At 51.9% G+C, this 52445-nt stretch carries 52 protein-coding genes and 1 tRNA gene; 16 read left to right on the forward strand and 37 right to left on the reverse strand.

The window, feature by feature from the left end:
- The first annotated feature begins 181 nt into the window (after positions 1–181).
- Positions 182–258 (forward strand) — tRNA-Ile (locus tag Q4563_RS14570).
- A gap of 254 nt (positions 259–512) precedes the next feature.
- On the opposite strand, the gene Q4563_RS14575 is transcribed toward Q4563_RS14570, so the two are convergent.
- Both Q4563_RS14575 and Q4563_RS14580 read right to left on the reverse strand, forming a co-directional pair.
- Positions 513–851: a hypothetical protein gene (locus Q4563_RS14575; protein ID WP_303604967.1), complete on the reverse strand. Its 339-nt coding sequence runs from the start codon at positions 849–851 to the stop codon at positions 513–515.
- A gap of 5 nt (positions 852–856) precedes the next feature.
- Complete coding sequence (locus tag Q4563_RS14580; RefSeq protein WP_303604968.1) at positions 857–1630, reverse strand: hypothetical protein; 774 nt, start codon at positions 1628–1630, stop codon at positions 857–859.
- 427 nt (positions 1631–2057) lie between these two features.
- Between Q4563_RS14580 and Q4563_RS14585 the strand changes: the two genes are divergently transcribed.
- A complete protein-coding gene (locus Q4563_RS14585) occupies positions 2058–2870 on the forward strand; it encodes a DUF6694 family lipoprotein (RefSeq protein ID WP_303604969.1) in 813 nt (270 codons plus the stop codon).
- A gap of 526 nt (positions 2871–3396) precedes the next feature.
- Here the strand turns inward: Q4563_RS14585 and Q4563_RS14590 are convergent.
- Complete coding sequence (locus Q4563_RS14590) at positions 3397–4641, reverse strand: bifunctional alpha/beta hydrolase/OsmC family protein (protein WP_303604970.1); 1245 nt, start codon at positions 4639–4641, stop codon at positions 3397–3399.
- 240 nt (positions 4642–4881) lie between these two features.
- Here Q4563_RS14590 and Q4563_RS14595 point away from each other — a divergent pair, with 240 nt between their 5' ends.
- The 4 genes from Q4563_RS14595 (at position 4882) to Q4563_RS14610 (ending at position 10756) form a co-directional block, all read left to right on the forward strand.
- The gene (locus tag Q4563_RS14595) at positions 4882–5256 is read left to right on the forward strand and encodes a hypothetical protein (RefSeq protein ID WP_303604971.1); all 375 of its coding nucleotides are present in this window, start codon (positions 4882–4884) and stop codon (positions 5254–5256) included.
- 124 nt (positions 5257–5380) lie between these two features.
- Complete coding sequence (locus Q4563_RS14600) at positions 5381–6652, forward strand: TolC family protein (protein WP_303604972.1); 1272 nt, start codon at positions 5381–5383, stop codon at positions 6650–6652.
- A 47-nt stretch (positions 6653–6699) separates the two neighbouring features.
- On the forward strand, positions 6700–7623 hold the full coding sequence (locus Q4563_RS14605; protein WP_303604973.1) for an efflux RND transporter periplasmic adaptor subunit: 924 nt from the start codon (positions 6700–6702) through the stop codon (positions 7621–7623).
- 10 nt (positions 7624–7633) lie between these two features.
- Positions 7634–10756, forward strand: coding sequence for an efflux RND transporter permease subunit (locus Q4563_RS14610; protein WP_303604974.1), 3123 nt, complete (start codon positions 7634–7636; stop codon positions 10754–10756).
- Between the two features lie 37 nt (positions 10757–10793).
- Here Q4563_RS14610 and Q4563_RS14615 read toward each other — a convergent pair whose 3' ends face one another.
- Positions 10794–12212 carry an alpha/beta fold hydrolase gene (locus Q4563_RS14615; RefSeq protein WP_303604975.1) on the reverse strand — a complete coding sequence of 473 codons (1419 nt, stop codon included), beginning with the start codon at positions 12210–12212 and terminating at the stop codon, positions 10794–10796.
- A 68-nt stretch (positions 12213–12280) separates the two neighbouring features.
- On the opposite strand from Q4563_RS14615, the gene Q4563_RS14620 reads away from it, so the two are divergent.
- Positions 12281–13030 carry a hypothetical protein gene (locus Q4563_RS14620; protein WP_303604976.1) on the forward strand — a complete coding sequence of 250 codons (750 nt, stop codon included), beginning with the start codon at positions 12281–12283 and terminating at the stop codon, positions 13028–13030.
- Here the strand turns inward: Q4563_RS14620 and Q4563_RS14625 are convergent.
- From Q4563_RS14625 to Q4563_RS14640, 4 genes are all read right to left on the reverse strand, one after another.
- Positions 13027–14844 (reverse strand): monovalent cation:proton antiporter-2 (CPA2) family protein, encoded by a 1818-nt coding sequence (locus tag Q4563_RS14625; RefSeq protein WP_303604977.1) that lies wholly within the window; start codon positions 14842–14844, stop codon positions 13027–13029. The two genes, Q4563_RS14620 and Q4563_RS14625, sit on opposite strands and share 4 nt — an antisense overlap.
- Before the next feature lie 27 nt (positions 14845–14871).
- Positions 14872–15672 (reverse strand): co-chaperone DjlA, encoded by an 801-nt coding sequence (gene djlA, locus Q4563_RS14630; RefSeq protein ID WP_215976088.1) that lies wholly within the window; start codon positions 15670–15672, stop codon positions 14872–14874.
- A gap of 339 nt (positions 15673–16011) precedes the next feature.
- Positions 16012–16989, reverse strand: coding sequence for an OmpA family protein (locus tag Q4563_RS14635; protein ID WP_303604978.1), 978 nt, complete (start codon positions 16987–16989; stop codon positions 16012–16014).
- Positions 16990–17037: 48 nt separating this feature from the next.
- A complete protein-coding gene (locus tag Q4563_RS14640; protein WP_303604979.1) occupies positions 17038–17394 on the reverse strand; it encodes a DUF4398 domain-containing protein in 357 nt (118 codons plus the stop codon).
- A 649-nt stretch (positions 17395–18043) separates the two neighbouring features.
- Here Q4563_RS14640 and Q4563_RS14645 point away from each other — a divergent pair.
- Complete coding sequence (locus Q4563_RS14645) at positions 18044–19642, forward strand: polysaccharide lyase family 7 protein (RefSeq protein ID WP_303604980.1); 1599 nt, start codon at positions 18044–18046, stop codon at positions 19640–19642.
- A gap of 206 nt (positions 19643–19848) precedes the next feature.
- On the opposite strand, the gene Q4563_RS14650 is transcribed toward Q4563_RS14645, so the two are convergent.
- From Q4563_RS14650 to Q4563_RS14755, 22 genes are all read right to left on the reverse strand, one after another.
- On the reverse strand, positions 19849–20223 hold the full coding sequence (locus Q4563_RS14650; protein ID WP_303604981.1) for a DUF805 domain-containing protein: 375 nt from the start codon (positions 20221–20223) through the stop codon (positions 19849–19851).
- A 271-nt stretch (positions 20224–20494) separates the two neighbouring features.
- Positions 20495–21259, reverse strand: a complete 765-nt coding sequence (locus tag Q4563_RS14655; protein WP_303604982.1) for a sulfite exporter TauE/SafE family protein — start codon at positions 21257–21259, stop codon at positions 20495–20497.
- A 49-nt stretch (positions 21260–21308) separates the two neighbouring features.
- Complete coding sequence (locus Q4563_RS14660; protein ID WP_303604983.1) at positions 21309–22538, reverse strand: beta-ketoacyl-ACP synthase; 1230 nt, start codon at positions 22536–22538, stop codon at positions 21309–21311.
- Entirely contained in the window at positions 22535–23761 is a 1227-nt protein-coding gene (locus tag Q4563_RS14665) for a beta-ketoacyl-ACP synthase (protein WP_303604984.1), read from the reverse strand. The genes Q4563_RS14660 and Q4563_RS14665 overlap by 4 nt, the downstream gene beginning before the upstream one ends.
- Positions 23761–24486, reverse strand: coding sequence for a 3-oxoacyl-ACP reductase FabG (gene fabG / locus Q4563_RS14670; protein ID WP_303604985.1), 726 nt, complete (start codon positions 24484–24486; stop codon positions 23761–23763). Before fabG ends, Q4563_RS14665 begins: the two co-directional genes overlap by 1 nt.
- Positions 24487–24495: 9 nt before the next feature.
- Positions 24496–24984: an ApeP family dehydratase gene (locus Q4563_RS14675; RefSeq protein ID WP_303604986.1), complete on the reverse strand. Its 489-nt coding sequence runs from the start codon at positions 24982–24984 to the stop codon at positions 24496–24498.
- Positions 24974–26167 (reverse strand): beta-ketoacyl-ACP synthase, encoded by a 1194-nt coding sequence (locus tag Q4563_RS14680; RefSeq protein ID WP_303604987.1) that lies wholly within the window; start codon positions 26165–26167, stop codon positions 24974–24976. Before Q4563_RS14680 ends, Q4563_RS14675 begins: the two co-directional genes overlap by 11 nt.
- Positions 26164–26658, reverse strand: a complete 495-nt coding sequence (locus Q4563_RS14685; RefSeq protein WP_303604988.1) for a hypothetical protein — start codon at positions 26656–26658, stop codon at positions 26164–26166. Before Q4563_RS14685 ends, Q4563_RS14680 begins: the two co-directional genes overlap by 4 nt.
- Entirely contained in the window at positions 26658–27905 is a 1248-nt protein-coding gene (locus Q4563_RS14690; protein ID WP_303604989.1) for an NAD(P)/FAD-dependent oxidoreductase, read from the reverse strand. The genes Q4563_RS14685 and Q4563_RS14690 overlap by 1 nt, the downstream gene beginning before the upstream one ends.
- A 14-nt stretch (positions 27906–27919) precedes the next feature.
- Positions 27920–30253 carry an MMPL family transporter gene (locus tag Q4563_RS14695; protein WP_303604990.1) on the reverse strand — a complete coding sequence of 778 codons (2334 nt, stop codon included), beginning with the start codon at positions 30251–30253 and terminating at the stop codon, positions 27920–27922.
- A gap of 6 nt (positions 30254–30259) precedes the next feature.
- On the reverse strand, positions 30260–30904 hold the full coding sequence (locus Q4563_RS14700; protein ID WP_303604991.1) for an outer membrane lipoprotein carrier protein LolA: 645 nt from the start codon (positions 30902–30904) through the stop codon (positions 30260–30262).
- 14 nt (positions 30905–30918) lie between these two features.
- On the reverse strand, positions 30919–31380 hold the full coding sequence (locus Q4563_RS14705) for an acyl-CoA thioesterase (RefSeq protein WP_303604992.1): 462 nt from the start codon (positions 31378–31380) through the stop codon (positions 30919–30921).
- Complete coding sequence (locus Q4563_RS14710) at positions 31373–32929, reverse strand: HAL/PAL/TAL family ammonia-lyase (RefSeq protein ID WP_303604993.1); 1557 nt, start codon at positions 32927–32929, stop codon at positions 31373–31375. Before Q4563_RS14710 ends, Q4563_RS14705 begins: the two co-directional genes overlap by 8 nt.
- Positions 32919–33887: an LpxL/LpxP family acyltransferase gene (locus Q4563_RS14715; RefSeq protein ID WP_303604994.1), complete on the reverse strand. Its 969-nt coding sequence runs from the start codon at positions 33885–33887 to the stop codon at positions 32919–32921. The genes Q4563_RS14710 and Q4563_RS14715 overlap by 11 nt, the downstream gene beginning before the upstream one ends.
- Entirely contained in the window at positions 33884–34636 is a 753-nt protein-coding gene (locus Q4563_RS14720) for a glycosyltransferase family 2 protein (RefSeq protein ID WP_303604995.1), read from the reverse strand. Before Q4563_RS14720 ends, Q4563_RS14715 begins: the two co-directional genes overlap by 4 nt.
- A complete protein-coding gene (locus tag Q4563_RS14725) occupies positions 34633–34986 on the reverse strand; it encodes an ApeI family dehydratase (RefSeq protein WP_215976107.1) in 354 nt (117 codons plus the stop codon). The genes Q4563_RS14720 and Q4563_RS14725 overlap by 4 nt, the downstream gene beginning before the upstream one ends.
- Positions 34986–36365, reverse strand: coding sequence for an AMP-binding protein (locus tag Q4563_RS14730; RefSeq protein ID WP_303604996.1), 1380 nt, complete (start codon positions 36363–36365; stop codon positions 34986–34988). Before Q4563_RS14730 ends, Q4563_RS14725 begins: the two co-directional genes overlap by 1 nt.
- The gene (locus Q4563_RS14735) at positions 36362–36919 is read right to left on the reverse strand and encodes a hypothetical protein (protein WP_215976109.1); all 558 of its coding nucleotides are present in this window, start codon (positions 36917–36919) and stop codon (positions 36362–36364) included. Before Q4563_RS14735 ends, Q4563_RS14730 begins: the two co-directional genes overlap by 4 nt.
- Positions 36919–37167 (reverse strand): acyl carrier protein, encoded by a 249-nt coding sequence (locus tag Q4563_RS14740; protein ID WP_215976110.1) that lies wholly within the window; start codon positions 37165–37167, stop codon positions 36919–36921. The genes Q4563_RS14735 and Q4563_RS14740 overlap by 1 nt, the downstream gene beginning before the upstream one ends.
- A gap of 27 nt (positions 37168–37194) precedes the next feature.
- A complete protein-coding gene (locus tag Q4563_RS14745; RefSeq protein WP_215976111.1) occupies positions 37195–37452 on the reverse strand; it encodes a phosphopantetheine-binding protein in 258 nt (85 codons plus the stop codon).
- Positions 37445–38221: a lysophospholipid acyltransferase family protein gene (locus tag Q4563_RS14750; protein ID WP_215976112.1), complete on the reverse strand. Its 777-nt coding sequence runs from the start codon at positions 38219–38221 to the stop codon at positions 37445–37447. Before Q4563_RS14750 ends, Q4563_RS14745 begins: the two co-directional genes overlap by 8 nt.
- Positions 38214–38903, reverse strand: coding sequence for a beta-ketoacyl synthase chain length factor (locus Q4563_RS14755; RefSeq protein ID WP_303604997.1), 690 nt, complete (start codon positions 38901–38903; stop codon positions 38214–38216). The genes Q4563_RS14750 and Q4563_RS14755 overlap by 8 nt, the downstream gene beginning before the upstream one ends.
- 273 nt (positions 38904–39176) lie before the next feature.
- On the opposite strand from Q4563_RS14755, the gene Q4563_RS14760 reads away from it, so the two are divergent.
- The 5 genes from Q4563_RS14760 to Q4563_RS14780 are packed head-to-tail and all read left to right on the forward strand — an operon-like array spanning position 39177 to position 43539.
- Complete coding sequence (locus Q4563_RS14760) at positions 39177–40079, forward strand: ABC transporter ATP-binding protein (protein ID WP_303604998.1); 903 nt, start codon at positions 39177–39179, stop codon at positions 40077–40079.
- The gene (locus Q4563_RS14765) at positions 40076–41239 is read left to right on the forward strand and encodes an ABC transporter permease (RefSeq protein WP_303604999.1); all 1164 of its coding nucleotides are present in this window, start codon (positions 40076–40078) and stop codon (positions 41237–41239) included. Before Q4563_RS14760 ends, Q4563_RS14765 begins: the two co-directional genes overlap by 4 nt.
- Positions 41232–41504, forward strand: a complete 273-nt coding sequence (locus Q4563_RS14770) for a phosphopantetheine-binding protein (RefSeq protein WP_215976116.1) — start codon at positions 41232–41234, stop codon at positions 41502–41504. The genes Q4563_RS14765 and Q4563_RS14770 overlap by 8 nt, the downstream gene beginning before the upstream one ends.
- Positions 41501–42670, forward strand: coding sequence for a beta-ketoacyl synthase N-terminal-like domain-containing protein (locus tag Q4563_RS14775; RefSeq protein WP_303605000.1), 1170 nt, complete (start codon positions 41501–41503; stop codon positions 42668–42670). The genes Q4563_RS14770 and Q4563_RS14775 overlap by 4 nt, the downstream gene beginning before the upstream one ends.
- Positions 42670–43539: a hypothetical protein gene (locus Q4563_RS14780; protein WP_303605001.1), complete on the forward strand. Its 870-nt coding sequence runs from the start codon at positions 42670–42672 to the stop codon at positions 43537–43539. Before Q4563_RS14775 ends, Q4563_RS14780 begins: the two co-directional genes overlap by 1 nt.
- 71 nt (positions 43540–43610) lie before the next feature.
- Here Q4563_RS14780 and Q4563_RS14785 read toward each other — a convergent pair whose 3' ends face one another.
- The 5 genes from Q4563_RS14785 to Q4563_RS14805 all read right to left on the reverse strand — a co-directional run bounded on the left by Q4563_RS14785 (position 43611) and on the right by Q4563_RS14805 (position 49342).
- On the reverse strand, positions 43611–45725 hold the full coding sequence (locus Q4563_RS14785; protein WP_303605002.1) for an Ig-like domain-containing protein: 2115 nt from the start codon (positions 45723–45725) through the stop codon (positions 43611–43613).
- Between the two features lie 71 nt (positions 45726–45796).
- Entirely contained in the window at positions 45797–46792 is a 996-nt protein-coding gene (locus Q4563_RS14790) for a BtrH N-terminal domain-containing protein (RefSeq protein ID WP_303605003.1), read from the reverse strand.
- The gene (locus tag Q4563_RS14795) at positions 46789–47196 is read right to left on the reverse strand and encodes a hypothetical protein (protein ID WP_303605004.1); all 408 of its coding nucleotides are present in this window, start codon (positions 47194–47196) and stop codon (positions 46789–46791) included. Before Q4563_RS14795 ends, Q4563_RS14790 begins: the two co-directional genes overlap by 4 nt.
- 27 nt (positions 47197–47223) lie before the next feature.
- Positions 47224–48375 (reverse strand): beta-ketoacyl-ACP synthase III, encoded by a 1152-nt coding sequence (locus Q4563_RS14800; RefSeq protein WP_215976121.1) that lies wholly within the window; start codon positions 48373–48375, stop codon positions 47224–47226.
- Positions 48376–48400: 25 nt separating this feature from the next.
- Positions 48401–49342: a dialkylrecorsinol condensing enzyme gene (locus Q4563_RS14805; protein WP_215976122.1), complete on the reverse strand. Its 942-nt coding sequence runs from the start codon at positions 49340–49342 to the stop codon at positions 48401–48403.
- A 93-nt stretch (positions 49343–49435) separates the two neighbouring features.
- On the opposite strand from Q4563_RS14805, the gene Q4563_RS14810 reads away from it, so the two are divergent.
- On the forward strand, positions 49436–49918 hold the full coding sequence (locus Q4563_RS14810; protein ID WP_303605005.1) for a DUF2141 domain-containing protein: 483 nt from the start codon (positions 49436–49438) through the stop codon (positions 49916–49918).
- Between the two features lie 55 nt (positions 49919–49973).
- Here the strand turns inward: Q4563_RS14810 and Q4563_RS14815 are convergent, their stop codons facing one another.
- Positions 49974–50279, reverse strand: coding sequence for a MaoC/PaaZ C-terminal domain-containing protein (locus tag Q4563_RS14815; protein ID WP_215976124.1), 306 nt, complete (start codon positions 50277–50279; stop codon positions 49974–49976).
- Positions 50280–50319: 40 nt separating this feature from the next.
- Here Q4563_RS14815 and Q4563_RS14820 point away from each other — a divergent pair, with 40 nt between their 5' ends.
- Together Q4563_RS14820 and Q4563_RS14825 are read left to right on the forward strand one after the other, a co-directional pair.
- A complete protein-coding gene (locus Q4563_RS14820) occupies positions 50320–50751 on the forward strand; it encodes a hypothetical protein (protein ID WP_215976125.1) in 432 nt (143 codons plus the stop codon).
- Positions 50752–50753: 2 nt separating this feature from the next.
- Positions 50754–51446 (forward strand): 4'-phosphopantetheinyl transferase family protein, encoded by a 693-nt coding sequence (locus Q4563_RS14825; protein WP_303605006.1) that lies wholly within the window; start codon positions 50754–50756, stop codon positions 51444–51446.
- A gap of 40 nt (positions 51447–51486) precedes the next feature.
- Here the strand turns inward: Q4563_RS14825 and Q4563_RS14830 are convergent, their stop codons facing one another.
- On the reverse strand, positions 51487–52236 hold the full coding sequence (locus tag Q4563_RS14830) for a hydratase (protein WP_215976127.1): 750 nt from the start codon (positions 52234–52236) through the stop codon (positions 51487–51489).
- Positions 52237–52445: the final 209 nt, after the last annotated feature.

Genomic DNA, 52445 nt, shown 5'->3' on the forward strand with positions numbered 1-52445 from the left:
CGCAGAACGCAGAACGCAGAACGCAGAACGCAGAACGCAGAACGCAGAACGCAGAACGCAGAACGCAGAACGCAGAAAAGTTTGTTGCTGCTCCCTGCAAGAAACAAGAATTATTACTGAACGCAGTAGATTTTGTTCCCTGACAAGGCAACGTAGCTCAGAGGACAAAAGACAAGTTTAAGGGCCTTTAGCTCAGTTGGTTAGAGCATCCGACTCATAATCGGCAGGTCCCCAGTTCAAGTCTGGGAAGGCCCACCATCCAATAAAAAAGCCCCTGCCAATTTATTTTGGCAGGGGCTTTTTTATTGGATGGTTGTTTTCTAGAACTTGTTCGCTCTGGCCAGCTCACTAATTGCGCAAGCAATTCGCAACGAGGCGAAGCCGACGCCCGCAGGGTCAAAAAGACTCTAGTCTTTTTGATTCACTCTGGGGGAATCCTTCGCAACCACTTCCAAAACCTACATTCACCACATCCATGTAGCCGGATTAAACCGCGCGCCCACCCCGTTTTATCATTCCTCCGGCATATTGATATTAATATCAGTGGCGCCGCAAACACTGAGCAGCTGTTTGATACGGGGCAGGCAGTGGTGGGCGTCAAAGTTACCGTCCAGGGCACATTCAAACTGGTTGCCATTGGCGTTAAAGCCTTCAAACCAGACTCGGCCCAAGGTTTCTTCGCAGTCGTCCATTAGCTGTTCAATTTCCTGCTCTGCCGCCTCGCCAAAGCGCTCAAACTGCTCCTCCAGCCAGGCGCCCTGCTTGCCCTCGTACAAACCAGCCAGCATTTTCTGCCAGGCTTCACAGTCTTTCTCTGAGCTCTTAAAGCAGATGGTATTAAAAATACTCATAGCGGCTATTCTCCGTGCTTTTTCTTTAGCGCTTGCCACATACGTTTGACTTTGGTGTCGCCTTCGATGCCGTCAAAAACTTCTCGCAATTCATCGAGAAAGCCTTGACGTACTGCCTTTTGCTCGTTTGTTAGAGGAAATTTTGGTTGGTAATCCAAAACAGAATTCATTTGACGGGTCATCAGTCTCTCTATACGTGAATCGCCGGGCACGCCATCAAAGTCCTGTTCATCCATCTGAGACAGCAAATCAAAATAATATCTTTTCCTTAGCATATAAGCCCGTGGTAGGTCATCGTCTTCGCCAGAAATCCAATAGGATAGTCTAGGACCAAACATCAACGTAAAAACCCTATCCACATCCACTTCGAATTGGGCGTATTCTTTATTTTTCCCGATCGGCACTCTGGATTTGAAGTTTCGTTTAAAAGTGCTACCCAGAAAGTAGTCCCACTGTGCCAGCTCTTCTTCTGGGGTGTAACCAAAACGAATCAAGTCTCCTTCAATTGTCCAATATAGCTTATGCTCAATTACAAATGGGGACTCGATTATGTGCTCCAACACAAAATCCCATCCCTCTTCTGACTTGAGTGGAAAGTAAGTAAACAAGGAGCTATCACTTAGTACATTGCGCGACAGTATTTCTCCGGTCATAAAGTAGTGTTCTATTTCCTTTAAATCTTTTTTTCTGACTTCGCCCTTAATTGCTTCCCGCACCACGGCCCACTGCTCCGCGCGACGGGCGATCCAATCGGGGGCTTTAGTAATAGATAAGTCCACAATTCCCTCCATTTATTGCCTTTGTAATCCTTCGCCCCTTTTATCACTGAGGACGTCATCAATGCTTATTTGTACCAGATTTTCAAAGATCATCGCAGTGCGTTTTATTCTACCTATTATGTTCAGACAAATCACAGCCATAAGACTGCATCAGCCAGTGGTACGAAATGAAGCTTTGTTTGTGAGCTCTGCAAACGGATCTGTGTGGAACTCCAGCTCTTATCGAGAAGCTCAGCAGGTGTGGGGTGGATTTTGATACCGGCGAGGTCACGCACGAGGCTGAGGACGCAAAGCTGCCCGTTCGGTGGGTGCGCGAGAGTGCGCCCTAAGGCTTCGGCTACCGGCCTTACGGCAATGCATATTACGGGGAGTTCAGAGTATGATGAGCTCCTTGGTCACAGTGGATGAAACGTTGAGGGAATGGTGTATGAGCTATGTGAAGGTGTTTGGGCTGTGTGTTGGAATGATTGTGCTCGCCGGGTGCAGCGAACCGACGATAGACGCCTCCTCGGAGAAGGCGATGAAAGCCTCGGTCACCGAGGTTAGGGACTCGCTGCCAGAGGGCGAGCGCGATAAGTTCGAAAAGGCTGTGCAGGTGCTGGCAATGAGTCACATCAACATGGAAGACGTGCTCTCAGGCGGCAGCGATGGCCTCGGGACCATGCAGAGGCGGTTTTACCAGTCGATTGATGGCAAGACTGCCGCCGAGGTGTTCGCCGAGGCTGATATTATTATCGCCGAGCGAAAGGAGCGAGAGCGCCAGCAGGCGCTAGAGGAGATACGCGAGCTGGAGCAAAAGCGCGTTGACTCGGGCAGTGCCCGCGAGAAACTCAAGCAGTTCGAGGTGATGCGGTCCCGATTCTATCTGAAGGATCGAGATTTCACTCGTGATGCACCGGTCATTGAGCTGACCGTGAAAAACGGCACCGATCAGGCCATATCGAGAGCGTACTTCGAGGGTACCATTGCCAGTCCGGATCGCAGCGTGCCCTGGCTCAAAGACACGTTCAATTACGATATTTCAGGCGGTTTGGAGCCGGGCGAGGAAGTAACCTGGACTCTTGCGCCCAACCCCTATTCGGACTGGGGCAAGGTTGATGCTCCCGCCGATGCGGTATTCACGGTGACCGTCGAGCGGCTCGATGGCGCCGATGGTGAGCCGCTCTATTCGGGCCAATTGTTCGATGAGGACGACCAGAAGAGGTTGGATGAGCTTAAGACGCAGTACAGCGCCGAGTAACGAAGCCGGGCGCCAGAGGTGCCTCAGGCCGGGGCCGGATAGTCTTCGGTCCTAGTCGCTCAGTCGTAGCTTGGTGCGCTCTGACTATAGGCGCCGTGCTTGAATTCAACTTAGAAGCTCCCAAATGGGTTGGCGATAAGGGAGCAAGTAAGAAAAATAATTAAAAGTTTATACGATACGAGCTAAAAGTGGCCAAACTATGATCCCCCGCACACAATTTATTTTGGCAGGGGCTTTTTTATTGGATGGTTGTTTTCTAGAACTTGTTCGCTCTGGCCAGCTCACTAATTGCGCAAGCAATTTGCAACGAGGCGAAGCCGACGCCCGCAGGGCCAAAAAGCCCCTAGTCTTTTTGATTCACTCTGGGAAGGCCCACCAATAAAGACCGCTATCTTCTCAGGTAGCGGCCTTTTTTATTGACCTTTAGCTCAGTTGATTAGAGTATCCGACTCAGCTTTTATAGAATTCGGGGCAGGTCGACAGTTCAAGGTTATCCGGTCTAAACCATATAAAAACCACTATAAACTTACAGCTCGTCTGTCTGATCGGACGCAACATAAGGGCTGCTGGTTTGGATATGAAACTCCCCCATCAGAGATTGATGCACAGGGCACCGATTAGCGACCTCCAATAAACGCCGGTGTTGCTCGTCGCTTAATGTACCGACATAACTTATTTTTCTCTCAATCACACTGTCTATGCCTGACCCGCCTTCTTTATTGGTTTTAAGTCGGCGGTGGGTTAAACGTACTTCGAGCTGTTCTATCGCCAGCTTTTTGTGATTAGCATACATACGCACGGTCATGGAGGTGCAAGCCCCCAATGACATAAGCAGTAATTCATAGGGACTGGGACCTAAATTACTGCCGCCTTTATCTTCCGGCTCATCGGCTTGCCATTGGTGATCGGCACTGTACAGCCCACGCAAAAACTGCGTATTTTTTTCGGTAACCAATACCTCCGCAGGTTCCACACTGGGGCGGTCCTGACTTTGCACTGGGGGCGGATCTAGTTTTAAGTAACGACTGGCCCACGTCGTCAGTGTTAGCGCAACATAATCGGCATCTTTCTGCCGACTGAGTAAGTGGTCGGCATCATCCAGTGACACGTAACTTTTGGGATGCTTTGCGGCTTTAAAAATTTTCGTCGCCTCGGTTACATCCACCACAAGATCAACCGGCGAATGGAAAATCAACAGCGGCTTGCGCAGAGCCGCGATGGTATCTGTCAGCGGCCATTTGCCTAAATCCTCCAACAACTCCGCGCCCAACTCAAAGGTTCGACCGGCAATCGTAACCGGAGCACGGCCGGTTTGACGGATATCACATGCTTGATCCGCAAATAAATGCTCAACATGGGACGGAGATGCCGGCGCAGCGATGGTAACCACCGCTAGCACCGAGTCGAGCCGGCGTGCCACCGCCAAAACAGCGGCGCCACCTAAGCTGTGGCCAATGAGTAATGAAGGGGCCTGGTACTGCCGGGCTAAAAATAGCGATGCCGCTTCCAGATCTGACACATTACTGGAAAAGGTAGTGTTGGCGAAATCACCTTCGCTGCTGCCCAGACCGGTAAAATCGAACCTCAACACAGCAATCCCTTGATTGGCTAGAGTGCGAGCAATACGAGTGGCAGCTACCACGTCTTTACCACAGGTAAAACAATGAGCAAATAACGCATATGCTTTCGGTGTGCCGTTATCTGGCAACTCTAAGGCACCCGCCAAGGTGTGCCCCTCGGTACTGGTAAACTCAACCTTGTGACGCGACATAATGCCTCCGTATAGCCAATAAATGTAAGATCCAACCGTTAACCCTGTAAAACACGGCATGCTGTCTTCGGCCCAGCCGGGAAAGATCCATACGTTAACCCCATCAGAACATTAGAGCGAAATTTAGGCAAGCGCACCCCGTTAAGCGTGGCGATAAACGCGAGGCAAAACAAAGCACCCTTTGAACTTTTTTGTTATGGTAGGCGCCTACTAACGGACTGACATGACAAAATTGCACCGATGATGCTTAAAAAGTTTGTGATTTACCTAGCGCTGATGGTGGTTGCTCTGCAATCAGGCATGACGCTGGGCGATATTCACCACTGGCATCAATCGGGTAATGGGCACTGGGTGTTTGACGCTTCACATCAGCCCGCCGATACTCCCCCCTCAACCTTTACCGATTCAAACAACAGCGATACCGTCGTTATTGATAGCAACTCGCACGAGCTGGATTGTCAAAATTGCTGTCAGTGCCACGGCCATTTTTGCTCGGCCTTGCTGCTATCGGCGCAGCATCTACTGCCCAGTAAAGCCATCAGCCCACCCACTGAGTACACCGTTGGCACCCGTCCCGAGCCGCTCGAATCCTTTTTACGCCCTCCCAAAGCCTGAGCCCTTAACTTCTGATACCACTTGGTAGCGGGCGTTAATACGCCGCCACAGCCTGTTGGCTTTTTGCCGGCTGACGACGGCCTTGCCCGCACCAGCGAATGCAGCTTGAACTTAGGACTTACTCATGGAGTTGAACACCATAACGCGCCGCTGTCGGCGCTTGCTGGGGCTTATGCTACTCGGCACCAGCATCCACTCGCTGGGGGCACCGGCAACACCGGCTAATACGCTAACCCTGCAGGATGCTTTAACCCGCACGCTGGCTCACAATCCGGCGCTATATCAATACCGTTTTCACAAGGCCGCACTCCTTGCCAGTAAACAAAATGACGCACTTAGCCCGGCGTTAGCGGTCGAGCTAAACGTTGAAAATATCGCGGGGACAGGTGCCAAACAAGGCGTGCAAGAAGCCGAGACAACCTTGGCGCTGTCGTCGGTGATTGAATTAGGAGGCAAACAGCAAGCGCGGCTTACCTATGCCGATGCTCGCATCCGTCATGCGCAGTATCAGCACCAGGCCACCAGCTTAGATGTATTGGCACAGTTAACCACCCACTATATTGAAAGCCTTGCCACCCAGGCCAATAGGGAGCTGGCCCAGCGCTCGCTGGATTTTACCCACTCTCTGCTCGACACCATGTCGGAGCGGGCTCAACGCGGCGCCACCCCCGAGGCCGAAGTACTGCGCGCCAAAGCCGCCGTGGCTCGCGCCGATATGCAATTAACGGCGCTGCAACGCAAATTTGAGCGGCAAAAAATTCAGCTCGCTCGCTACTGGGGTGAAACTCAAACGCCTTTTCAGCGTTTAGATGGCAGCTTATTTGAGTTTGGCGCCAGCGAGCCCTTTGCCGAGCTGTATCAGCGCGCCCAACGCTCACCCGCCCTGCAGGTCTTCGCCAGCGAAAAGCGCCTTCAGGAGGCGCAGTTATCGCTGGCACACGCCGACCAACGCAGCGACTTAACCTGGCGGCTTGGGGTAAAACATTTTGCCGCAACAGATGACGCCGCTTTAACCGCCGGAGTTTCAATGCCGCTGTTTGCCAACCAGCGCGGTAGCACACAGGTAAAAGCGGCCCAGGCGAAACGCGATGCAATCGATTATGCCGAAACAGACCAGCGATTACGCCTACACGCACAGCTATTTAATGCCTATTCGCTGCGCCAACAAGGTATCGACAATGCGACGAAAATGGCCGAGGTCGTGATTCCAGCGCTAGAGCAAGCGCTCGAACTCACCCAAACCGCTTACGACAATGGCCGCTACCAATACCAGGACTTAATGGCCGCGCGCGAAGAGTTGTTAGCGGCGCGGCAGGCGCGTATTGACGCCGCCACCACCGCGCTCGTCAGCCAAGCACTGATAGAACAACTAACCGGCGCGCCTTTTACCCAATAATCAAAATATTTTTAGTTTGTTAACCAGCAAACTCGGGACTTAACCTTATGAAGATTTCAACCATCGCACTGCTGTCACTCGCAAGCTTGGTGTTTAACGCCTCGGCACTCGCCTCGGACGAACACGGCCACGATGATCACGGCCACAGCGACGATCACCACACTGAAGAAAACCACAGCCGTATTCAGCCGGAGATGGCTCACCAGCTGGGCATTGAAACCACTACAGCCGGCCCACAAGAACTGCGCCAAACCATCACCACATACGGCGCCGTCGCCACCGATCCCGCACAATTGAGCCATGTGCGCGCCCGCTTTACCGGCACGTTAAAAGCCGTGCGCGCCACCACCGGTGACCGGGTAAAAGCCGGTGACACACTGGCCGTGGTGGAGTCGGACGAAAGCTTTAATGCTTATACGCTGCACGCCCCTATTGCCGGACAAATTATTCAGCGCCACGCCAATATCGGCGAAAGCACGCGTGATCAGGTTTTATTTACCATCGTTAATACCGATAAGCTCTGGGCCGAGCTGCGTGTGTATCCGCAACAACAAAACATCGTGGCCGAGGGGCAAACCGTTTTTATTGACACCGTGCACACCCAGCTAAGGGGGCTTATTCAACATATGATTCCCGCTATTGATGGCCCCTACCAACTGGCCCGGGTTGAGCTCGACAACACCGACGGACATTTAACACCGGGGTTAATGCTGCAGGCACACATACAAGTGGGGCACTTTACCGCGCCCGTGGCGGTGGCCAAACAAGCCGTGCAAAAAATGGGGGACAGACGCGGTGTTTTTATACAGCACGAGCATACGTACACCTTTACGCCACTAAAGCTGGGCGCCAGTGATAACAATTTTTACCAAGTGCTGGCCGGATTAGCACCGGGCGCGGAGTACGTCAGCGAAAACAGTTATTTAATTAAAGCGGACATCGAAAAGTCTGCCGCTGAACACAAACACTAAGGGGCGCTAGATGATTTATTCAATATTGCGTCTGGCCATCGACAAGCGCTGGGCCTTTTTATGCATGGCGCTGGTGATTATTGCCGTTGGCGCCTGGAGCTATAAACAATTACCGATTGATGCGGTGCCGGACATCACCAATGTGCAGGTGCAAATCAATACCGAGGCGCCGGGCTACTCCCCCCTTGAGGCTGAGCAACGTATTACCTACCCGGTAGAAAATGCACTGGCGGGGTTGCCCAGCCTTTCTTACACACGGTCTTTATCACGCTATGGTTTGTCGCAAGTGACGGTTGTGTTTAACGAGGGCACGGATATTTATTTCGCCCGCAACCTCATTAACGCGCGCTTAGGGGCGATTAAAAGTGCACTGCCGTTGGGGCTCGAACCCAAAATGGGACCCATAGCCTCAGGTCTGGGCGAGATTGTGTTATACACGGTACAGGCCAGCGCCGAGGCGCGCACCGCTCAAGGTGAGCCCTATAGCGCCACCGACCTGCGCGAAATACAAGACTGGATTATCAAGCCCCAGCTCGCGCAAGTGCCCGGTGTTATCGAGGTCAACAGTATTGGCGGCTACCATAAGCAATACCATGTACTGCCCGACCCAACTCAACTGCTGCATCACAAAATTAGCTTGCGTGATATTCACCACGCACTACAGGCCAACAACGACAATCGCGGCGCCGGCTATATTGAGCGCAACGGTCAACAGCTATTGGTTCGCTCGCCCGGCCAGTTGGCAACTATCGATGATATCGGCAATGTCATTATTGCCGAGCGCGATTCAACACCGATAAAAATTAGTGATGTCGCCGAGGTGGCCATCGGCAAAGAACTGCGCACCGGGGCCGCCACACGCAATGGTCAAGAAACCGTATTAGCCAATGTGATGATGCTCATCGGTGAAAACTCGCAAGCGGTGGCACAAAACGTAACCGCCAAACTTGACGACATTCAAGCCTCCCTCCCCCCTGGGGTTGTGGCAGACATTGTGTACAACCGCACCACCCTAGTCGATAAAGCCATTGCCACCGTGGCTAAAAACCTTATGGAAGGCGCCCTGCTGGTTATCGCCGTACTGTTTATTTTGCTGGGCAACTTTCGCGCGGCATTAATCACCGCTCTGGTGATTCCGCTCAGTATGTTAATGACCATTACCGGTATGGTAAAAACTGGCGTTTCCGCCAACCTAATGAGTCTGGGTGCGCTTGATTTTGGTTTGATTGTCGATGGCGCGGTGATTATTGTTGAGAACTGTGTGCGCCGCCTGGCTATCGCCCAACGCGAGAGCGGCCCACAAGCCTTGCGTGAGCGATTAAACACGGTGTTTACAGCCACCGCCGAGGTGATACGGCCCAGCCTATTTGGTGTTGCCATTATCACCATTGTTTACATTCCCATATTCAGCCTCACCGGTGTGGAAGGCAAAATGTTTCACCCCATGGCGGCGACCGTGGTGATGGCACTGCTAAGCGCCATGGTGTTATCACTCACCTTAGTGCCCGCAGCGGTGGCTGTGTTGATGAACGGTGAAATTCAAGATCGTGAAAACTGGTTAATGCGCCGCTCAAAATCACTCTACTACCCACTGCTCACGCTGGCGCTCAAGTGTCGCTGGGCAGTGGTGGGTTTTGCCTCACTGTTAGTGGTTGTGTGTCTGTGGCTGGCCACCACTTTGGGTTCAGAATTTGTCCCCCAACTGGATGAAGGTGATGTTGCCCTGCACGCCATGCGCATTCCGGGCACAGGGCTTGAGCAGTCGGTCAGTATGCAAAAAACCTTAGAAAAACATATTCGACAATTCCCCGAGGTGGATAAGGTCTTCTCTCGCATTGGCACTGCGGAGGTGGCCACCGACCCCATGCCGCCTAATGTATCGGATAATTTTATTACCTTCTTGCCGCGCCATGCTTGGCCCAATCCGAATAAAAGTAAAGCGACGTTACTGGCCGACATTGAAACCAGCTTAAAAACTTTGCCGGGTAACAACTATGAATTTACCCAGCCGATTGAAATGCGCTTTAACGAACTTATCTCCGGCGTGCGGGCCGATTTAGGCATCAAGCTATTTGGTGACAACTTAGATCAGCTGGTGCTTACGGCCAACGAGATACTCAGTATTGTTAATAGCGTTGAGGGGGCGGCCGATACCAAAGTGGAGCAAGTCACGGGCTTGCCCACCCTGTCGGTAATACCTAAGCGCGAGGCACTGGGCCGCTACGGATTAAACGTCGCCGACTTACAAGCTTGGGTTGCCACAGCCATCGGCGGTGAATCCGCCGGCATTATTTATCAGGGCGACCGGCGCTTTGAATTAGTAGTGCGCCTGCCGGAAACATTGCGCCGCGATATCGAGGGTTTAGCGTTTCTACCCATACCGCTTAGTGACGGCGATTATGTGCCACTGCAAGAGGTGGCCGAGCTGAGCATCGCCCCGGCACCGGCGCAAATTAGCCGGGAAAATGGCAAGCGCCGTATTGTTATTACCAGCAATGTACGCGGCCGCGATTTGGGCAGCTTTGTCAGCGAAGTGCAAAACCGCATTGCTCAGCAGGCGGATATTCCACCCGGCTATTGGCTCGATTACAGCGGCACCTTCAAACAATTGCAATCGGCCAGCCAGCGTTTATCCATCGTAGTGCCGCTCACTTTGTTACTTATATTAGGCATGCTAATGATGGCGTTTTCATCCTTAAAAGAAGCGTTGATCATTTTTACCGGTGTGCCCTTAGCGCTTACCGGCGGTGTTCTCTTGCTGTACGCGCGGGGTATGCCGCTGTCTATTTCAGCAGGGGTTGGGTTTATTGCGCTGTCCGGTGTGGCCGTGCTCAATGGTTTGGTGATGCTCGCGTTTATTCGCGACCTGTGGCAACAAACCGGAGACTTAACGCAATCGATCATCGACGGTGCCATGACCCGCCTTCGCCCGGTACTGATGACCGCACTGGTAGCAAGTTTGGGGTTTATCCCCATGGCGCTCAACACCGGCACCGGCGCGGAAGTGCAGCGGCCCCTGGCCACGGTAGTCATTGGCGGTATTCTCTCATCCACCCTGCTTACACTGCTGGTACTGCCAGTGTTATACCAGTGGGTGCACCAGCGCGCCGATAAAGCTCCTGTGAAAAAGTGATAGCGATGCAGGCCCCGAACGGAGCCTGCTACAGTAATTATTGCGCGGGGGCGCCTAAGGTAAATACGCCGTGTAGGTTTTTCTGATAATCAGGCGTTTGCATTTGGCTGACGGAAAAAACAAATTCAGACGCTTGGTATGCGCGTACGGCTTCGGACTCGCCCTCGATTAATACGCCGGCCAAATCCAATTGGCTGGCGTTAACCGACACGGCAATATCACCTTGAATATGCGCGTTGGTCAGCTCTATTTCAGCATTGTCGGCCTGTAGCCCAATAGCACTATTGCCTAGATTTACGTTGCGCCCCACCAGCTTGCTGTTGTTAACTTGAAGCGAATTGGCGGTAACGTCTTGCAAAAAAACATTCTGACAATCATTAATCTCAATCGCTTGATAATGCCCCGACAACTGCACCCCACTTTGCCCCGAACATTGATAATCCCCGTGATTTTCCTCACTCCCTGCCGACGAGCTAACCGATGTTTTGCTCTGTAAAAAGTTCGTAATCGGCGGGCCGACTAAATCTGGATAGAGTATGGGCATATGCCCCATGCCGGGGAATATTTCCAGCTCGGCATCGGGAATTTGTCCGGCCAAGAGGTAGCCGGTTCGCAGCGGGGCCACCGGATCTTGCTCGCCCCATAGCACCAGGGTGGGCACATCGAGTGTGGTTAAATCGCCGCTGTAGTCTTCGCCGACTAAGGCAAAAGCTGCGTTCATATTGGGTTGGCCTTTTAAGGTGGTGCCCCAAGCCGTATCGCTTTTACTGAGCAGCGCGGTGGGGTCTGGCAGTGCATCCCAGCGCAGTATCGAACCGCCAATTTCGCGCACCAGCCCGCTAATACCGCCCTGCACTTCTTTCGGCAACGCATTAAAATAAGACAACATACCCGCCTCTAGCGGCAGAGCGGTTGAATGACCGGCAAAGGTGCTGCGCTCTAAAATACCGGCGGCGCTGATTAACACTAAGCGCTCCACCGAGGTCGGGTAGCGTGTCGCCAAACGCAAAGCCACGGCACCGCCCATGCTGTGGCCCACCAAATGAAACTGCTTAATACCAGCCTGGTGCAACACACTGTGCACGGCGACGGCGTAGTTACTGGGCGAGTATTTGCCCGTGGGCACCTCTGAGCGGCCAAACCCCGGGAGATCAAAAGCCACAACCCGATACTCTTGAGCCAAAAGCGGCATCACCTTGCGCCAATCACGCCAGCCGTTTTGTCCCAAACCGTGAATTAACACAATCGTTTCACTGTTCTTTCGCCCGGCTTCTACCCAAAACATTTTACTGCCGAAAACGGGCTCCGTTTCATAACCGGTGCGCCACCCTTGCGGCAAATTTTCCTCAATAGTGGCCTGTTCCGTCTCGGCCCAAACCAAAGGCGAGAAAGCCACGCCTAAACAAACCAAGCACGGCAGAAAAAAAGTGCGAATACATACATTAAAGATTTTCATAGTGAACATCTTGCCAACAAGCCTGTCTATGGATTATTCATTTTATCAGATAGTGCAACCGATACCGCATGGACGTCGACCTTCATCATAAAGCACACGGTTATATAACACCCACTCAGGGTTTTCGCGACGGCGCGGCTTATTGCGCCTTGCCGATAGAGCTTGATGCTAAGCGCTCCTCGCCCTACCGCTTACCCCTGCTGATTAGCGCGGCCATTGCATCGCTCATTCTGCACAGCTTGCTTTTATTTTTAACACCGGCTAAACCCGTACCACAGGATCAGCCCACGGCTATTCAGATTACTCTGCACAAAAAGGCCGACACTGCCATACCAACACCCCAAACAGCCGCGGCTGTGCAAAGTGCGAAAAAAGCACCGCAACCGGCGCATACGAACACTGCCCTCGTTGCACCAACAAAACCGGCAGCGGCACCTTTACCCGAAACACTGCCTCACACGGGGCAAGCCAAAGCTAAACCCTCTGCGAGCAGGCCCACCGTTACAAGACAGGCTGATATAACGCAATCGGGCACATCCACCCCAGCGACTGAAGCTGGCAATATCTTTCACCCCGGCTTAAGGCAACAGCTGAAACGGGCCCGCAGCCACTCGGCACAGCCAAGTGCCAGCACTGAACACTATTACAGCTTTCGCGATCCGAGCGGTGCGACCCGTGTGAATATGAAAGGCCGGTGTTTTCGGCAAAGCCTCAGCCACAATACACGCGGCACCGATTGGTATATAACAGGCTGCCTTGACGATAACAGTGAAGGCGCCAGTATACTGTCCGGCCTCAAACAACAACTTCAACGCTAACGCGGTGGCTTATCTTCCGCCTGCTCGGTGCCACTGTCTTCTTGCAACACGCGGCGTAAATCATCCAAGTTTTTGCGAATCGCTTTACCGTAAGATTTATCGTCGCCCCAGGCCTGAGCGAGCTTTACCAGTGACTTTTCATCGTGTTGTTCGAAAAGCTCACCGGCGCGCTGAGCGGCATGATCAGACTGGCCCAATTGCTTTAAGGCATCAACCCCCAGAGCCAGTGCCGAATGGAACGTCTCGCGCTGAAACCCCTCCACCTCGGCCTCCATAAGCTGGTAGGCGTGACGACGATCCACCGCGCGCACCAATATCTTAAGATTGGGAAAATTCTCGCGCGCTGTTTGAATTATCCGCATTGAGCGCTCAGGTTCATCCACTGCCACAATCAGGAGTTTGGCCTCATCGCCACCGGCGGCATGCAACAAATCACGACGCGTGGCATCACCGTAGTACACCTTCTTACCGAAACGACGCACCAACTCAACTTGTCCGGGGCTGTGATCCAGAATCGTTAGCCGATAACCTTGTGCGGCCAACAAGCGGCCGACGATTTGCCCGAAACGGCCATAGCCGGCCACAATAACATGATCGGTGGAGGCGATATCTGTATCCAGCTCTGGTGTTTTTTTATTGCGGCTGGCGTGTGAAAACAAATACTCATAGGCGACCAGTAACAACGGGGTAACCAACATCGACAGCGCTACCGTGAGAATCACAATGCCGCCAATTTCGGCATCAAAGACTTTTGCATTTTGCGCAGCTGCAACAATGACAAAGGCAAACTCACCACCCTGTGCCAACGCCAAACTGAACAGTAAGCCGCGCCAGCGCCCCATTCTAAAAATACTGGCCAGCATTAGCAGTACCAGTAGTTTGCCACCAACTAACAAACCAACACAGAGGGTGATTAACAGCGGATTTTCCAGTAACAATTGAAAGTTTATACCCGCACCCACGGTGATAAAAAACAACCCCAGTAACAACCCTTTAAACGGCGCTATATCGACTTCTAGCTCATGGCGGTATTCACAATCGGCCAAAACTACGCCAGCGATGAAAGCTCCCAAGGCGGGTGATAAACCAATAAACTGCATCAGTACTGTAATCGCCACGACAATCAGCAGCGCAAACGCGGTGAAAATTTCCTGCGAATTAGTGGCGGCAATTAACCGGAAGATAGGTGCCACCAAAAAGCGCCCCGCCAATATCACCAAACTAATGGTCAATACGCTGGCCGCTACTTGATACACCACCGGCCAATGAGCAATCGCACTTTGATGCTGCTCGGTCGAGCTATGGCTGACCGTGGACAGCAGCGGTAGGAGTGCCAAAATAGGAATAATGGCAATATCTTGAAATAATAAAACTGAAAATACGTTAGAGCCCGCCGGAGTATTGAGCAATCCGCGCTCTTCTAGCGACTGCAACACAATAGCGGTGGACGAGAGTGCCAGCGCCAAGCCAATGGCTAAGGCTATTTGCCAGCTGAGTGAAAACAAGCTGAGCAAAAGCGCCATAATCAAGCCTGCAGATAACAACACCTGTAGGCCACCCAAGCCCAAAATAGGTTTACGCAAATCCCACAAACGGGCCGGCTGGAGTTCAAGCCCAATTAAAAACAGCATCATCACCACGCCAAACTCCGCCACATGCATGACTTCCGTTTGATCGCCCACTAATGATAATGCGTAAGGGCCGATAAGTACCCCAGCTAATAAATAACCCAGCACCGAGCCCAGGCCCAGGCGCTTAGCGATGGGCACAACCACCACCGCGGCGAGAAGATAAATTAGGATGTTGACCAGCACAATGAGGGCCTCAGGCTACTGGGATGTTTAACCCCGGGATTTTTTCACCAAATCGTAGGCAACCTGAATCTCTTTCGAGCGCTCGGTGGCGGCCTTCACAGCATCGTCGGGCAACCCCTGCCCAGCCAGCTTATCGGGATGATACTGGCTCATCAATTTACGATAAGCACGCTTGACCTCGGCATCGGTGGCGCTGGAGGTTACACCCAAAGCCTCATAGGCACGGGCGAGCTCGTCGGCGCTGGAGGCTTGCGAGGCGCCACCAGACTGGCGATAACCACCACTGCTAGAGAAGCTATTTTGCGCCTTAATCATGCGCAGCAGCTGCTCAAAGGCAAAGCCGTTAACGCCTAAGCCTGCGGCCACTTCACGCAGCACACGTTCTTCGGCGGCATCAAACTGTCCGTCCACCAGGGCAAGATTCACAAGATAGGTGAGCAGCATTTGCACAAGGTTGTTGTTGCGGCCACAGCGGGCGCGAAAATCGCTCAGTACCTTGGCAGGCTCAAACCCCTTCGCCGAGCCTTGCTTAAACAACTCAATGGCCTCGCGCCGCTGATCGGCTGACAGCCCCATTTGATCCATCAACTGCTCAGTACCGGCCACCTCAGCCTCACTGACGCGCCCATCGGCCTTGGCTAGATAGCCCAACAAGGTGAAAGTGGTTTCAAAAAAGCTGACTTTCAGCGCCTCGCGCTCTTGTGGCGAGACCCGGGCGGTATTGGCTGCATAGCCTTTGTCGAATATATGGCCGAGAAATACCCCTAAAATTGCCCCCACAATATTAAACAACACAAAACCGATTGCACCGCCAATAAGCTTGCCCATTATCGAACCCTATTTCGCTCTATTGAAAAGACCTTAGCTTACCATATAGGCCGCTTGAGGCCTGCGGACCAAACCAGATTAAGCCAGAAACAAACAAATAATTTGCCGCTAAACCTACGACCTAGACCATTCAAGACCACCTAGATTGCCCGTAACCTGCAATATCCTTAACCTGCGCAAGCCCTAAATTCAGCCGCGCAGAGCTTTAGGCCCAGAAGTCGAACGCTGTGGTAAAAAAAAAGGGCGAGATGGCATTGGCCTCTCGCCCTTCTCTCTGGCGCCCTAACTCTTAACTCAGAGCACTTTTAATCCGAGGGCTTTTACTCAGATTACAGCAGCTTACTGGCGAGTTTTTACCGGCTCGCCCTGGTTACCAATCACAATCTCGACTCGGCGATTTTGCAAGCGACCGGCAGAGGTATCATTACTGGCAACTGGGTGCGCCTCACCATAGCCCTGGGTAGAAATGCGTGCGGCATCAACACCGTGGCCAACCAAATTCTCTTCGACGGCACTGGCACGACGATCGGAAAGGTCGAGATTGTATTGATCATTACCCGTACTATCGGTAAAACCTTCAATCAAGACTTCGCGCTCAGGGTACTCTTGCAAAAAAGAAGCAACTCGCTGCAAGGTTCGCTCAGAGCCGGATTTTAGCGTTGCCTCATCCAACTCAAACAAAATATTCCCTAAAGTGAGCACCAAACCGCGCTCGGTTTTCTCAGTCGAGATATTCTCAAGCTCGGCCTCCAATTTACTGGCTTTAGCACTCATTTGTTCGGCCCGTGCCTGCGCTTCTTGTGCTGACTGCTCAGCCTGTAAGGCACGGCTTTGCGCCTGCTCGGCCTGTTCACGCGCCTGCTGCGCTTGCTGTGAAGCTTGATTGGCACGATCTTCCGCCATTCGAGCCTGTTGCTCTTTTTCGGCTGCACGTAACTCAGCCTGCTCCGCTCTTTGAGTACGAGCGGCCAATAACAATTCATGACGTCGATCATCGGCTTGCTCCACCAACTGATCTGCTTGCTGCATGCGAGAGGTTTGCGTGGCAATGGCTAATTTCCGCTCGACCAGATACACTTGCTGCTGAATCACACTTTCATCGGCATCGGCATCAATCAATCGCTCAAGCTTTTCAAGCGCTTCATCGGCCTCTTTTAATTGAACCGGCGCATACTTGCGTGCTTGATCAACCGTCGACACTTGTGTGTACTGACCTTCTAAGCTACTCAAACGTTTGTCTTCCATCGGGGAAGTGGCACAGCCCACTAACATTGCCGCAGCAATAGCAGACATAACAAAAGTCTTTTTATTCAACATTGTCTTTCTCCCTAACCATTGAGAATATTTGGTAGAAATATTTACTGATTACTTGACTTCTCGCTCTAGCGCTCGCAGATTTTTTTGCACCTGCTGTGCAGCCTTTTCTGATTTCTCAGCATTACTGGTGGCAATGGCGAGATTGGAGTCGGCAATAGAACGATCCAAATACGAGGTCGCTTTTTCATACTCCTCTTTGGAAATCAGCTCGTTGGCCATTTTTAGATTTTTTTGTGCTTCGCGAAACACAACGGGTGCGTGGCGCTCAGCATTTACTGACCGGGCCTGTTCAACTCGGGATTGTGCTTGAGCCAACAAGCTTTCAGGTTTTGGCTGACCAGTTGCGCAACCGGCAAGAACCAAAGCCAAGGCCACGGAAGACAGTACTGTGAATAGTGATTTCATGTTCCTCTCCTTTGTAATAATTACACTTTCTGTAATGATTATTGAAGAAAACGCCTAAATTACTAAGCATTTCTACTTCTCCAAGGGTAACTGCAAACACAGAGCCAACTTAGAATTTAATTTGAATATAAATAAACCCTGATAACACTAAAATTTATAAATATGGAAGGGTAAAATGAATTAAGACGCTATAGTAGTTATGACTTTAAGTAGCTACCAACTAATAAAAGAAAGATATAGCTCATAAAAATTATCTTTAAAAACAATGTTAAAACAGGACTAGTATTAACGACACATCAATGAATGATAATTATAAATTGTATTTTCCTATCATTAATGCGCCAACAAACCTTTGAAACCCTTATTGCGCATAGCCTTTCACATATCAGCATATCGACAACTTCACAGTTATAACGTTTTCTACAAATGAGAACGTTATCGCAATATTCCTGTTACATCTCTGAAATAATCCGCCCGTGTTCAAGCAGTACTACTTTTTTGGATTTATCAACCATCTCTTATTTACATAAGTAGTTTGAAACAAGAATGATATTTTCATTCAATGCGACGCTGACAATCGTCGTGATAAGTATATTTTAATAACGTATGCGTCATTAAGGCGCTGAAATTTTTTCTTCGGAGAAATGTCATGAAGCTATTAACTAGCAGCTCGATACTTGCCCTAAGCATGATCGCCGCATCAGCCGGCGCCGTCACCATTAACAACCCCAGCTTTGAAAATGGTTTTGATGACTGGAATGATGACGACCCATCGGCCGTTTCCGGTGATGCTTACTCAGGCAACAACTCTGCAAAAATAACCGGTGAAGGCGGCCGTGTAGAACAAGATATTTCGCTTAGCGCCAACACTAACTATCGTTTAACCGCTTATGTGTTGGGCTCTGGCACTGTTGGCGTCAACATCAATGGCGCCGTGTTTGATACCGATTCTGATGACGACGACTGGAACCAAGTTCAAGTCGATTTTAATTCTGGCTCGAATACCTCAGCTGAATTATTTGCCAAATATCATAACGGTACTGGCCGCTTTGATGATTTTACAGTCGAGCAAATTGGTGGAACTTCTTCGTCTTCATCGTCCTCTTCCAGCAGCTCAAGCCCAAGCGATGATGTCGAAGCTTCGGCCAGCACGGACGACGGAAATGTAGCCGCTAATGTTTTAGATAATGATCTCGATACGCGCTGGTCAGGCAACGGCGATGGTGAGTGGTTAGAGCTTGACTTAGGCAGCGTGCAACAAGTTGGCAGTGTTAATATCGCTTTCTACAATGGCAATCAGCGCAACTCTTACTTCGACATTCAAGCCAGTAGCAACGGCAACAACTGGGAAACCGTATTATCTAACGGCCAAAGCTCTGGCTCTACAAACTCACTTGAAACCTTCTCGGTAGTAGAAACCGATGCTCGCTATATACGCTACGTAGGGCATGGTAACAGCTCCAACAGCTGGAATTCAGTCACCGAGATGAGTGTTAATTCAGAAGGTGGCAGTGATAGCAGCTCATCGTCCAGCTCTAGTTCTAGCAGTGGCGGCTCAGGTGGTGACATTCCCGACCTAATCACCGACGGCAGCCTATTTGACTTGGAAGGCGAAAACCCACACCCATTAGTGAACGACAGTACTCTTCGGTTTGTTCCTTTGCAGGCTCAGGTGACTACGCCTAACGGTAACGGTTGGCGCCACGAGTACAAGATTAAATCAGGTCTGCGAATCGCCATGACCGATACCTATGAACTGTTCGAAGCCGATATTAAGGTCGACATGTCAGACGGTGGTAAAACAATTGTGGCGCAACACCACGCTAGCGATACCGGTACCATTATGAAACTCTACGTTTCTGATTCGTCGGAATCGGGCTTTGATGACAGCGTCGCCTACAACGGCATCTTCGATGTATACGTACGCTTGCGTAATACCGATGGTAATGAAGAGAAGTATGCACTGGGCACCATCCGCAGTGGTGATACCTTCGACTTGCGAGTGATCAACGACTACGGGGATGTTTACGTTTACTCTATGGGTAACAGTTTTGGCATTCCTGTAGAAGACGACTCAGCGTCATACTTTAAATTTGGTAACTACCTGCAATCGCAAGACACCAGAACCAATGATGACTGCGGTGAATCTGGCGATTCAGACTCGTTTGAAGAGTGTTACGAAGACCTTGGCATTACCGAATCTACTGTGACCATGACCAACGTACTTTACGAGCGCGAAGAAAACTAAGCCCATTCGAGAGCAAACCCAGATGCCATAGCTGGCATCAAGGCTAGCCCGCCCCACCTGCGTGGGGCGGGCTTTTTAATGGAAGAAATAGAGAGCGGCTGACGTCTGGTACCTGGCAAAGATCGACACCTTATTTATGACAATCATATTAGCCACTGTATGCCAGTACAAACCATAACGACCTCAGAGCTCATTAATCGTGCCACTTATGCAACGACAGTTTCTTTCGGGTTATCGCCGTATTGGTTCGTACCCGGTTTGCTATCCATTACCATAAACACCAGTAATATAAGTGCGCCAACTAAAGGAAAGAATGCGATCAGAACCCACCAACCGGTGCGGCCAGTGTCGTGCAGCCGACGCACAGAAACCGCAATACTCGGAACAACAATCGCCAGATAATATAGACCACTCAACAAACCCAGCCCAATCTCGGCATTAAACATTCCAGCCATATTGTCGACTAAACCCAACACAAGAATAGCAATAATATTAAATAATGCGAAAAACCAATACTCTTTTCTTCTCGCCCGACCACTAAATACTGCATACTTTTTTAAGACTTCCAGATACCAACTCATAATTTATCCTTTTTTATGCCCCCTAGTGAAATTTAGATAACCGCGGGGGTGACAACTATCTAATGATTTTTAATTTGACAGGATAAGAAAAATAAATTTTACCGTAGATTTAGGGAATACTAACTCCAACTCTAACGTATTGAAGTCATGATTTATTCTATAGCCCATCGCTTCCAATTAGATCAGACATCAACACAACGCCAAGCTAAGCTATAAAGTGATCAAGTACATTTCACCAAGCAAAGTTCACCCTTTAGAGCGCCCCCCAATCCTACCCAAACCAGACCAGCAAGGCTTCACTCACAAGCTTAATCCCTGCAAATGCCAACAGCACATAGCACATGCCGTAAAACCATTTATCCGATACGCGGTGGTGAAGCCACACGCCTAAGCCCACACCAATGGGAACTAAGGGCAGAAGCACTAAAGAGGTATAAAACGCGCTTAAATCCAGCTGGCCAGTCCACACATAAGGCACTAATTTAACGTAGTTAACCACACTGAAAAAAATTACCGTGGTGCCGACAAATACGGTTTTGGGTAATTGCTGCGGGATTAAATAAATGGAAATGGGTGGGCCACCGGCGTGGGCGATGTAACTAACAAAGCCCGCCACTGCCCCCCAAAATCCGCCGCGCGTAACGCTGGCTTTTTGTGCGACGACGCGCTGTATAACATGCTTACCCCACAAGTAATGCCCCACAAAATACAACGCCATAATACCCACTATAAAACGAATTTTATTAGCATCCATATAGGTGTGCATAGCAGCGCCTAAGGCTAAACCGAGCATAGCCGCAGGAAATAAAATTAATAAATTGCGCTTGTCCCACTTACCGCGAAAGCTCCATAGGCTAACCAAATCCATACTGCACAAAATCGGCAGTAACACGGCAGCCGCTAAACGCGGATCAACTGCAAGTGACAGCACTGGTACGGCGAGCGAACCCAAGCCGCCGCCAAACCCACCTTTCGACAACCCCACCAGCAGCACAATTGGTACGGCCAAAAGGTAAAACATCCACTGATCAATCATTATTTCCACCACTTATTTCAGTGTCGCTAGGAATGCGGCAAACGATTGATTAGCCGTCGTAACGTTTAAAAATTAACGAGGTGTTAATACCACCAAAGGCAAAATTATTGGACATCATGTGCACGCTTGATTGGGTGAGAACGCCGCCCATGACATACTGCAAAGGGGCGCAGTTGGCATCGACTTGGTTTAAATTTAACGTTGGCATTACCCAGCCATCGCGCATCATGTGTAGACAGGCCCAGGCTTCGATTGCACCACCTGCGCCCAAAGAGTGCCCCAAATGGCCCTTGCAACTGCTGACCGGCACACGATCTTGAAACACTGCATAAGAGGCTTGGCTTTCGGTGACATCGCCATATTGGGTGGCAGTGCCGTGGGCGTTTAGATAATCAATATCTGAGGTTTGTAAACCCGCATCTTTCAAAGCAAGCTGCATGGTAACCTGCATGCTGTCGCTATCGGGTTGAGTGACGTGACCGCCATCGGAGTTGGTACCAAAACCAACTACTTCACCATAAATGTCTGCACCGCGTGCCTGAGCATGTTCTAGTGATTCTAAAATCAAGCTGCCGGCGCCCTCGCCAATGACTAAACCATCGCGCTTTGCATCAAATGGGCTTGGGGTTTGGTTGGGGGTATCGTTTTTGGTGCTGGCCGAACGAAAGGTATCAAACACAGCGGCTTCGGTAGGACACAGCTCTTCGGCTCCACCGGCCAACATAATATCTTGCCGCCCACTGGCAATAGCCTCGTAAGCGTAACCAATGGCTTGACTGCCGGAAGTACAGGCCGATGAGGTGGGATACACTCGCCCTTTAATTTCAAAAAACACACCGAGGTTAACCGCGGTGGTGTGGCTCATCATTTTGATATAAGTCGTGGCGGTAATACGGGTTAAATCGCGATCGGTGAGCATTTGTGCAAACTCGCGGGCGGCGTCGGTACTGCCAGTAGAGGAGCCATAGGCTATACCTGTGCGACCACTGGTTAGCAGTGGGTCATCTAATAAGCCCGCCATCAGCAATGCATCGCGACTGGCCACGGTGGCCAATTGTGACACCCGCCCCATGCTGCGAATTTTTTTGCGGGGGTAATCCCCGGTCAGCTGAAAGCCATCCACCGGGCCACCCAGCTGGGTGTTTAAGCCTTTAATATCGGCCCATTCGTGCATCACACGAATACCGCTGCGCCCTTGGTGCACCGCATCACTGAAGCTCGACCAATCAGAGCCCAGCGCAGTGACCGCACCGAGCCCAGTTACAACCACCCGAGTCATGAGTCGCCGCGTTTAATAATCAGCGATGTATTAACCCCACCGAAAGCGAAGTTGTTGCTCATGGCATACTGACAATCCAGTTCGCGCCCCGCCCCTTGAATATAATCTAAAGGGGCGCAGTCGGGGTCGACTTCGGTTAAATTAATAGTGGGGGCAAACCAGCCCGCGTGCATCATTTCTAAGGTCATCCAAGCTTCCAGCGCGCCGCAAGCCCCCAAGGTATGGCCGATATAACTTTTCAGCGAGCTAATCGGTTTGCCTTCACCCAGCACTTCACAGGTTGCCTGTGATTCGGCCACATCGCCCTTAGCAGTGGCGGTACCGTGGGCGTTGACATAACCTATATCGGCAGCGGTTAATTGTGCATCGTTTAGGGCGGTGCGCATGGCGCCAGCCATTGTTACAGCGCGAGGCTCGGTCACGTGGGCGCCGTCGGAGTTGGTGCCGTAGCCGACGATTTCACCCAGTATAGTCGCGCCGCGAGCTTTAGCGTGTTCGTACTCTTCCAAAATTAGGGAGCAGGCGCCTTCACCCAGAACTAAACCATCGCGATTTTTATCAAACGGGCGAGGTGTTAGCTCGGGGGTATCGTTACTGGTACTGGTGGCAAACAGGGTATCAAATACCGCCACGGGGGTAACATGAAACTCTTCGGCACCACCGGCAATCATGATGTCTTGCATGCCGTATTTAATCGCCTCGTAAGCATAACCAATGCCTTGGCTGCCCGAGGTACACGCTGAGGCCGTGGGAATAATGCGGCCAGTCATACCAAAGAACAGACCGATATTCACTGTGGCTGTGTGCGTCATAGTGCGCAGGTAGGTAGAGGCAGTGATATCCACAGTGGTGTTATCACTCACCACGCGGGTCAGCGCGGGTACATCGCCCGGCGTACCAATGCAGGAGCCGTATGAGACACCCGCGCGGCCGCTTTTGAGCAGTGGATCATCGAGTAGACCGGCCATCGTCAAGGCGCGTTCGCTGGCATCTACCGCCATCACCGACACCCGCCCCATAGAGCGCAGTTTTTTGCGCGGGTAGTGTTTGGGTGTGGCAAATTCAACGGGGGCACCCAGGCGGGTGTTGAGCCCTTCGATCGCATCCCACTCACTAAACACTTGCACCTTGTTTTGGCCGGCCCGCAGATCCGCCTCTACGCTAGGCCAGTCATTGCCCAGGGCGCTAACCGCACCCACTCCGGTAATTGCCACTCTACGCATTACAACATTCCACCGTTAACAGAGATCACCTGACGGGTGATGTAGGAGGCCGAATCACTCATTAAATAAGACACTAAGCTTGCCACTTCCTCAGCTTGACCAAAGCGTCGAAGTGGAATCATTTTTTTCGCTTCGTCGGCAAAAACCTCATCAACCATATCGGTTTCAATAATTCCCGGCGCCACACAGTTAACGGTAATTTTGCGTTTGCCTAACTCTAGCGCCAAAGATTTAGTGGCGCCAATCAAGCCGGCTTTGGTAGCGCTGTAATTAACTTGGCCGCGGTTGCCCGCCAAGCCCGCTACGGAAGATAACGTCACAATACGCCCACCTTGGCGCGCTTGCACCATCGGCATTACCAATGGCTGCAAAATATTGTAAAAGCCGTCGAGGTTGGTGTGAATCACACTGTCCCAATCGTCTTCCGACATCGCCGGAAAGGCGTTGTCGCGAGTTATACCAGCATTGCATACCACGCCATAAAAAGCGCCCTTGCGCTCGACATACTCGGTTAACGCTGCGCGCGCCGCACTGCGATCGGCCACATCAAAACTGAGCAGTTCGCTGTCGCGCCCCAGCGCTTGGATTTCGGCGACTACTTCGCGCCCTTTTTCCAAACTACCACGACAATGGACAACCACATCAAAACCTTCGCGTGCCAGTTGCAACGCAATTGCGCGGCCAATGCCGCGACTTGAGCCAGTCACGAGAATCTGACGAGCCATAACTTTCTCCTAAAGGGCGCCCTGCCCCGCTTGAGCAACGTGCTGCGGATCGCTTAACCGCAAATAGTCTTCGAGGCTATCGGGACGAAAGGCGGAAAACTCCCCTTCACTGACCGTTTGCCACTCGTCGTTTACACACTGCGTAATTTTTCCGTGAAAGGCCACAATCGGCCCGTCGATTAAATTGACATCCACCCGCACCTGCAGCATCGCTCCCAAACTAAAGCTCGCAACGCTCGACTGCACCGAGCGGGCGCTAATTAAAAAGGCCGGTTGTGCGGCCTCGGCCACTGATTCGCTCAACCCCACCCACACCGCAGCGGTTTGCGCCATATATTCAACGCTACACCAGGCGGGCACGCCGCCGCGAGCCGCATCGTAAAGCGTATTATCCTGTTCAATGGTGGCACCGGTTAAGACCCAATCCGGCGCATGGTCAAGCACTTGGTCAATCAGCCTGAACGGCGGCCGGTGCGGTATTAATGTATCAAGATTCATTCTGCACGCCCAAAATGATTGCGGCGTTATTGCCACCAAAAGCAAACGAATTGCTTAAATAACAGCGCCGCTTCTCGGCACTGACACAATCACCTACCTGCACGAGATTAAGATTGGGCAGCGCCGGGTCGTAATGGCCATGGTAGCAGTGAGGCGGTAGTTTACCACTGTCGTTTAGCAGTGCTAACCACATCAGCCCCGCTTCGGTGGCCCCTGCCGCGCCCAAGGTATGACCCAACTGGCCTTTACTGCTGCTGACCTTAGGGCCGTGGGGAAACAAACGCGACACTACGGCCGACTCCATCGCATCGTTGAGCGGTGTCCCGGTGCCGTGCAGGTTGATATAGTTAATGTCGGCTGGGGCTAACTGCGCCTGCTCCAAGGCCGTTTTAATGGCCGCTTCGGCGCCACTGCCAGCAGGATCGGGCGCCGATATATGGTGAGCATCGGATGAGGCTCCCGCGCCTAACAACTGAATACGCCCCCCAATGGGCTCGCGAGTGACCATAAAAAACGCCGCCGCCTCGCCGATATTAATACCCGTGCGCCCTTCCCCAAACGGGGTGCAGGGCCCTTCACTGACCGAGTCCAATGCGGCAAATCCGTTGACGGTCAACCGGCACAAACTGTCGGCGCCACCGGCAATAACCGCATCGGCCATGTCGGTTGCCAGTAAGCGTTGTGCTGACGCTAAGGCATGGCCGCTGGAAGAACAGGCGGTGGATAAGGTATAAGCAACCCCTTGCAGTTGGCAGTAGTCGGCTATTAGTTCAGCTAGATTACCAATTTCTTGGGCACGATAATGATAGTGCTCTGGCCGTTCACCCTCGCCCTGCCAGTGCGCCACTGCGTCTTCGCCTTCAGCAATACCCGAGGTACTAGTACCCGCAACCACCGCAATGCGAGCACTGGGGTAACGTTTTTTAACCTGATCAATACTGCTTTGTATTTGGGCAATAGCGGTTAAGGCCAGCTGCGCATTGCGACTGCGATAGAGCGCCAGGCACTCGGGCACGGGCAGCAAAGGAGCCGTCACTGGCGCCGTGTAAGTGGGCTTACCCGGCACCCAATCGCACGGGGCCAAGCCGAGATCGCCGGCAAACAGGGCCTGGGCCACGCTGGCTTTGTCGTGGCCCAGAGCATTGATCAAACCCAAATCCGCTAAATAGCACGCTGGCATCATGGAGAGTTGGTCCGTATTTGTAATGTTATGTTTTTAAGGGGCAAAGCGATGGTATTTGGTGCCTCTGGCTGCCACTGCCATACCGTTCGCGATGACGACTGCAGTTGCGTGCCCTGCCCTGTGTGCTGCAAGTTTAAACCCGCGGCACTGACACAGGATGGGTTTAGGCTGTCGCGTATTAGCCACCAATAAAGTGCACTGACTAAAGTTTCGGGGTCAAGTCCGCGGTAAAACGGTTGCGTTTCAAGCGCGACTTTTTGCTTTGCCAGGCGGGCATTAAATTGCAAACTGCCCAGTGTATCGATCCCAATAAATCGCACGGCATCCGCTTCGAGCTGCACTCTCACCACTAAAGGGGCTGAGCCGAGCGATTGAGACACGAGTAACGTCGCAGCCGCTGGTGCTGGGCAAGAACCATTATGGGGTGCGGCCAAGGGGCTGGCACAGCCAGCCAACACTATTAACAGCCCGAGAGCAATAAGCTTTTGCATTAGTCGCCTGACGAACAAAACTCGGCCAAAGCGCCCATACGGCGACGCGGCTCAGCCACAAATGGGTTGTTTTCATCCCACGCGTAACCGGCCAAAATGGATGAGATCATTTCACGCACGCTGACCGATTGGTGCGGATAAAAAATCGTATCTTGAAATAGCCCTTCGTACCAAGCGTCGACAAATACACGGAAGGTGTCCACCCCTTTGCGCAGCGGAATTTCGTAGTCGGCTTGCCAGTCTACGGTTTCGCCTTCTAGCTGACGCGTTAACACATCGACAGCCATTGTCGCCGAACGCATGGCGATGGTGATACCGGAGGAAAATACTGGGTCGAGAAACTCGCCAGCATTACCCAACAAAGCGTAGTGATTGTTGGCCAAGTGCTTAACATTACAAGAGTAACCGGTGATATGGTTGGCATCATTATTCCACTCGGCACGATCTAGCATTTTGGCAAGCTCGGGCGCCTCGGCCACCATGGCCTGTAGCAACTCCATAGGCGTGTCTTTGCCGCGTTTTTTCAGTTTCTCTTCACTGGCAACTACTCCTAACGAACATTTACCGCCACTAAAAGGTATCAGCCAATACCAAATATCACGCTCTTGCGGATGAACTGTTACCAAGATTTTATTGCGATCAAAATCGCCGAAAGCAATGCCATCATTAATATGGGTAAATGCCGCTTGACGAACAGGAAAATCTGAAGGCTCCTCCAAATCAAGTAGGCCCGGCAACACGCGGCCAAAACCGCTGGCATCGAGCACAAAGCGACAATCGATGGTGGCAGTTTCACCTTCTGGGGTGGTGTAAGTTAGCGTATTGCCGCCGCCTTCGTGTAATTGACAGTCATTAATCACATGGCGGTAACGGATGTCCACACCCTGTTTTTGTGCTTCATCAGCCATAAGTTTGTCAAAATGTGCGCGCTCTACCTGAAAAGTAGTGCCGTGGCCCGGCGAGAATTTTTCTTCAAAATTGAAATAGGTATAGCGCTCGCCCCAAGCAAAAGCAGCGCCATTTTTAAACTGAAAACCGGCATCGCGAATGGCGGGCAAGAAACCCGCCTGCTCGATATATTCCATGCATTGTGGCAGCAAGCTTTCGCCGATAGAAAAGCGCGGAAACTGCTGTTTTTCAAACACAATAACGCTATAGCCTTTTTTGTTCAGCAGTGCCGAGGCGATAGCGCCAGACGGTCCCGCACCGATAATGACCACATCCACTTGCTTAGGCACAGCTGCCATATCCTTTCCCCATTTCACTTATGTTGCGCCAAGGGCGCCAATAAAAATGCCAGTACAATTCCCAACAAAACCGCCAAACCAAAATGCGCTATGGCCTGGGTACCACTTAACGCCAGTAGGCCAAAAGATAACACGGTCGTTACAGTGGATAAACCAATGGCCAGTAACGTAGACCTTGATACCCCGCCGGATTCGCGCACAAACAGTGTGTAATCAATACCAATGCCCAACACGAGCATTAAGGCCATAATATGAAACACACTGATATCAATGCCCACAACCAGTAGCCCACACAAGGTAATCACACTGGCGATGGCAGGAGGGGCAATAACCCTTAGCGCCCCGAGCACACCATAAGGCCCACACAAAAGCACCCCGATTAAACCATAGGCCAGTGCCAACAGCCCGCTAGCGTTGTGGCGATACTTTTGCAGTAATTGATTGGTCCGAGCCACAGGGTCTACCCATTGTGCATAGGGCCAAGGGGCTACCAGCGACGCCAAATAATGAGTATCGAGCGGCGTATTGAGTGTGATCACACTGTACACTTTGTCTTCGCGCTGAAACACCAAGGGCACGGCAGCATATTGCCCGCTAGCGACTAACACTGCATCAGGCTCAATAAAAGGCACTTCTTGCTGGCTGGCCATCATTGACGCCACAGCCTTTGAGTTAACTCCAAGGCTGATCAGCACGGATTCTAATACCCCCGAATCTATCACTCGCTCTTGCCACAGTAACTGATTGGCTCGCTGTTGCTGCACGCTAGGCAACCAGTGGTTAAGCGCAGCAAAACTGGCCAAATGACCGGTTTGTTGGAGAGGCGCAAGTGCGGCATCCACCGCTTGCACGCGGTTAAGGAGTTGCGGGTAATCGTCAGCTTCTAACAATATGTATTGCATTGCCCTGCGCCCCCCAAGCTGAGTGCGGAACACCTCTTCCATATCGAGCAACTCCTGCGGTGCATTTTGCATTTGGCGGATATCGTCATTACTTTGCCAAAGCGGCCATATCAACACGACCATTAGCAGTAATATCAAACCACTCAAGCGTCGACGAAACAATTCCGCCACAGCCTGATGACGCCTTTGCCCCCAGTTCAGTAAATTTAGTAAGGGGCGCGATAGCCCATGCCGACTGGGCTTGCGTAGCAAAATCGGGTAGAGCCCCATAACAGTGACAAAAGCCGCCACTAGGCCAGCGCTGGACATCACCGCTATCTGGGTAAACCCCGGAAAGCCCGTGGCGGTAAAGCTTAAATACCCCGCCACACTGGTCAATAACCCTAAGCTAAGGGGCGCAAGTAAGCGACGGTAATCCGAACCCAGCTGCCAGTGTTGCTGGGCATCTAAACGTTTGGCATAAAAGTGCAAGGTGTAATCAATGGCCACCCCAACCAAGGCCGAGCCGAACACCAAGGCAATAATATGCACTTGGCCAAACCACCATTGCACGACACTGAGTCCGGCCAGCACACCCACAGCAATGGGAACGATGGCCAACAACAGTAAACCCACACTGCGAAATACCAATAAAAACAAACACACAATACCGATTAACGAGCCCAAACCGACGGTAGAGATTTCACTACGTGCCTGCTCGGCACCCGCTTGGGTGTAGAAAAAGGCTCCGGCATAAAGCAGGTCGGCACCTGGCAAAGTGCGGAGCTCATTAAATGCCTGCGACAATGCCTGCCCCGCCGTTTGCTGCACCTCGAGGCGGTAGGGTGAATCGGCCAAGGTCAGGCGCATTAGGGCGTAATCGGCCCCGCCAATATCCACCATAGCCAACCCTGCGTCCGACAGGCGAACTGATCCTAGATCTGACTGCCAGCTATCTTTAAAATCGGCAAGACTGCCTAGAGGGTCTGTATGCAATTCAGCCGCGGAAAAACCACCCGGGCGCATCAATAACCGGCGCAAGGTGCGTTCTTTTAGTTGCTCGGCTGACAGGTTTTGCAGGCGGTCGCGCCATTTCGCGCTAAGTAGTAACGCGGGGTGAGCACCCGGTAAACTAAAAGTTTGTTCGCCGGCTAAACCGGCGGCATCCGCGCCTACTTTGGCGAAGCAGGCGCAGTCGGTCAAACGTGCGGTAACCGAGGCGATGGCCACTTGCAGCTGGGCCTGATCGCTGGTGTGCACCAGCAGTAATATCTCTCTCTCAATCTGTGAGGCTCGCTTGCGATTGGCTATCACCTCAGCTGATTGTTCAGTTTGCCCGGGGAAAAGTGCAAGCAGGTCATTATTAAACTGCAACCGGTGTAAACCCGCCACACCGAACACAATCGTGGTCAGCATAAGCAAAAGACAAGCGTATTGAAAGCTGCGCACAGCTCGCCCCATGCTCACACTCTATTACTCCTCGGCCTGTGCGGCGTACTGGAATTGAATCCGGGTGTAATCGGCATTGGGTTCCTGCACGGTGACGCTGTGCAACCTGCCTTGCTCACCGGTAACGACAATCGCCGCAATGGCGCTTGCTAAACGTTTATTATTAGGCAGCAAACGCAATTGCCATTGAGCATCCAACTCCGAGTGTGGTAGCTGTACGGTAAAAAAGGACTCTAAGCCTTTTAGTTGCAAATCAAAAAGTTTGCCCACAATTTGAAAAAAACCATACACCGATGGTTCTTTGCGAGCGGTAATTTCGGTTTGCTCACCCTCTAGGGTGCGCATGATTGTGCCATCGACAATACGATAAAGCACGGCAAAAGGTTCTTGCACCGACCAAGTCAGATCACCATTCGTTTTTAAGTCGAAAGTGCCGGAAGAGACCAACGGTTCATTCAAAATGGCCATATATTTATGTTGTTGCATTTGGCCGTGCACCGGTAAGGAGTTTGCCAGCTGAGCCGCCACGGACTGCAGATGTTTTTGATCATCTGCACTGCTGGCATTGCGCCATTTGCCATCAGCGGGGCCGTTGTCGGCACTGCTGATAGCATCAGCCCAAGCGTTCACACACAAAAGACACAGTAGGCATACACTCAGCCATTTCATCACTACACCTCTTTTCACCTAGGATTTTCTGACGCTGGTGTGGTGGGCTGTTGTTTGTGATAGGCGGCTAATTTTTGCGCCAGAACATCAGGCATCGCAAAGCACATTTCATTGCTACTCAAATCCACCGCCACCTGTACTGTGTAACCTTTAGTAAGCACCTCATTAGTGTCGGCATCGACAATACGGTAGGCAATTTTTAGCCGCACTTCCCACTCTTCCAATGTGGCTTCAATACGTACAGTGCGATTAAACAGAGCTGGGCGCACGTACTTAATGCGTAAATCCACCACCGGAAAACCAAAGCCCGAATCACGCATGGTTTGGTAGTTATAGTCGAGCGCGTCGAGCAATTCGCAGCGCGCGTCTTCAAAATATTTCACATAGTGGCCGTGCCAGACAATATCCATACTGTCGACATCATAAAACGGGATTTTGCGTTCCAGTGACACGGTCACGAGTTGTGTTTTAGTCATTGGGGTAAAGCTCCCAGCGCTGTTCGCGAATCAGCTGAATGGTTTGGCGCAGCACACCTTCCAGTGGCCGATCCTCATCGACGATATCAAAGTATTCTCGCACCTCTGAGTACATAGACTCCAGAGTGGGTGTAATAGCACTGTGGTCAAAGTCACCTTGCTGTTTACGCAGATAAAACGCTTGGGTGGCAGCCAGTAAGCCGGCCGCTACGACTTGCTCGGTTAACTCCAGCACTCGTTCGCAATCGCGGGCCGCGATGGTACCCATACTGACCTTATCTTGGTTGTGACACTCAGTGGAGCGAGAAAAGACACTGGCTGGCATGGTGTTTTTAAGGGCTTCGGCCGCCCAGGCTGATGTACCAATTTGTACGGCTTTAAAGCCGTGATTGATCATTGCCCGGTCTGGCGTTGCCCCCGACAGGTTGGATGGTAAACCATTATTGAATTTCACATCCATCAGCAGCGCCATCTGGCGATCGACCAAATCGGCCACATTGGCAACGGCCACTTTTAACGAGTCCATGGCGAACGCAATATGACCACCGTAAAAATGACCACCGTGCAGTACATGCTCGCCCTCACCGTCGATAATAGGATTGTCATTGGCGCTGTTCAATTCGGTTTCAATAAACTGACGGAACCAGGGCAGCGAATCTTGCAGCACACCGATAATATGTGGAGCGCAGCGCACTGAGTATCGATCTTGCAATCGGTCGGAGTTACGCTCCACCTCGGCGGCTTGTAGGTCGTCGTGAATCCAACGGGCAATTTGACCTTGGCCGGGGTGCGGTTTAACGGAAAACAACTTGCCATCAAAATGATTGGTGTTGCCTTTTAGGGCCACGCTCACCATCGCCGTTAAGCGGGTGGCCAACTTGGCCAAATACTGTGCGCGATCAAAGGTCAGACAGGCAATGGCGGTCATGACCGCGGTGCCGTTCATAATCGCCAAGCCTTCTTTAGGGCGCAGCTGCAATGGGGTTATGCCTTGCGCCTGTAAAACTTCGGCGGTGCTTTTGCGCTCGCCTTTAAAATACACATCGCGCTCGCCCACCAAAGACGCGGCCACATACGACAGCGGGGTTAAGTCACCACTGGCGCCCACCGAGCCCTCTTCGGGAACCACGGGCACAATATCTTGCTCAATATAGTCTGCCAAGCGATCCAACAATTCCATGCGGACACCGGAATAGCCGCGCGACAGTGAGGCCAAGCGTGAGGCGAGAATAGCGCGACCGTGGGCGCGATCAAAATCGCGACCCAAGCCGCAACCGTGAAAGCGGGTTAAATGCAGTGGTAACTCTTCCACCAAATGCGATGGAATAGACACAGTGCATGAGTCACCATAGCCGGTTGTAACACCGTAAATGACACCCTCTTCTTGCCACAAATCTTTGACAAATTGGGCGCTGGCCTCAATGCGCTGACGCGATGCTTTCTCGTCAGTGATACGTGCACTGGCACCCCGAGAGATTGCGACGATATCTTCAATAGTGACCGGCGCACCGCCGAACTCAATGGTTTTTCGCGAAGTATTAACGGTCATTGTTGCCAGTTGCTCCTGAATCTCGCTTATCGGTTTTAGTGGTTAAATCATCATTCCAGTAGTCATAAAAATTAAACCACTGTAGTGGGTAACGATGGCACAGCGCCTCTAATCGCTGTACATACTTCCCCAAAATTTCTTGGCAGGCGGCATCGCGCTTACTGCGCGCCACCCTTCCGCCATCGTACAATAAATCCATACTGGCCTCGTAGCCACTTTCGGTGGTGTAGCCGGCTAAGAAATACACTGGCGCGTCCAACATTAGGGCCAGCCAAAAGGGGCCAGCGGGAAAACGGGCGCTCGCACCAAGAAAATCTGCCTCAAAAAAGCGCTCGCTATTAGCCGGTGGCAGACGGTCGGCCAATAAGATTAAGAACTCGCCCTGGTCCAGTTTATCTTTAAGCATCATGGCAGTGGCTGGCGTGACATCTGTGACCGGAATCAAACGCACATCGGTATTGCTGTTTGCACTACGCAGTAGTTCATTAAAATTTTCGGTGCTGCCCGCGTGTAAAATGACATTCAATTTTAACGAACCATCATTTGCCACCACCGCGCGGCACATTTCTAAATTGCCAAAATGCGCACCCAATAAAAGCCCGCCGCGCTTTTCATTTTGCAGTGCCTCCAAGGTGGCGTGCCCTGGAAAATGCACCTGGGTGCGCTGAAGCCGCCCCATCCAGGCGCCCAGCCGATCCATTAGAGCTCGCCCAAACGCCAAATGGTGGCGCCAAACTTGCCACAAGTTGGCACGACGCCCCGTGGCCCGCGCTAAATAAGCCGCTGAATGTCGACGCGTGGAACGGCGGGTAAGAAAAAAATACAGCACTACCAAACAAACCACAGGGTAAGCCAGATAGTGACCACCGTGGCGATAAAACCAAAACAATAACCGCATGGCTCGCAAACTGCCGCGTTCGCGAATATTATCCCAACCGGAACTTTGCGGGGCGCTCATGCCAACCACCGGCGCAGCTTGCGCGCGATTAAAACCGGTGAGCGAAGAATCATTCCGACCACCAGCCGGGTGTGCATCCAGCTTATGGCCACATTGTCACCCCACAAACGAAAATTCGAGTAACCCTGCTCGGGATAAATCACTTTAGTGGGGACGGATATCACGCGCAAACCGCGCCAGTACAATCGCACTAAAATCTCGGTATCAAAATCCATGCGCGCGCCAATTTTGACATCTCGCGCGAGCTCAATAACCGGTTGTAATGGGTAGGCTCGAAAACCGCACATCGAGTCTTTAATATCAAACGATAAGGTTTCCACCCACACCCAAAAATGCGTGATGTACCGGCTGTAGAGTCGGTGCTTGGGTACGCTGGCATCGTATTGGGGGATGCCGGCAATAACCGCCATGGGGTGGGCCTGTGCCTCGGCTATTAACAGGCCTGTATCTTCTACGTTGTGCTGTCCATCGGCATCAATTTGCACAGCGTGGCTGTAACCTAAGTTATAGGCGTGGTGCATTCCCAGCAATACAGCAGAACCTTTGCCACCATTAGGGTGTTGCTCAACCAACTCACTACCGGTTTCTGTACACAGTGCTTGCAGAGTGTGGCCCGCCTCAGCATCGCCACCGTCATTCACCACAATACAATCAATGCCCTGGCCGCGCAGATAACGCAACGAGGGGCTCAGTAGATGCGCGTGATTATAAACGGGAATGACTACACACAGACGAAAGGTATCAGTCATTTTGACACCTCTTCGACCTTGAGCACACCGCGCGAACAATCACCCAGAGCATTGCGATAGCGAAACTTAAGCTGTTGCGCTTCAGGGCGGTACTGCAAACTCAGCATCAACGATACCGGCGGGCGCACCAGCTGTTGAAATTTATTAGATACTTGGCCGCGACAATCAAAACGGCACGCAAAAAAGCGCTCAGCCAATTGCAGCGCCCAACCAATTTGCACCACGCCCGCCAGTACAGGCAGGTCCGTAAAGTGACCAGCAAAGCACGGTAAATCCTCTCTTAGTTCGATACCAAGCTCAATGCTATTGTCACCTTGATCAAGGACTTGTATCTCTGGCGGCAGCAACATTAATGTTCTCTCTCACTCAGTAATTGCTGAATAGTCGCGGCCACTACTTTGCCCTGATTGTTGCGCGGCAAGGTCGTAAAATACCGCCAGCGTCGCGGTAACAACGGTCTCTCAAAATAAGTCGAGAGGTGGTTCTTTAACGTAGTATTGATGAACAATTTTTTTTCATTGTGCAGCGCACTCAAACCCACTTCGCTCAGCGCCACCACCATACCAACCTCATCTCTGCGACCGCGTACAACTGCCACACGGCTTTCTTGCACCCATGGGTGCTCGCTCAACCGAGCTTCCATCTCGCTCAACGATAAGCGTTTACCTTCTACCTTGACGACAGTGTCGGCCCGGCCCAACAAATGAAAACGACCATCGGCTAAAAACTCAACCTTATCGCCCATCACAAATTCATGGAGGCCACCTAAGTGCGCGCTGCGCACACGCAGCTGTCCCTCTGCTGTGGGCTCGACTTCAACACCGGGCAAAGCCGCCCAGAATGACGACTCGCTGCGCCTACGATACGCTACGCCACCGGTTTCAGTACTGCCCAATATTTCCCACGGGGCATGCCCGACAATGTTCGCCATCGCTTGGGCATCCGTTTCTGCCAAAAGTCCGCCGGATGAAAAAATTGCCGCTAAGCCTTCTGCTTGCTGACAAAATACCGGGGTTTGCGGCAAGCGCGACAAATGCGTAGGGCTAGACACCAACACTACCGGCGCCAATTGTGCGACCTGACCGGCCAAGACTTCAGGGTAGTGGCCAGCTTCCAGCATAATGGGCGCACGGCGAGCCAAAGGCCACAGTAAAAAATGCAATAACCCGTAGATATGCTGGTGCGAAACGGTAGCCAGTACCGGATGCTGCGCCACCGCGTCGGCGAAAACTTGTTGTAATTCGGCCAACTCACAGTGCAAATCGGCGAAGGTTTTGGCGATAGGTTGCGGAGTTGAGGTAGTGCCCGAGGTAAACAGAACCAATTCAACCTGCTCGTTAATATCTTGCTCACCCAAATCGGCAGGATTATCAGTTTCTGCCAACAGTTGCTCTAGCTGCCAATAAGAGCTGTGTAAGGCCAGAGCGGGATCATCGCTAATCAGTGCAGAAAAATGCTGCCCCAAACAATCAGCGGTACCCGCCTGTAAGTTATGGGGCATCACAATACGCTTACCAGCCAGAGCCAGGGCGATAAACACGCATAGAAAATCCCAAGGGTTGGTAAGCCAGACGCCGACATGGTGCTCATCTTTTTGCACCAAGCTCTGATATAACGCCTCGACGCGCAGCTTTAAATCATCGGCGCTGTAGCGACGTTGAGCGTCCAGAGCGACGCAATGGGCTCCGCCTTGCAACGCCAAGCTGCCAATATTAAAAGATGTGCTCATAACGCGTGTTTTTTTCGAAAAATTAATTGTCTGTAGGCAAACTCACCGCCCAACAGCACCCCCATAAAGAGGTAAGCGATAAAACCGTTGTACAGCGCCCATGTCGCGCGCGTTGCCAATACCGCAGTCGCCGCGGCTATGGCTGCATTTATTATAAAAAACCCAATCCACATCCATGTCACATTGAGAGTGTAACCCACCACCACCTCCGGCAGCCCTTCAGGGTGCTCCAGTGCGGCCATTCGGGCCGGTATAGTGGGTGGATAAAAAACGGAGTAAGCAAAAACAGCCGCCATGGTTAAGTTAATTAAACTGGGCAAGAACTTCAGCAGCAGCTCATTATTACTCCACCAGATCATACCGGCAAAAGATACTAGCCCCAGTAACAACATTAACCTTTGCCACCACTGCTTCACTTTGAAGGCGAGGCGAGTCAAATACACCGCCGCAATGGCCACACCGAGAATCCGAGGTTCCAGCCATTGCATGCCGATATACACCAGCAGTGGATACAGCAACAGCACAACAATGGCTATTGCTGTGAGGATGCGCATTAGTCCTTGCTCAGCAAATCATCAACGACATTGACGGCATCGCCAATCGTTCTAACGCCTTTAAACTGTTCGGGTTTTAATTGCTTGCCCGTCACGCTGTGAATTTTAGCGGCCAGGTCAATGGCATCGATACTGTCAAAGTCGAGATCCTGATACAGATCGGCGTCCAATGACACGTCTGCCTCGTCAATCATAAATGAGTTGACCAGTACGGACTTGAGTTCGTTATAAATTTCGTCTTTTGTCATGAAACTGTCTATGTATGTTTGGGGTATTTAGGCCTGTTGAGCCAAGACAAAGTCGCGCAAGCTGGCGACACTGCGAAAATGCTCTTTATTTTGCTCAGAGTTTGCGTCAATTTTAACATTAAAGCGCTTTTGTAAGGCCAAGCCGATCTCTAATGCGTCAATTGAATCCAACCCCAAGCCGTCGCCGAACAGTGGCGCTTCGGTGTCGATATCTTCGATAGTAATATCTTCGAGCTCCAGCTCTTCGATAATCATTGTTTTTATGTCGTGATCAAGATCAGTCATAGCTTTTCAAACCTTCCTCAAAATACTGCTCTAGGTGGTCAGTCAATAATCTGGCCGCCTTGGGCTTGTCGTCAAAATCTTCAATAAGTGCATGAGGCTCTAAAGTCTCTTGCAGATATACATTAAAATGTCCCTTGCTAGGTGGCACCTGGTACCACTTCTCCCCTTTGGTTAGCATTAGGGGTTTGCAAGTAATAAAAGCCGTTAATAATGGAGCGCCTGTGCGTACTGCCACATTGGCCACTCCGCGCTTAAACTGCAAGGGTTGACCCGGTATTGTGCGCGAGCCCTCCGGAAAAATCAGCACGGCCTGCCCCTCTGCCAATGCTTGTTTGCAACCTTGCAAAAGCTCGTCGGCGCTGCCGTTACTGATAAATCCAGCCGAGCGCATAACCCCACGAGTAAACCAATTTTGCCAGAGCGCACTTTTCACCACGCAGTTCGCCTCGGGCAAACGGGCGAATAGAATTACCACATCAATCAAAGAGGGGTGATTGGCAATCACTATGCAACCGGCCGAGCGCTGCAAAAGGGCGCTATTATGCAACGTCACACGGATGAGTCCCAGTACTTCCATCAATTTCACGAAGCATGCGAAGTTTAATTGCTGTAAACGGCGGATTTTTCGTGTTTTTTCCGGTGACTTCCCCAGCCACAGACTGTATAGCGGCAATATAAACAAAGTTTGCGCCAAAGCCGTGCCAAAAAAGAACGCAAAACAAAAGCCCGTTGCCAGTATTCGCCAAAGGCGGTTCAGTCGCTTAAGCATCAGTCAATACTCGCGCCCAACACCATTGGTGCCGGTTACTGGTGTGGGTAATAGTCGCCGCATCGGCAAACCAACCAGCCAAAAAGCTCGCCAACATAGACACATCGGTGCGCGGGGTTTGCGCGCCAGACATAGTCAAAGACAGGCAGCGCCCACCCTCTTGCGGGGTACGGCTGAGTAGCATGGCCGCCGCCGCGGGCATGTCCCGCTCATCGGTAAAGGGCTGATAAAACTCGTGCAGGGGTTCGTCGGTATGTACCAAAAGCACCGACTCACTGCCGCTGGCCAGCCAGCTACAGGCCTCTTGCCAGGCGGCGGCCAGGGTATCGGCACCGGCGGCCAGTGCTAGAGACGGGGCATGTATATCCTTAAGAATTGTGAATAAACCGAGCGCCGAATTATGTACCGACAAACTAAAAGCATTGGGGCTGAGAGGTTCACCGCGAGCGAGATCTTGTAGTAATTTGAAGGTGCGCGCGGTATCGCCGTGGCGCGAGGAGAAAATCACCGGCGTACCGGCCGCCAAAGCTGGCACTAACGGCTCTGCCACCTCCATAGCCTGACGCCCCCAGCGCGTTAAACGGCGGCGGGTCATGGCCGGAACCCCTTGCGCGGCGGGCTTATCGTCGCCACTGGGCAGAGCCTCAAGGCTAAACCCCTGCCAATCAGCTTGCGTTTCCACTCCTGGCGCCCAAGCGTGAAGTTGTGATACCCACACGTGCATAATCTGTGCTCTTATTTGAGTTCGTATCCCTAAACGGCCACGGGTCGTGACCTACGGCTCTTAGCCCTTTGGCAAAACCCGTTATTTTACACTACTGCCGCACGGGCTCCCACTGTAATAAAAGGGTTTCACTGCCTGAAATGGGGTTATCGCTGGCATATTCGGTTAACAGCCCACCCTTAAAACAGGTATAGTTGCGCCTTTCATCCATTCCCCACTGAGGCCTCAAACTTGCTGACTCTGGAGAGCGTCACTTTCGGCTACCGCAAACGCACAGCGTGTATCGATGATCTATCGCTATCGCTGCAAGCGGGCCAGACCTTAGGGCTGCTGGGGCCCAATGGTGCTGGCAAGACGACCTTGGTGGCGCTGGTAACCGGCCAGCGCAAGCCAACCTCAGGCAAAATTTTGTTTGAGGGACAAGCTGTTGAACTCGGCCACCCAGGTATTGCACTGGTACCTCAGGAATACGCTTTCTACGAGCGACTCACTGCACGGGAAAACCTGATGTTTTTCGCCGGTCTTTTAGGCCTGGCGCGCGACATACAAAAAACACGGGTGACACAGGCTCTGTCACAAACGGAATTAACCCACTGTGCCGACCAAAAAGCGGGCACCTACTCAGGTGGACTCAAGCGCCGATTGAACTTTGCCATAGCGCTGCTGCAAACCCCCAAGTTATTAATTATGGATGAGCCAACAGCCAATGTGGACCCACAATCTCGCGCCTTTTTGCTCGATACCATTGCCCAAGTAAAGCAACAGGGCACAGCCATTATTTACACCTCTCATTTACTATCCGAGGTGGAAGCCATTGCCGATCACGTTGCACTCTTACATCAGGGTAAAATATTACTGGAGGGCGAGCTGGCCACACTTCTGACCGAAGATCACCGCCACCTGGAAGTGCAACTGAGCGAGCCGATCAGCGAGCACTGCCAAAGCCAATTCACCTTAGAGGCACTGGAAAACCTGTGGTACCGCTGCGATTTGCGCAGCCAGTCTGTACCTCCCGGCGCCCTGCTGGCAGCGCTGGAAGCTGATGGGGCGCATATTCGTCAACTGCGCTACGGTCAACACCGATTAGAAGAGCTCTATCTGCGCGCCCTAGCCGAAACGGAGGGTAAGCCATGATTGCGCTGCTCGCGGCCATCAAAAAAGAAGCGCTGTTACTCGTTCGCGATTGGCACGCTCTGGCCCTGCTGTTTATTATGCCGCTGGTTTTTATTGTCATTATGTCGATGGCATTGCAAGAGCGGTTTGGCATTGAAGGCGGCGTGCAGCTAACCGGACAAATACACGACCTAGCTCAAAGTCCTTCCAGCCAGGCTTTTTTACAACAATTGCGCGGCACGGATCATCTATCGCTCAACGCCCATCAAGGCCCCCTGAGCCAACAAGGTGATTTATTTGCCATTACCCTGCAGCCGGCGTTTGATCAAGCGCTGGCAGGCGCCAATAATCAGGCTGGGGTACTGATTACCTTTGCCGCCGAACTGGGTAAGCGCGAACGAATGTTAGTTGGCGCGGCTGTGCGCGAAGTGTTCGCCGTCTTTAACAGCACGTTAATTGCCGAAGACCTCGGTTACGATCGCGACTACGCCGAAGCTGAGTTTTTACGCACGGGTTTTATCGAAGTCGATACAACCACACCATCAAGCCTTTCGACTCCGACAGCGGTGCAGCAAAATGTTCCCGCCTGGCTAATTTTCGCCATGTTCTTTGTGGCCGTGCCTCTGTCCACCGCTGTCATCAGTGAACGACAACTTCGCACTCTGGCACGAGTAAAAACCTTTGGCGCCTCCACTACATTAATTTATACCGCTAAGTTAACCCCCTATTTTGTGATCAATATAATGCAATTATTATTGATGCTACTGGCGGGTAACCAATTGCTCCCCCTATTAGGCGCCGAGGGGCTGGGCTTAGCCGTTGCCCTTGGCCCGCTTATGGTCATTGGGGTTTGCACCAGCTTGGCAGCGCTGGCTATGGCCAGCTTGCTGGCCGCCACCGTCAGCAGTACAGAGCAAGCCACCGTCACTAGCGCCGCGATCAATATACTACTGGCCGCCATTGGCGGTGTTATGATTCCCGTGTTTGTAATGCCGCCGACCATGCAAGCCATTGCCGCTTGGTCACCCATGGCTTGGGCTCTGGATGGTTTTATTGCCGTACTAGTAAGAGGTGGCTCTTGGGGCGCTATTGCCCTACCTGCACTTAAATTATTGAGCTTGGCCTGCGTATTAATGATCTTGGCCATCGCCCTATTAAAAAGAGGACAACAGGATGGTTAGCCCCGTCTCTGACGAATTAAAACTGCGACTAAAGCAAATTATCATTGAAGAGTGCGACAAAGATGAGCTGACGCCCGACGACATTGCCAACGATGAGCCCCTGCTCACTGGGGATTTGGATTTGGATTCGCTGGACGTACTGCAAATTTGTATGGCGGTTAAAAAGGAATACGGTGTGCGCATTGAGGGCAACACCGCGGCACGGCGTGCCCTGAAAGATATTGATGCACTGGCTCAAACCATTGCCGACGCCACTGCCGAATGAGTGTTTGCATTCGCCAACTAGCCGCCCATTGCAGCCTGGGGAGTGATTTATCCTCTTGCGTGGAGTCGCTCAGCCGCCTCGAGTTGCCCGCACCCGTAAAGCGCCATTTCGATTGCTCTCACGAACAAGTGGCCATTCCCTATTTCCGGATGCGCAATAAACCCAGCGGTGATTTTTATCAAATCCTGATCAACCGGCTCGCCAACTTGCTGGATCGCGCCGAATTAAATGCTGACGACCGTTTAGACACAGCACTGCTGATCGGCTCTTCATCTTTTGATGTGCATATATCCGAGCAGCAATATCAGCAAGACCTCGCCAAACTCGGTGACCAGGCCGCCGTGTCGATGCCCATTGTCGGCTATGGCAAACTGGCCGAAACTTTCGGCGAAAGCTTGGGGCTTTCATCGCACCGCTACACATATTCAACCGCCTGCACATCCAGCGCCAACGCCCTGCTGTACGCCAAGCAGCTGATCGAGCAAGGGCAAGTAAAACACGCACTGGTGCTGGGACTAGAGCCGGAAAACAACACCAGCGTGCTCGGTTTTTACGGGCTGGGATTAATCTCACCCAGCGAGCAAATGCACCCTTTTGACGACGATCGCGACGGGCTGGTACTGGGTGAAGCCTTAGGTGCGGCACTGTTAAGCGCGGCCGATGTTACCCCTGCCCCAGAGCAACGCTTTACCTTGGCCGGCGGGGCCATTGGCACCGACAACCACAGCCTAACCGCCGCCCACACCAGCGGTTCGGAGATTGCCCGAGTCATTGATCAGGCGTTACAGCAGGCGAAAATTTCGCCCGCCGATATACAGGCCATTAAAGCGCACGGCACCGCCTCATTAAAAAACGACGAGGCAGAAGCGGCCGCGCTCAATCGAATTTTTGCTGGCGCCATTCCTCCCGCTTTCGCCCTTAAGCCCTATATTGGCCACACTTTGGGCGCCTGTGGCGCGCTGGAATTGGCGTTGACATTAGGCTGCTTGCAAACGGGCTACCTGCCGGCCACCCCCTCAGCTAAAGGCGATGGCGGCCTAGGGGTAAAACTGCTGCGGCAATTAAAACCCAGCCAGCCGGGGTATTACCTACTCAATTGTTTTGCCTTTGGCGGTAATAACAATGCACTGATCATTCACGACCAAGGCGAGAAAGGCAGCGAGTGATGTATATTGAAAATAGTTATTCTCTGCTGCATAAAGTAGACGCCCAAAATCCTGTGCTGGCCGATGCGCAAGCGGTCATACAACAGTGGCACGGTAAACGTATTCGCCGAATCGATCGCTATATTCAGCTATGTGTAGCCGGAGGCCTGGCCTGCACAGGTAAGCGCCAGCTGCCCCCCAACACTGGGGTATATATGTCGACCCGCTGCGGGGCAGTATCCACCTCAGCGAAAGTGATGCACACCATTGAGGCAGAACACGAGCTGCCCAAACCCCTGCACTTCGTCAATACACTGGGCAACTCGGCGGGCTTTTACCTCACCCAACTGTTACAACTCACCGGCACGGCACTGGTGCTCTCGAAAGAAAAACTGTCTTTTGAAGCGGCGCTGCTACACGCCATGATGGATATAAAGGCAGGCCTGTCCGACTGCGCTCTTGTGGGGGCGTTCGATGAAGTGGCGCTTCCCATTGCCGATCACTTAAACCGACTCGATGCCGCACCAGACGCTCCGGCTTTATTTGAGGGCAGCCACTGGTTACTGATTGGTAAAAATGCCACGGATAGCGCCATCAGCGCCCCCGCCTACGCCAAATCAATCAGCGATTTGTTACCGACGACTGCAACTTCAGCACCCAAAATTCAACTCAGCTTTATGCCGACTGATGTTGAGCGTCAACAGCTCGAGGACTACCCTTTTGAGGTATTTTGCAGGGAAGAATTAGAGGCGGGAACCGTACCGCACGGCGCTTTCAGCGGTGCCTCAATCGCCGAGGCTAGGCATCACCCCACGCCCTGTCTGCACATCTCACGGGGCCACAGCGGCCACTATTGCGCGATTATTCTTAACGACGCTAAGGCAAGCTAACCCGCAGGCGTATGATCGTTGGGTGCCTGACCCCAAGTGTCGAGGTCAGGCCGTTTTCCGGCTAGGACCGCTTAACGCCGCCGCCAAGTGATATCCTGATCCAAAGCGACGGGGGTGCGCCAATTGGTGCCGTCTTCGGACTGCCATTGGTACCTATCGCTGGAAATCACTTTCATCTCGTTTTCTGTAATCAGAACATCCACTCGAGGAGTAAAAAATGGAACAGTTTCGATGTGCGACCAAGAGATGCCATCGGTCGATCGGTACAAGGGGTAACCACTGCCAACGGTGATTATCCCCCAGGCTGGAAACATATAAAAAGCACCTTTAAAGTACTCTACGTGATTGTTCCAGAACTTGCCTACCTCTCTATCACTGCCCGCGAGCTCCCAGTGCTGACCATCAGAACTCGTCCAAACATCGGATAACAAATTTTCATTGCTCTCCCTGAACCCACCGGCCACATACAGCCTATCGTCTGACGCATAAAACATATGTTGTCTGCGAGTGCCAAATGGCAGATCCGTCGCTTCTAACTCCCAAGACACACCATCTTCGCTAGACCAAAGACTGACTGCGGAGTCAGACCAACCCTCCGCTTGTAACGCCCAAAAGCGTCCATCGAAAACCAACACTTTTCCATCGTAAATCGGGATATTGCCGCCCCCTATTAAGCGCCAGTTTAGCCCATCACTTGAGAGCCACACCCCGTGCCCGACACGGATACCTGTGCGATCAACTTGCTCGTTGTAAGAAGGCCCCTCACCCGAGAACATGTAGAGTTCACCGCCGAACTCCAACACCTTTGCGTCTGCTACTTCACCAAAATCGGCGTTCGCCGTTTCGAGTTGCCAGGTAATGCCATCAACCGACGACCAAATTTCGGAGCTGTAACCATCGATACCGTCCTGATAAGGCTCTTGTTGATACATGCCTCCAAAAGCCCACTGCTTACCGTTAAATTCAACATGGGCAATATCCAGATTTGCTTCGAACGGCAATTCAAGCGGCTTCAGCTCCAATACATTAGAGCGGTACTGCTCGTTCTGTAATTGCAAAAAGCCATTTTCAAAAGATGGCCTGTAGGAACCGGAAATCATATCGAATTGCGTAAAATTATCCGTAAGCGGCAACGAATCAGCCGACGATACACTCCACTGATTGCTCGACGCACAGTAATAGGAAACCTGGAAGCCGCAGCTCGCGTTGGGAATACGCTTAACTTGTACATTCCCCTCCTGCGCCTGCCAGGTAATACGTGTGTTATCTTCGCCAATCAACGCCGTCAGTTGATCTACAACGATGCCGATATCAAGCTCATAACGAGCAACGGTCTCCTGATAATAATTGTCGGCCGCTTTGGTGGCTGAGATTTCTACCAAACCCGCTTTATGGACGCTGACCTGACCAGCGCTATCAACCGAAGCAATCGTAGAGTCGCTCGAGGAAAAGCTGATCTGTCCTTCACCGGCACCGCCTGACAGTGTATTTTCCGGTACCTCTGCACCAACTACGGTGTCGAGAAAACCGTGCTCGAATGCCAAGGGCTGCTGGGGATACTTCTCCAGGGTCAAGGTAAAAGTGGCACTGGCTGACTGGTAGTGATCATCGGCGGCTTTGTTCGCGGTAAGGGTAACAACGCCACTACCAACGGGGGTTACCAAACCATCGGCGCTCACCGTGGCAATACTCTCATCGCCACTGCTGTAGACAAGCTCACCCGTACCGGCCCCACCGCTTACCGGGTTGGTAAAAGGTTCCGCGTCAAAATAAGCGGTCAACTGCGGTTCGGCAAACGACAGTGCCGGTTGCTCAGCGGCAACCACCACTACCTGAACCATAATACTCGCCGAGCGATACTGACCTTGCGCCGCCTTTTCGATTTCTACTTGCGTTTCCCCGGCTGAGACTGGAGTGAGCTCACCCGAACTGCCTACCGTTACGATTGAGGGGTCGTTAGACGTATAAGCTAGCGCCCCCGAACCGGAGCCGCCGCTGATATCCAGCGTCGCTGTTTCAAACATCACGACCTCTATCGTTGATAAAGGACTGGTTAACGCCGCTTGATTCGTGACGCTACCGCCGGATTCACCGGTGCTTCCTCCCCCGCCCCCACAGGCCGCCAAGGCAAATAAAGCACTCAAAGTAACAAAAAGTAATAGGCATCTACGCAGCACTGCACACATATGAATAGTCCTTATTCTCACCAATGGAATTAAAATTCAAAGGTACAGTTTTATTAAATAAAATAATGTTATTAATTGTTAGCCTGCTTACACCAGCCTTTTAGCTGCTGCCAAACCTGTTTTTCTTGTTCGGCGCATTGGCGCAGCTTATCGGAGACGACCTGTAGCCGTATGGCCTGTTTGGACTTGCATTCTTTAACCACCGTAAGCGCAAACTCACGCCAAGTATCGCCAACGTCGGTCATGGCTTTGGAGGCCTCAGCCAGAGCATCATCGTTTAAAAGTTTGGCCGACTCTTGCAAGAAAGAGGCATAGACAAAGCGAAAGCCCGCTCCGCCAGTTCCTATCTCCTCTTGCATACGAACGATGTGCCCGAGATACAGTCTCTTATCTTTTTCACTACCTTTCAGTTTATCGATTTTTTTCGCCAGATAATGAATACCGCGAATACCAATCACCGGCAGAGGCGCACCGGTCATAACTTTAACGTTTTTGGCAATCGCCTCGCGAATAACCCGGGGGTAGTCGATACTCTCCGGCACAGACTCGATGGTGTACATCAAGCCCTTCGGGGCTAATGGGCCACGCACAAAGCGCGCTTTGTTTAAATCGCGCGGGGCAATTTCCATCGGCTCTTCGAACACCGGGTCGCTGATTTGATAAACATCATCGCGCTTGCCGTAAACCAACAAATTGTGGGCGTTAAAATGAAAGCGCATCTCTTCGGGGAAATACGGCAAATAATAAACCGAGGTTTGCAGCCCCACTAAAATGTTCTGCCCCACCAAATCGTCCAGCGCGTTAGCGGCTGTCATTGGGTCTTTGAATTTATGGAATTTTACTCCTACCCCTAAGCGCTTGCACAAGCCTTTAATGATGGCACGCGGCGGCAGCCGGTAAGCAATTAAGGGTTGGCCACCGAGCTTAACGATGGGGATATAGGCAAACGCCAATGCGTTGGCCAGGCCAAAAGCCATGGGCTCACTCAAGGGCAGTCCGTGATGGCTCAGCAGTGATGAGATAACACCGCTTTCACAGTGGGCCGACTGATTGTGGGAAAATGTCATTCAGGTTTATCCGGCAAAGATTGTATTTGTTCTATGGGGCGATCCATGGCCTCGGCGTAGCACTGTAAAACGCTATCGCTTAATCGGGCAAAGTGTCGGGGGTTGAAGTGGCGCATCACCCGCCAGCGCCATAAGCCGGTGAGCTGACACAATAGCGGTAAGTCCATACGACAGTCGTACATATGAAAATACAGCGGGGATTTTCGTCCGGCTAACACCTCTGCGTGAGCCTCTTGGGCCCACAACTCAAACTGAGCCACCGCATCGCGGGTAGCAGTGGCCTCTACTTCCCAGCCGGTACTCTGCACACCTTGATATTCACCGTCCTGCCCTTGGGCATACAACAGTTTTTTATGTCCGGCGTAGGTACTGCTCTTATCCTGGGGTACTTCATCGGCACGCACGGGCCACTCCTTGTTACAACTTCCAGGTTAAACGACTTCCAGCAACATATAAGATACCGAGAAGCGACCGCTTTCAGGGATATAGCACAGTAGTTTCTGGCCGCGCTTTAATTGACCACTTTTCAACAGATCATCAATCATAATGTAAATGGACGCAGCACCTGTGTTGCCTTTTTCCGGCAAGTTGGTAAACCAGCGCTCCTGATCAATACCAAAATCGGCGTTTTTCATGCATTGGTCTAAACGATCACGGAAGTAATGCGATGAGTAGTGCGGCAAAAAGTAATCGATTTGATCGGGGGTAATGCCGTATTTGTCACGCAATTTCGGCAGAGTTTTTTCCGCCGTATAGGGCATGATATGTTCGTTCAGCTGCTTAACATCTTGCTTGACCGACATAAAGCTATCGGCGGCGGCCTCGGCGCGGCTAACCGCCTGCCAACCGGTTAACGAGCCGTCTTCTTCTTTGCGACCGCCGGCATACATACAGGCAGTCATTTCATTGGCGTAAGACAGCACGTCTATCCACTCAACTTTCAATGCTAACTTATCCGTCGGTTTTTCACTTTGCAGCACCATCGCCCCGGCACCGTCGGATAACATCCAGCGCAGAAAATCTTTCTCGAATGCAATCTCTGGGTTGGCTTCCAGCTCGGCAATTCTCTGTTCCAGTTCCGGCGAGAAGTTATCCGCCTTCATGGTATATGAGGCCGCTTCGGATGCGGCGGCCACAGCGGAGGAGTGAACGCCCGCTGCAACACTTAAAAAGGCGTACTTGAGCGCCGTCATACCGCTGACACACACACCTGAGGTGGTGGCCACTTCGCAGGGCGGGCTACCCAATTCGCCGTGCACCATAGCGGCGTGCCCCGGCATTAACTGATCGGGGATGCTGGTGGCGGCCGCCAGGCAGGTAACAGACTCAAGCGGCACATCATCCGCCAGAGCTTGCTTTACTGCGTGAGCGCAAAGTTCCGCATTGGTGTAGTTATGCTTACCGGTTTGCGGATCAATCGCGTAGTAGCGAGTTTTAATTTGGTTGCTGCGTAAAATTATTTTGCGCGAGCGTGAAGCCCTTGCGCCAACCTGGCCCAAGAGTTTTTCCATATCATCGTTGCCCACCGGTTCGTTGGGGAGAAAGCTGCCGGTGTGCGTTATATAAACTGTATTGGCTGACATCGTGTATTCGTACTTCCAGTGCTAGCTAGTCTTCGCCCGAAGGCCAGGCATAATATTGTTTTTGTTGAGCGATGCGCTTTTTCATAAACGGGGCAAAAGCGAATTTAACCAGTGTGGTTATCGGCACTACCGTTAGCAACATCAACACCAAAAACGCGACATAAAACATCGCCAACAGCCGCCGCACCTTTGAGGTATACGAGCCATTGGCCAAAAATAATTTTCCCCACAGGTAAAAACTGCGGGTCACCAGTTTTTCACTGGCAATTAATTTATCGTTGACTTTTACCGCGGCAAGTCCCTGCCAAAGCGTTTCATCCAGCGGCTGATTTTCATCAAACCGCTGTAATATAGCGCGCCCCAGGCGTGAAGCCTCGGCGACGTCCTGATCGCTCACACCGGCGGGCGGCACCAAGCCAAACCAATGCGGCCCTTTGCGCCCAGTTAGAACCCACAACGGAGTCGCAAAAAAGCTGGCCACAGAACCGGCGGCATCCACTAACACGGCATTTCCCACCAGCTTAGCACCTAAATTTTGCAGATGCGTTTTAACCTTTTCCTGCGCTTGCAGCCACATATTGCGACAGGCGATTACCGTTACAACCGGCTTATTGGCCAACAATTTAGCGGCCAATTCGCTCTGCAGAAAAGATGAAATCGGGATGGATGGCGCCAAGTACCACACTTGGTAGGCCAGAACGACTAAATCATAGTCATCGGCCAGATGTTCGGTCGCCATGTCCAGCTCACAGGGTACCTGATGCGCCGATTCCGGAAACACATTAATAAAGCGCAACATTGGCCACGGAAAGGGAAAAGCCTGCGCAGGTTGCACATTAAGAAAGTCGACCGTAACCCCTGGCGCCTGCTGTAAAGGCTCTACCACTGATTTCGCGACTCGATCTAGCTGTCCGGTTTGCGAGTAGTGTACGACCAACACCCGCTTACTTGTTTTATCTTCTGCCAAGCCGCCTCCCTTGTGCTCTGCATAAGTCTCATTATCAAAGGGATCTGACCCTGCTAAACTGGGCCTAAGTTTACCATAAATGAGTATCGGGTCATGGGTTCTATGTGTTTTCGCTATATTCTGCTTTTCTTGCTGGTTTTGGCCCAGGGCGCGGCCGCACACCCTTACACGCTTGTGATCAAAGACAATCAACTGCCGGGCGCTGCGCTCTATATTGCCGTCTACTCGGATGCGGCAACCGGTTGGGATAACCACCCCGACCTAGAGCTTAAATTTACCTTGCCGGACAGCAAAGAAGTTCACTACCCACTGGATCTGCCCAGCGGCCACTACGCCCTGCGCGCTTTTGTGGATTTGAATGACAATCAGACGCTAGACACCAATAATAAAAACCAACCCCGCGAGCCTTTTAGTACCAGCATAGGATCGGGACGCAAGCGGCCCAGCCCCAGCTTTACTAAGAGTATTCGACCATTAACGGCCAACTCACCGGTCATTGAACTTAAATTGCGCTACCCAAAAGCGACGCAAGACACTGACCCGCCGGCCGCCTCACAAACGAGCAGACCGAATTAAAACTGGCTTAAAAGCAAGATGAGTCTGAACAGGCAGAGCGCTCAGAGGCCTTGAGTTAAGACTCACTGTCAGCAGAGGTTGCGGTGAAATTGGCACTGAGGCGGCATTCTCCCGCCACTTGCAGCTGCACCTTACCCTTGGGCCAGCGTGCGTCCTCCCACTGGATACTCACCGTATCGCCCGGAGTGACCGCCCCCAGAAATTTCACTTTGCTAAACTGCGGCATGCCTCCGCTAGGGTAACGCCGTTCAAACGCCTGATGAACAAGACTTAATAAATAGGCACCAGGCACTATCGGGCTATCGGGAAAATGCCCCTGAACACAGGGCAACTCGGCTGTTACAGTAAACTGGTCCGACATGGTTTATCATACTGCCATTGAATTATTGAAGCTAAACGCTATGGAATTATCCGCAAACATCGAACAACTTTTACCCCACGCGCCCCCCATGGTGCTGCTGGATTCTATCATTGAGCACAGCGAGACGCATATACTCTGCCAATCCAACTCGCACTTGGCCCCGGACAACCCCCTGCGCACCGGCGATACACTTTCTGTTTACGCCGGTATTGAATACGCCGCGCAAGCGATGGCGGTACACACCCGCCTCAGCGGCCAAAATACAGCGGATGCAGCCCCGCGCAAAGGGGTCATTGCCGTCGCCTCTAAGCTGCAGGCTGCAGTCAAAACCCTGGATGCAATCCACTACCCGCTGGACATTCGCACCGATATCATCGCCCAGACCGCCGACAGCACACTTTGCAGCTTCACCCTAGAGGCAAAAGGTACAGTCATTCTGCAGGGGCAGCTAACCGCTATGCTAGTAGCTTAATAATGACCACTCACTTCCACCTGGTGGACCTCAGGAAAGTACCCACCTGGGAGGAGGCCCCCCTGCACTTAAAGGGTCGGCTATGCCCCCGGCAACTAGAGCGAGCTCAAGCACTGCGCCGCCCCGACATCCGGCAGCAGCGCCTACAACAACAACTGGCCCTATTTGACCTACTAGATTACTACCTACCCGAAGACGTCCGGCCTATTAGTATTAACCGCAGCGAAGCGGGTAAACCTGCACTGACTCATCACCCCAAGTGGCACTTTAACATTAGCCACAGCGGTCACTGGCTGGCATTGCTGCTCAGCGATGCTTGTGCGGTGGGAGTCGATTTGGAAGTGCCAAGCAAACCCCGCCCGCTATTGACCATTGCTCAGCAGTACTTCAGTGAACAGGAGTTTGCTCGCCTGCAAACACTAGAAAGGGATCAATTACAGAGCGAGTTTTATCGGCTCTGGACTCTCAAGGAGGCTTTTTTTAAAGCGCGCGGTACGGGTATTGCCGAGGGGCTAGGGAAAATTGATTTTACTCACAGCCAAACCCCGCAATCTGAACAAAACTGGCCGCTGCAACACTGGCAGTTTTATCACCAAAGCTTAACCCACGAGGACGAAACCCTGTACCTGGCCGCGGTGTTCGGCCGGGCCGAGACACTGCCCAAGCTGCGGACTGATTACCCTATTGCAGGGTAAAGCGTCCAAACAGAATGCAGTGTCTCGCCGGTGGTAGCGCTTAAGCGCGCTTAAAAGTTACGGTGTACTCGCCAAGACCTTCGTAGGCGATGGTGGTTTCCACATCAAACACCATATTGACAATACCTTTAAACGAGCCGGTGATAATCGCCGCACCAGCTTTTAAGCCAACCCCGCGCTCACCCATATAATTCACCAGCCAGACCAAGCCATCAATGGCGCGATCGTTCGGGTGCTTACCGTCAAGCTCGCGCACATCATCACCCTGAGTGACTTTTAACTGTATGGCATTCAGGCCAATGGCTGTGCCTTTATCAATTTCAGGGCCAACAAAAACCCCTTGGTTAATCATGCAGTCGGCCAGGCTTTCAAAAAAGCTCTGCTCAGCATCATCGGCGTAACGGCTTTGCATTAACTCCAGCGCCATATGTGCACTACCAATGGCATCGACAATATCGGCCTCACTGTAACCGCCCTCTTTAACCGGCAAGTCTTGCCCTAATACAAAACACACCTCAGGCTCTACTCGAGCGACACCCTTATCTTCAAACAGCTCTACCGTATCGCTGTCTTTTTGCACGTTAAAAATAGGCGCTGCAATAATTTTGTCTTCTGCTGGCGGCAGCAGACACTTCCAGCCGCCGACTGTTTCGATCTTAGCCATTTCGGCCTGCACCGCCAACGCATCATCAATGCTGTTCGGACGAATAGATTCATCCAAACGAGGGGCTTTAGTGCCGGCTTTGCGGCGACTCAATAACTCTTGGGCAGCTTTTTGAAAGTCTGTCATATCAGGCTCCATTTTTTGTTAACGATAAAAGCGACACTATACAAGGTGATAGGTGTTTATGGGTAGCTTAAAGCATGCAGAAATGGAGCGAACAAGGGTATATATAAAAAGGCTCTTTAATGATGCCCACTAATTTGTCAGGAACAAATTAGGACAGCCCGGCAAGGGCTGGCTCGAAGAGCTGGGGCGCAGGGAAGCGCCCCGTCCAC

The sequence above is a fragment of the Gilvimarinus sp. 1_MG-2023 genome (assembly GCF_030548285.1).

Coding starts and splice junctions, on each gene's coding strand:
- Q4563_RS14575 (WP_303604967.1), bottom strand. CDS start 851: ATGAGTATTTTTAATACCATCTGCTTTAAGAGCTCAGAGAAAGACTGT.
- Q4563_RS14585 (WP_303604969.1), top strand. CDS start 2,058: ATGAGCTATGTGAAGGTGTTTGGGCTGTGTGTTGGAATGATTGTGCTC.
- Q4563_RS14590 (WP_303604970.1), bottom strand. CDS start 4,641: ATGTCGCGTCACAAGGTTGAGTTTACCAGTACCGAGGGGCACACCTTG.
- Q4563_RS14595 (WP_303604971.1), top strand. CDS start 4,882: ATGATGCTTAAAAAGTTTGTGATTTACCTAGCGCTGATGGTGGTTGCT.
- Q4563_RS14600 (WP_303604972.1), top strand. CDS start 5,381: ATGGAGTTGAACACCATAACGCGCCGCTGTCGGCGCTTGCTGGGGCTT.
- Q4563_RS14605 (WP_303604973.1), top strand. CDS start 6,700: ATGAAGATTTCAACCATCGCACTGCTGTCACTCGCAAGCTTGGTGTTT.
- Q4563_RS14610 (WP_303604974.1), top strand. CDS start 7,634: ATGATTTATTCAATATTGCGTCTGGCCATCGACAAGCGCTGGGCCTTT.
- Q4563_RS14615 (WP_303604975.1), bottom strand. CDS start 12,212: ATGAAAATCTTTAATGTATGTATTCGCACTTTTTTTCTGCCGTGCTTG.
- Q4563_RS14620 (WP_303604976.1), top strand. CDS start 12,281: ATGGACGTCGACCTTCATCATAAAGCACACGGTTATATAACACCCACT.
- djlA (WP_215976088.1), bottom strand. CDS start 15,672: ATGGGCAAGCTTATTGGCGGTGCAATCGGTTTTGTGTTGTTTAATATT.
- Q4563_RS14635 (WP_303604978.1), bottom strand. CDS start 16,989: ATGTTGAATAAAAAGACTTTTGTTATGTCTGCTATTGCTGCGGCAATG.
- Q4563_RS14640 (WP_303604979.1), bottom strand. CDS start 17,394: ATGAAATCACTATTCACAGTACTGTCTTCCGTGGCCTTGGCTTTGGTT.
- Q4563_RS14645 (WP_303604980.1), top strand. CDS start 18,044: ATGAAGCTATTAACTAGCAGCTCGATACTTGCCCTAAGCATGATCGCC.
- Q4563_RS14650 (WP_303604981.1), bottom strand. CDS start 20,223: ATGAGTTGGTATCTGGAAGTCTTAAAAAAGTATGCAGTATTTAGTGGT.
- Q4563_RS14655 (WP_303604982.1), bottom strand. CDS start 21,259: ATGATTGATCAGTGGATGTTTTACCTTTTGGCCGTACCAATTGTGCTG.
- Q4563_RS14660 (WP_303604983.1), bottom strand. CDS start 22,538: ATGACTCGGGTGGTTGTAACTGGGCTCGGTGCGGTCACTGCGCTGGGC.
- Q4563_RS14665 (WP_303604984.1), bottom strand. CDS start 23,761: ATGCGTAGAGTGGCAATTACCGGAGTGGGTGCGGTTAGCGCCCTGGGC.
- fabG (WP_303604985.1), bottom strand. CDS start 24,486: ATGGCTCGTCAGATTCTCGTGACTGGCTCAAGTCGCGGCATTGGCCGC.
- Q4563_RS14675 (WP_303604986.1), bottom strand. CDS start 24,984: ATGAATCTTGATACATTAATACCGCACCGGCCGCCGTTCAGGCTGATT.
- Q4563_RS14680 (WP_303604987.1), bottom strand. CDS start 26,167: ATGATGCCAGCGTGCTATTTAGCGGATTTGGGTTTGATCAATGCTCTG.
- Q4563_RS14685 (WP_303604988.1), bottom strand. CDS start 26,658: ATGCAAAAGCTTATTGCTCTCGGGCTGTTAATAGTGTTGGCTGGCTGT.
- Q4563_RS14690 (WP_303604989.1), bottom strand. CDS start 27,905: ATGGCAGCTGTGCCTAAGCAAGTGGATGTGGTCATTATCGGTGCGGGA.
- Q4563_RS14700 (WP_303604991.1), bottom strand. CDS start 30,904: ATGAAATGGCTGAGTGTATGCCTACTGTGTCTTTTGTGTGTGAACGCT.
- Q4563_RS14705 (WP_303604992.1), bottom strand. CDS start 31,380: ATGACTAAAACACAACTCGTGACCGTGTCACTGGAACGCAAAATCCCG.
- Q4563_RS14710 (WP_303604993.1), bottom strand. CDS start 32,929: ATGACCGTTAATACTTCGCGAAAAACCATTGAGTTCGGCGGTGCGCCG.
- Q4563_RS14715 (WP_303604994.1), bottom strand. CDS start 33,887: ATGAGCGCCCCGCAAAGTTCCGGTTGGGATAATATTCGCGAACGCGGC.
- Q4563_RS14720 (WP_303604995.1), bottom strand. CDS start 34,636: ATGACTGATACCTTTCGTCTGTGTGTAGTCATTCCCGTTTATAATCAC.
- Q4563_RS14725 (WP_215976107.1), bottom strand. CDS start 34,986: ATGTTGCTGCCGCCAGAGATACAAGTCCTTGATCAAGGTGACAATAGC.
- Q4563_RS14730 (WP_303604996.1), bottom strand. CDS start 36,365: ATGAGCACATCTTTTAATATTGGCAGCTTGGCGTTGCAAGGCGGAGCC.
- Q4563_RS14735 (WP_215976109.1), bottom strand. CDS start 36,919: ATGCGCATCCTCACAGCAATAGCCATTGTTGTGCTGTTGCTGTATCCA.
- Q4563_RS14740 (WP_215976110.1), bottom strand. CDS start 37,167: ATGACAAAAGACGAAATTTATAACGAACTCAAGTCCGTACTGGTCAAC.
- Q4563_RS14745 (WP_215976111.1), bottom strand. CDS start 37,452: ATGACTGATCTTGATCACGACATAAAAACAATGATTATCGAAGAGCTG.
- Q4563_RS14750 (WP_215976112.1), bottom strand. CDS start 38,221: ATGCTTAAGCGACTGAACCGCCTTTGGCGAATACTGGCAACGGGCTTT.
- Q4563_RS14765 (WP_303604999.1), top strand. CDS start 40,076: ATGATTGCGCTGCTCGCGGCCATCAAAAAAGAAGCGCTGTTACTCGTT.
- Q4563_RS14770 (WP_215976116.1), top strand. CDS start 41,232: ATGGTTAGCCCCGTCTCTGACGAATTAAAACTGCGACTAAAGCAAATT.
- Q4563_RS14775 (WP_303605000.1), top strand. CDS start 41,501: ATGAGTGTTTGCATTCGCCAACTAGCCGCCCATTGCAGCCTGGGGAGT.
- Q4563_RS14780 (WP_303605001.1), top strand. CDS start 42,670: ATGTATATTGAAAATAGTTATTCTCTGCTGCATAAAGTAGACGCCCAA.
- Q4563_RS14785 (WP_303605002.1), bottom strand. CDS start 45,725: ATGTGTGCAGTGCTGCGTAGATGCCTATTACTTTTTGTTACTTTGAGT.
- Q4563_RS14790 (WP_303605003.1), bottom strand. CDS start 46,792: ATGACATTTTCCCACAATCAGTCGGCCCACTGTGAAAGCGGTGTTATC.
- Q4563_RS14800 (WP_215976121.1), bottom strand. CDS start 48,375: ATGTCAGCCAATACAGTTTATATAACGCACACCGGCAGCTTTCTCCCC.
- Q4563_RS14810 (WP_303605005.1), top strand. CDS start 49,436: ATGGGTTCTATGTGTTTTCGCTATATTCTGCTTTTCTTGCTGGTTTTG.
- Q4563_RS14815 (WP_215976124.1), bottom strand. CDS start 50,279: ATGTCGGACCAGTTTACTGTAACAGCCGAGTTGCCCTGTGTTCAGGGG.
- Q4563_RS14820 (WP_215976125.1), top strand. CDS start 50,320: ATGGAATTATCCGCAAACATCGAACAACTTTTACCCCACGCGCCCCCC.
- Q4563_RS14825 (WP_303605006.1), top strand. CDS start 50,754: ATGACCACTCACTTCCACCTGGTGGACCTCAGGAAAGTACCCACCTGG.
- Q4563_RS14830 (WP_215976127.1), bottom strand. CDS start 52,236: ATGACAGACTTTCAAAAAGCTGCCCAAGAGTTATTGAGTCGCCGCAAA.